Here is a 54,362-nt window from a genome sequence, read left to right on the forward strand (position 1 = left end):
CGCTGCCCGCCGAGGAGCGGGCCCGCCGGCACACCGCGCGCGCCGCGCTGCTCGCCTGAGCGCGACGAGCCGACCCTGCGGCTCGGCGCGATCCCGTGCCACCTGGAGCGCGGCGCTGGACCCGCGGCGCGGGCGTCCGGTCGATCGTCGAGGCCGTCGGCGTCTGCTCGACAAGGGGTTCTCACGAGGCCGTGGTCGACCTCGCGCTGCGGGGCCGCGCCCTGCTCGACGACGCCGGACCCTACCCGCACGTGCTGGAAATCCTGACGCACAAGATCGGCGCGTGCTCTGTGCTACCTGGGCGCGGCCACGACGCCTTCCCTCACTTCGAGGAGATGCGGCGCGGCTCGACCTCGCCGGACGTCCACATGGGCACCGCTTACCTCATGGCGATGCTGCGTACACCCGGTTCCTGCCGAAGGACGCCCACGACGAGGACCTCGCCCTCGCGTGGGTGAACACGTTGGGCGATCTCGATCGCCGACGCGCACCCCGACCCGCACAAGCGGATCCTGGTACGGGCGTTCATGCGCAACGCGCGGGCCCTGGTGGAGCTGCACCGCGGCAGCGTCGACGGTTCGCTCGCGCTGGTCGACGAGGCGATGGAGATCACCGACGCCGACTTCGGGCCCGACGAGCAACTCCTGCACCGCAGCGTGCTGTTGTACAACCGCGCGCAGGTGCGCGGCGCCCGGCACGACCACGCCGACTCGCTGGCCGACTACGACGAGGTGATCCGCCGCGACCCGGACTACGGCGACTACTACTTCGAGCGAGGCCGCCCAGCACCGGGCGCTCGGCCGGCACCCAGGGAGGCGCTCGCGGACTACGCGGCGGCGATCCGGCTCACGCCGCCGTTCTACGAGGCGCACTTCAGCCGGGCCGACCTGCTGCGCGAACTCGGCGACGAGGAGGGCGCGTTGCGCGATCTGGACCACGCGCGCTCGACCTGGAGCCCGATCACGTCGAGTCGCTGGTGCACCGCGCGGACCTGCTGCTCGCGCGCGGCGCGCTCGACCGGGCCGCCGCCGACGTCGAGCACGGCCTCGCCCTCGCCCCGGACCACGCGCGACTCCGGGCGGCGCAGGGGGCGTTGTTCGCGGAGCTCGGTGACGTCGAGGCGGCGTACGAGAGCTATTCGACGGCGCTGCATGCCGATCCGACCTGCGTGGCGGCGTGGGCGAACCGGGCGGTGCTCGCGTTCGAGGCGGGCCGGACCGAGGACGCGGTCGGCGATCTGGACGCGGCGCTCGCGCTCGTGGGCGACCCGGAGCTGCGGGCCAACCGGGCGGTGGCGCTGCAGGCCCTGGGCGAGCACCGGCGGGCCGTGGCCGATCTGGACCGGGTGCTGGCCGCCGCGGCTCCGAGCCGATCCCGAGCCGCTGTACCTGCGGGCGCCAGCCGCTTCGCCCTCGGGGACGCGGCGGGCGCGGTGGCGGACTGGCGGAGCCCGCATCTCGCCGCGCTCGGCGCCGACGACGTGTCGCCGCACGCCGAGAGAGATCGCGGCGCGGGCCGGGACGACGCCCTGCGGGAGGCAGGCGTGAGCGGCGACTGCGACGTCGCGGGCCCGTCCGGCCGGAGCGCGCCGATCTGGTGCGCCCGTGCCGCTGTCCGGCACGCGCCAAGGGCGTCGCCGTCGTCACGGTCGGCGAGCGGCCGGTCGGGTTCTGCGTGCTACGTCGCTGGTGTCGCTCTCCCTCGGCCGCCGCGCCGATGTCGTTCTGGTCGGTCGGGCTGCGGTCCGCGTCGTGGACGGCGGTGCGGGACGCGACCTGGGTGATGCGCGGCAGCGTGTCTCGCGCGGCCAGCAGGAGGTGGCCCGGGTCTTCGGCGGTCCCGGCGGGGCCCGAGTTCGCCGCGTACGTCCTGGTACCGGGATCCGCTGGGACCGCCCGCGCTCGACGGGGTTCTGGCCCGGCGGGTCCTCACGCCTCCGTCAGCTGGCGTCCGGTCGGCGACCACGCCCTGGTCATCGGGCTCGTGGTGCCAGCAGGCCGGGCGGGTCTCGGACGCGGGCCGCTGGTGCACCACGACGGCGGGCCGTCGCCCTGCCGGCCCCGGTCGACGCCACGCGGTGTGAACCGGCCCGCCACCGGGAGCGGAGCGGCGGATCGGGACCGCCGGTCAGTCCCCGAAGACGACCGGCACCTTGCTGTCCCGGACGACGCGGGCGAGCAGCACCGGCGAGCGTGTCCCGCGCTCGGTGTCGGTGAGGCCGTCGGGAAGCCGGGCGATGCGGCGGCACGTCTCGTCGTAGAACTCCGACGGGGGCTGCGCCGCTCTGGCTCAGGGCGACCCGCACGGCCCGCCCGTCCTCCGGTCGGGCTCCCGGCGCACCAGGCCACGCTGCGCGGTGCGGTCCACGAGCCCGGTCAGGCTGGACCTGGCGAGGCCGAGACATCGTGCCGAGCTCCCGCATCCCGTACGGCTGCGGCATCAGGATCGCACATCAACTGGCCCTGCTGGTGAGTCCGTGCAGCCGCCTCGACTCCGCGTACACGGCGTTCACCAGGAACGAGGAGCGCACCAGCGCGGTGACGAACATCCGCTCGCCGTCGGCGTCCTCGGACTTTCGCATCCGGCCAGCGCACGACACGGTCGCGAGGCACTAGGCGGAGGTTTCGACGGATTCGGCGGTGCGGTGGTCAGGACGCGCGGCTCGGCCGCCAGCGAGCGCAGCCAGTCGCGCAGGGCGGCCGTGCGCGGATCGCTCTCCACCGGGCGGCGGCCCAGCAGGTGGTACGCGGTCCGCCGGACACGAAGCCGCACGGGGCCGTCAGCGCGCCGCGCGCCAGGTCGTCGTGGACGAGCGCGTACGGCCGATGGCGGTGCCGACGCACGCCGAGGCGGCGGCCTGCAGGGCTGAGCGAGAAGTGCTCCAGGTCTGTTCGACGCGGCCGGGAACGGCTCCCGGTGCGGCGGCGCCAGTCGTCCCAGGCGTCGGGGCGGGTGGCGGTGTGCAGCAGCGTGCCGGCGGCCGGGCAGTCGGGCCGGTGGACGGGTCCGACGTGCTCGGCGAACAGCCGGGTGGCGTGGGTGTCGGCGGGGAACGGGAAGTCGTCCCGGCGGATCGCCAGGTCGATGCGCCGTCCCGCTCGAAGTGGACGGCCGCCCGCGGCGACGAGGTGCAGAGGTGACGCGCCGGGTGCCCGCTCGGCCAGGTCCGGCAGGCGCGGGATGAGCCAGCGCATCAGGAGCGTCGGCTCGCAGGACAGGGTGAGCGGGCCGGTGGGCGGGCGGCGGGCGATCTCGCGGGCGGCCGTCTCGGTGTCGTCGAGCGCGTCGCGGACCGTCGCGGCGAGCCGGCGGGCCGCCGGGGTCGGCACGAGCGCGCGCGGCCCCGCTCGAGGCTGGCGCTCGACGCCCAGGGCCCGCTCGAGCCGCGCCTGCCGGCTGACGGCGCCGTGCGTCACGTGGAGTTCGCGGGCGGCGGCGTGTCATGCTGCCGTGCCGCACCGCCGCCTCTCGAAGGGCTCCAGAGCGCCGAGCGGCAGGTCGGGGCGGGGCATGGGTGAACTCTGAGTCACGGGTTCCGTGCGGTGGGCAGGGAGCCGGACCGGCCACACCTGTGAGCCGTGCGCACAGCTGCGGTGAGAAACGGTCGCTTGTCGCGTGACGCCCCGCGACCTCACGATGAACCCGTCACCCCACGACGAAGCGACCCCACCTTGCGTGTCTCGATCCTCGCCGGTCGACCTCACCAGCGCGGACGGCGCCGCCCGTCGGTCCGGCCCGCGTCCTGCTCGCCGCACCGGCCGCGCCCCAGCCGGACAGTCGGGGTGCTCGCCGTCGACCTCGACGCACCCGGACCGGCGGCCCGGAGCGGGCGGCGGCCCGGACGGCCGACGCGGCCCGGCTGCTGGGCGGTTCCGGACCTGCTCCGGAAGACGGTCGACTCGACGCTCCGTCATCTCGCCGCCGAGATCCGGGCCGCGTGGCACGGCTCGGGGCGGCACACCGCGGTGGTCGCGCGCGCGTTCCCGGACAGCGGCGGACCACCGTCCGGGGCGCAGTGCAGTGCGTGGCCGACGTACCGGTGCACCGCAGCGAGTTCGGCCGTGACCCGCGCATCCGGTGCGCCGCTCGGACCTGTGCGAGATCCTCCCCGAGGCCCTCGCTCGCGGCGCCGGACGGCACGCTCCCGCCTTCTCGGCGCGGGCGGCCTGTTCGTCGGCGACGCCGCCTGCGACGCCGATCTGGACCGTCTGGTAAGGCGGCCGTGCCCGACCCGGCCGACGCGCGCTGTGGAGTGGGCTCGCCGCCTGGCGGCGGCGCTCGCGCGGCGGTTCGCCCCCGCCGGCCCGCGCCGGCCGCCCTGCCCCAGTCTGCCCGGGCGCGCCTGGTCGTCGTCGGCAGCGCCAACTCCGGCCTCGCGGCATCAGCTCGCCACGCCGCTGCGGCACGTGCCCGACGCCCGCCTCCTGCACACGCCCGACGACCGCCAGGACCCCTCGCCCTCCTCAAGCTGACCTCGCGCAACGGGCCGGGGCGCAGCTGGCCGACGCACCGCCGACGCCCTGGTACCGCTCACCGGGGCGAGACGGCTGCCGCGGTCCTGACCGCCGCAGGGCGGACGGCTTCGACCTGCTCGACGAGCCCGAACCCGGCGTCGCCCAGGGCCTGTTGACCGGACCGCCGGGCCTCCCCGCGTCCCGGTGGTGATCAAGGCGGGCGGTTCGGCGACGACGGACCCTGCTGCGCCTGTACCGGCGGCTGGGCGGTGCCGCGTGAACCGGCCGCTCCCCTCGCGCTCACCCTGGGCGATCCCGCGGGTATCGGCCCGGAGATCGTGGTCCGCGCCTGCGCCGATCCGGCGCGCACCGCCCCGGTCGTCGTGATCGGCGACCTGCAGCACGTCTCTCGCCCGGGCGGCGGCGCGCGCACCGCGCGTCGAGTTCGCCGTGCGCCCGGGACGTCGAACTGATCGTCCGCGACGCAGCTGCGCCGGCACTGCCCGCCTGGGGCGAGGTGGACGACGCGGGCGGGCGCGCGCCGCCTACGCGTACGTGCGGCGCGCGGCATCGACGCTGGCTTCAGCCTCGCTGCGGCACGAGGTCCGCGCCCTGGTCACCGCGCCGTCAAGCAAAGAGGCGCTGCGGCTCGCGGGCGTCCCGCACCGGGCGCACGGAGATCCTCGCCGACCCGGACCGGCAGCGCACCGACTCGCGCATGACGACGATGGCCACCGGCGAGCTGCGCGTCGATCCTGGTGACGGTGCGCCGAGTCAGCTGCGCGCGCGCATCGACGCGATCACCACGCCCGCGCTGCTCGACGTCGTCCGGCTCGACCATCGCACGCTGCGCCGAGCAGGTCGTGCCCGCCGTACCGGATCGCGGTGGCCGAGGCTCGTGTCCGCACGCGGGCGAGGACGGTCTGCATTACCGGCGCGCGGACCCGACGAGTCATCGCGCCTCGCCGTCCGGGCCGCGCGCAGCCGAGGCATCGACGCGAGCGGCCGTGCCGTGCCGGCTGCGGTGTTCCTGCGCGCGCTCGGCGAGTTCGACGCGGTCGTCGCGCCGAGTACCACGACCAGGGGCTGATCCCGGTCAGAGTGCCTCGGTGTCTGCGCGGCACGGCGTGAACATCACGATCGGACTGCCGCCGTACGCACCAGCGTAACGACCACGGCACGCGTTCGACCTCGCGGGCGCGGGCGTCGCCGACGCCACCGGAGCACTGCTCGCGCGCGCTGCGGCACGCCGCCGAGCTGGCCGCGTCCCCTCCGGGCACGACAACCAGGAGCACGCGCCATGGACTTCATCCTCATGCTGACCCGCGCGGACCGCACGGTCTCCGACTGTCTGCACACCCTGGACGCGGTCGCGCGGTCTCGGCCTGCGCCACATCGGCTTCAAGGACGTCGCGGACCCGGACACTCTGCGCCAACTCACTTGCCGAATAAGGGACTTGGGCGCAACAGCTACCTCGAGGTCGTCAGCACCAGCCGCCGCCGCCCTCGAATCGGCGCGGGTCGCCGTGGATCTGGGCGATCGACTCGCTGCTGGGCGGCACCTGGATCGAGGAGACGCTCGGCGTCCTCGACGGATCGACGTCACGTACCTGCCGTTCGTCGGGGAGCCGACCGGGCATCCGACGCGGCTCGGCGGCACGCCCGACCGGATCGCCGAGGACTGCCGGCGGGCCGGGCGGCGGAGCTGTGCAGGCGTCGACCTGCTCGCCACTGACCGGGCACGCAGGCCGACCCCCTCGACCTGGTCCGGGCGGCGCGGGCCGCGACGGCGGGCGGCTCGTCGTGGCGGGCGGCATCTCGGGCAGCCGCACAGATCGCGGCGCTCGCCGCCGCCGGGGCGGACGCCTTCACGATCGGCTCGGCCCTCTTCGACGGCAGAGCGTCGACCCGACGGCCGCGACGCTGACCCGGCAGCTCGCGCCCGTCCTGACCGCCGTGGCCGCGACAGGCGGCAGCGACTGAGCCATTGGTACAGTCGGCGCGGATCGACCGCGCCACCGAAGGAGCCGTACGCGTATGGCGTGGACCAGCTCAGACACCCGCATCCTGCGCCTCCTCCTGGAGCAGCCGCGGACCAGCGTGCGCGAGTACGCCCGGATCCTCGGGGTGGCCCGCGGCACCCTCAGGCCCGCCTCGACCGTCTCGAACGCGACGGGTGATCACCGGCGCGGCCCCTCGCTCTCCCCCGCGGCGCTCGGCCGCGGTCCTCGCGTTCTACCGTGCACATCGAGGTCACCCAGGGTCATCTGGCCGACGTCGCGGACGGGCTCGCCGGGGTGCCGGAGATCATCGAGGCGCACTCGATCACCGGCGGCGGGATCTGCTCGCCCGCGCGGTGGCCCGCGACGCCGCCCACCTGGAGGACGCGGTGCAGCAGCTCAGCCGGCTGCCGGCGTGGTCCGCACCGGACCGAGGTCGCCCTGCGCGAGCGGGTGCCGCACCGGCTGCTGCCGCTGGTCGAGGCGATCGGCCGGTCCACGGCGCCGGCCCCGGCCGCGACCCGGTCAGGGGCGGTCAGGCGTCGTCGTCGAGGCAGCGCCCCGGCGAGGTGCCGACGGTGCGCCGGACGCGGCGAGGAACGCGCTGGGCGCTCGATCGGCGGCGCCGTGGGGTGGCGGTGCTCGTCGCGCTGGCGGCGCGCCACGGGGACGGCGGGCACGCCGCGACCGCGGTTTCTCCCTCGCGCTGCTCGCCGGCGCCGCCCTCGCGTGTGCGGCGCCGCCTCATGGCGCTGGCCCGGGAGGACCGGCGCCGCTGATCCGCCTCCGGTGATCGTCCGGCGCCGATGTCCTGCATGCTGGTGTGCATGAACGCCCCGATCGACTCCCCGTACCGCTTCAGGCGGCACCGCGTCGTCTTCGACCTCGACGGCACCCTCGTCGACAGCGAGCCCAACTACTTCAGGCGTCCCTCGGCACGCTCGGCCGGTACGGCGTCACCGGTTCACCTGGGCCGATCACGAGACGTACGTCGGCATCTCCACCCTGGAGACCCTCGGGATCTGGAAGGGGAGGTACGGCATCGAGGCCCCGGTCGCGAGCTGCTCGACGAGACCTGAACACCCGCTACCTGGAGCTGGCCCGGACCGACACGCACGTCTTCCCGCAGATGCGCCTGTTCGTGTGAGCGGCTGCGCGCGGCGGGCCTGCCGATGATCAGTCGCGTCGGGTTCGTCGGCGGACGCGATCGAGGCGATCCTGACCGGCACCGGCCTCTCCTCTCTCATCACCGCGACGTGTCGGCGGACACGAGGTCGAGCTACGGCAAGCGCGCCGGACGCGTGTTCCTGGAGGCGGCCACGCCGGCTGAGGTGGCGACCGGCGCACTGCGTGGATCCTGGAGGACGCGGCGCCGGGCGCCGCCGCGGCGCACGCGGCGGGCGTGCGCTGCATCGCGCTGCCGTACGGCGGCGGCGCAGGCGGACGCGGCGTTCACCACGGCGGACCTGCTGTTCAAGGGCGGTCCGGAGGAGTTCACGGCGCGGGCGCGATGCGACTGCTCGAGCGCGGTCAGCTCCGTCTTCCTGATGATCTTCCCGGTGTGAGCGGAAGTGCGTCGAGGATCTCGACGACGCCCGGCGCTCGCACGGCGCCATCGACGCTGACCGCCCAGGCACGCAGGTCGTCATAGCCGGTGAGTGCCGAGCCGGACGGCAGCGCACGAACGCGGCCGGCCGCTGTCCGCTGACCGGGTCTGTCTGCGGCGGCGACGACCGCACGCGGCGGCGAGCACGTCCGGGTGCTGGGCGAAGCAGAGCTCTCGACACTCGGTGGGGAGACGCTCATCCCTTGACGCTTGATCGTAGTCGCTGTGCCGCGGCCGAGGTAGTGGTGCAGACAGCCACTCCTCGTCGAGGCGCCGATGTCGCCGGTGTGCAGCCAGCCGTCGCGCAGCGCAGTTCGCGGTGGCGTCGGGCGCCCGCCAGTGGCAGGAGTGACGCGCGGAGGGCGCGGACGACGATCTCGCCGCGTTCGCCGAGCGGCGGCGGTGCGCCGGTGTGAAGTCGACGGCCATGAAGTCGGTGCCGGGGACCGAGTCCGCAGAAGACGGTCGCTGAGCGGGTCGTGGTCGCCGTCCTGGAAGCCGAGCGTGTTGGTGTCGCTGGTGGCTGGGTCTCCGTCATGCCGTACGACGCCTCGCGCAGCTACGCTGCGGTCGCCGACGGCCGCCTTCCACCTGGCGCGCAGGACGGGGTGAGCTTGCGGATGAAGGAGACGGTGAGCGGGGCGGTGAGGCTCGTCAGGTCGTGCCGGGCGAAGTCGGGGTGGTCGAGGAGTTCCAGGTAGTTCTCGACGGTGCCGGCCATGGTGCTCACGCGGTGGGTCTCGATGGCGCGCAGCACTTCGCCGGCGTTCCAGCGGGTGAGCAGGACGCTGGTGCCGCCGGAGACGAGCGGGGCGAGGATGCCGAGGTTCTCGCCGGCGATCCAGAAGACGGGCAGGTAGCAGAGGAGACGATGCCGCGGGCCGTCTCGTCGGGTCGGGCATCCGGCCGTTGTCGATGGCGGTGGCCGTGTAGACCATGTGGCGCTGGGTGTGTTCGCAGCCCTTGGGCGGTCCGGTGGTGCCGCCGGTGTAGCTGGAGGGCGGCGAGCGCGTCGGGGTCGTCGGCGATGTCCTCGTGGCGGGCGTGGGCGACGGCGTCGGGCCAGTCGGCGTCGGCGGGCACGGTGCGCACCGGGGTGTCGTCGCGGACGTCGTCGACGACCGGCAGCAGGTCGTCGGGTGATGACCAGCTCCGGTGCGGCGTCGTTCAGTTCGTGGCGCAGTTCGGCCGCCCGGAACATCGGGTTGACCGGTACGTGCACCGCGCCGAGCCGGAGCACGGCGAGCAGCGCGACGACGAACCGGGACCCGTTGGGCGGGAACACGCCGACCCGGTCGCCGGCCCGCACCCCGTGCTCCGCCAGCCAGCCCGCCAACCGGGCCGACCGGTCGTCGAGTCGGCGGTACGAGAGGGTGTCGGCGTCGGTGACGATCGCGGGCCGGTCGGGGTGCAGCGACGCCCACCGCGCGACGTGCGCGGGCAGCGTCAGCTCTCCCTGCGGGGTGGGCGGTTCCGTCCGGTTGGCGGCCCTGCCTCGCCTTGCTCTGGCGGGCCCTCAGGTCGGTCAGGTACGCGTCGGTCGATATGCCGGTGGACAACGTGCGGCTCCCTGCTGCTGGCTACTGCTGGGGTGGTGCTCCGATGCCGAGGAGGTGCAGGTACATGGCGGTGACGTCGCGGACGGCGGCGTCGTACGCGGCCGGGCGCTCGGCGACGAGCCGGGCGAACTCCACGCTCATGCCGCCGACGGCCCGGGACAGGGTGAGCGGGTCGACGACCGGGCGGGCCCGCCCCTGGCCAGCGACCCGGCGGACGTAGCGGGCGGCGCGGCGGACCGGCCGCTCGCGGATCTCGTCCCACAGCGCCCGCACCTCGGCGTCGGCACGGGCCTGCTGTTCGAGCAGGACGAGGAGCGGAAGGTGGCGGGCGTACGCGGCGATGAACGCGGCGGTGGACGCCTCGGCGACGGCGGCCACGTCGTCCGTGTCCACGCCGGGCACGTCCTGCGCGGCGAGGAACGCGTCGCGCACCCGGGCCGCGAGGACCCGAACACCTCGTCCTTGGACGCGAAGTACACGTAGAAGCTCGCCCGGGAGACCTCGGCCGCCGCGGTGATGTCGGCGACGGTCGCCGGCCCGTACCCGAGCCGGCCGAACACGGACTCCGCCGCGTCGAGACAGCCGCCCGCGCGCCGGTGCGTCGGTGCGGTCCCGGGCGGTGCGGGTCGCCCACTCCTGCTGTGTCTGCTGTCTGCGTGCCACAGCGCCAGAGCATTGACGCTGACGTCAGTGTCACTGATGAGTGACGGGGTCTTTCGAGCGTCGCGCAGCTCGCGACCACGATCCGCCGGAGGGGCACTATGGGGTCTGCCGCCGTACTCGTCGCCAACCAGCGGGGAGATCGCCGTCCGGGTGCTGCGCGCCGCCGCCGAGCTCGGGCTGCGCACGGTCGCTGTGCACGAGCCGGGCGACGACGCGCACCTCCTCTCGCGGACGAGTGCGTGCCGCTGGAGCCCGGCGGCTATCTCGACGCGGCGGCGCTGGTGGCCGCGGCGCGCCGGGCGGGCTGCGGGTACCTGCACCCGGGGTACGGGTTCACTCAGCGAGTCGTCCGAGCTGGCGCGGCGGTGCGCCGGGGCGGGGGTCACCTTCGTCGGTCCTCCGGCCGAGGTGCTCGACCTGTTCGGGGACAAGGCGCGGGCCCGCGCCCTGGCGGTCGGGGCGGGGGTGCCAGGTGCTGCCGGGCACGGCGGGTGACACCACGCTCGACGAGGCGCAGGGAGTTCCTCGCTGGCGGTCCGGTGATGGCGAAGGCGGTGGGCGGGGGCGGCGGTCGCGGGATGCGGGTCGCGCGCACCGGCGAGAGCTGACGGACGCCTGGGAGCGGTGCAGGTCCGAGGCCCGGCAGGGTTTCGGGCGAGGCCGAGTTGTACGTGGAGCGGCTGTGGGAGGGCGCGCGCCGCATCGAGGTGCAGATCGTCGCGGACGGCGCGGGCGCGGTGCAGCACCTGTGGGAGCGGGACTGCAGTGCGCAGCGCCGCCACCAGAAGCTGGTCGAGATCGCCCCGGCTCGGGCTCGACGCCGCGGTCAGGGACCGGTTGCTGGACAGCGCGCTGCGGCTCGCCCGCAGCGCCCGCTACACGGGCCTGGGGACGGTCGAATTCCTGGTCAGGGGCGAGGAGTTCGTGTTCATCGAGGCCAATCCGCGGCTCCAGGTGGAGCACACGGTGACGGAGGAGGTGACGGGCGTCGACCTCGTGGCGGCGCAGCTGCGGATCGCGGCGGGCGAGGACCTGGCGGCGCTCGGGCTGGCCGGGCCGCCGCCCGCGCCGCGCGGGCACGCGGTGCAGGTGCGGGTGAACGCGGAGGTCACAGCGCCCGACGGGGCGGTGCGTCCGTCGGTGGGCCGGACCGCGCGGTTCGACGTGCCGACGGGCCCCGGCGTGCGGGTCGACACGGCCGCGCGCACCGGCACGGAGATCGGGGCGCGCTACGACCGCTGCTCGCCAAGGTCGTCGCGCACGCCCCGCAGGGCGGTTTCGCGGCGGCGTGCGCACGGGCGCGGCGGGCCCTGGACGAGTTCGCCGTGGACGGCGTGGACACCGGGATCCCCCTGCCGCGCGCGCTGCTCGGCCACCCGCTTCACGGCCGGCGGCGTCGACACGGGCTTCGTGCCGCGCCGGCTGCCGGAGCTGGTGCCCGCGCTGCCCGAGCGGGCCGCGCGGGAGGCGGGCACGGTCGCCGCGCCGATGAGCGGCACCGTGGTCGCGCTCGACGCCGCGCCGGGCCGGGTCGTGCCGGCCGGGGCGACGCTGCTGGTCCTGGAAGCGATGAAGATGGAGCACGTGGTCCGCGCCGAGCGGTCCGGCGTCGTCCGGGCGGTGCGCGCCGCCGTCGGCGAGACGGTCGCGGAGGGCGATGCCCTGGTGCTCCTGGACGTCACGGACGACGGCCCCTGCCGAGCAGGGCGCGGCCGACGCCGTCGACCCGGACGCCGTGCGCCCCGACCTCGCCGACGTGGTCGCTCGGCACGCGTTCGGTCTGGACGAGCAGCGCCCCGAGGCCGTCGCGAAGCGGCACGCGGCGGGGCGGCGCACGGCCCGGGAGAACATCGAGGACCTGTGCGACCCGGGCACGTTCACCGAGTTCGGGGCGCTGGCCGTGGCGGCGCAGCGGCAGCGGCGGCCCTGGAGGAGCTGGTCCGCAAGACGCCCGCCGACGGCATGGTCACCGGCACCGGGCGGATCGGCGGTGCCCGCGGTCGCGATGTCGTACGACTACACGGTGCTGGCCGGCACCCAGGGCCTCAACAACCACCGCAAGACCGACCGGATGCTGCACGTGGCCGAGGAGCGCGGGCTGCCCGTGGTGCTGTTCGCGGAGGGCGGTGGGGGCCGTCCCGGCGACACGGACACCACGTCGGTCGCGGGCCTGAACGTCACGACGTTCCACCGGATGGCCCGGCTCAGCGGCAAGGTGCCGCTCGTCGGGATCGCGTCGGGCCGCTGCTTCGCGGGCAACGCGGCACTCCTCGGCAGCTGCGACGTGATCATCGCGACGCCCGAGGCGAACATCGGCATGGGCGGGCCCGCGATGATCGAGGGCGGCGGCTCGGGGTGCACCGGGCCGAGGACATCGGCCCGCTGTCGGTGCAGGTCCCGAACGGCGTCGTGGACCTGCCGGTCGCCGACGAGGCGGAGGCGGTGCGGGTCGCCCGCGCCTACCTCTCGTACTTCCAGGGCCCGCGCGACGGTTGGGAGGCGCCCGACCAGCGGCTGCTGCGGCACGCGGTGCCAGGAGAACCGGCGGCGCGCCTACGACGTCCGCGCCGCGGTCGGCGGCTCGCCGACACCGGCTCGGTCCTCGAACTGCGCCGCGGCTTCGGCGTCGGCATCGTCACGGCGCTCGTCCGGATCGAGGGCCGCCCGCTGGGGCTGATCGCCAACGATCCGGGCATCTGGGCGGCGCCGTGGACCGGACGCCGCCGACAAGCGCCGCCCGGTTCCTGCGGTTGTGCGAGGCGTTCCGGCTGCCGGTGCTCTCGCTGTGCGACACCCCCGGCTTCATGGTCGGCCCGGACGCCGAACGCACCGCCACGGTGCGGCAGTTCGCGGACCTCTTCGCGGCGGGCGCCCGGCTGACGGTGCCGCTGGTCTGCCTCGTGCTGCGCAAGGCGTACGGGCTCGGCGCGATGGCGATGATGGGCGGTTCGACTGCGGGCACCGCTCGCCACGGCGGCCTGGCCGAGCGGCGAGTTCGGCGGCATGGGCCTGGAGGGCGCGCGGTGCGGCTCGGCTACCGGCGCGAGCTGGCGGCGATCGCCGACCCGGCGGAGCGGAGCGGGCGTTCGAGGCGCGGGTGGCCGAACTGTACGAGCGCCGCAAGGCGGCTGAACGCGCGGCCGCCCTGGAGATCGACGCGGTCATCGACCCGGCGCGTCCCGGAGCTGGGTGCTGGCGGCGCTCGACGCGGGCGCTCCGGCGTGAACCGGTAGGCGGGCCGTCACCCGCCGCGCGGCGCCGCGTGCGCCGCGTCGAGCACCAGGTCGAGAGCCGGGCCGCCCGCGCCCTCCCGGAGCGCGAGTGGCGCGAACTCGCCGTCGCCCTCGACGTCTCGAAGGACCGGGCCCCGGCCGCGCTTGGACCGTTGCCCGTTCGGGTACTCGGGCCGATCATGCGAATCAGTGTGGTGGATGTCGGGTCGAACACGGTGCGGCTCGCGATCGCGGACGCGCGGACGGGGCACCTCTGCCGGTGCACACGGCAAGCGCAGACTGCGCTCTCGGAGCAGGTCGACGGGAGAGAGAAGACTGGGCCCGTGCGCCGTGGAGTCGATCGTCGAGGCGGTCCGGGCGGCCTGCGCGGAGGCCGAACGGTGGGGCAGCGACGAGCCGTTCGCGTTCGCCACGGCCATCGTCAGGGACGCGCCCAACCGGGACGAGGTGCTGCAGGCGGTGGAGGAGGGCACCGGTGTGCGGCTGCGGGTGCTGCCGGGCGAGCGCGTGGAGGCCGAGCTGACGTTCCTCGCCGCGCGGCAGCTGGATGGGCTGGCGGGCGGGCCCGCTCGGTGTGCTCGACATCGGCGGCGAACGCTCGAAGTCGCTTTCGGGCGGGGAGGTTGCCGGACTTCGCGATCTCGCTGCCGCTGGGCGCGGGCCGTCTCACGCGGGAGCACCTGCGCGACGGCGGGCCGGCCTCGGACGAGACGCTCAGGACGCGTGCGCCGTCACGTGCGGCACCAGCTGAGGGACGTGGCGGCGCGGATCCGCTGGGAGGGCCGCTCACGGCGGCCGCCACCTCGCGCACGTTCACCCAGCTCGCCCGGCTGTGCGGCGCGCCGCCCGGCCGGCACGGTCCCTTCGTGCGCCGGGAGCTGACGCGCAGGGCTCTCGGCTGCGCGGTCACGGAGCTGGCCGCGCCGCCCGCCGCGCGCCGCGCCGAGCCGCCGGGCATCTCGGCGCGCGCGCGGCCCAGTCGCCGCGGTGCGCTCGTCGGCCACACGGCGATGAAGCTGATGGGCATCCGCGAACTCACCATCTCGCCGTGGGCGATCCGGGAGGGCATCCTGCTGCGCCGGATCGAGGGCGACACCGCGTGGTGGTCGGGCCATCCGCAGCCGACGGACCGCCGGCCGGCCGCGCAGCGGGCGGCACTGCGGCTCGCCGCCCCGCGCTGACGCCGGGGGCCGCAGGTCAGGCGGCGTGTCCACCTCCCGCGCGAGCTCGATGGCCCGCCCGAGGGTGGCGAGCCGCGCGTCGAGGGTGTCGCCCGCCGGGTAGAGGCGGACGGTGTCGACGCCGGCGTCCCGCCACACGGCCAGCGCGGGCCCGCACCATGTCCTCGGTGCCGATCAGGGTCGTGGCGAGGACCATGTCGTCGGTGACCAGGGCGGCGGCTCCGTCCCGGTCGCCCGCCGCCAGCGCCGCGCGCACGGCGGCGGCGACCTCCGACCAGCCTCGCCTGCTGTAGGCCTGGCTGTAGAAGTTCGTGGTGGCGGAGCCCATGCCGCCGAGGCTGAAGGCGAGTTCCTTCTGCGGCTCGCGACGACCGTACGCAGCGTCTCCTCGTCCTCGGCGAAGTTCACCTCGGCGCCCTGGCGAGACGTCGAGGTCGGCGCGTGCGGCCGGCGGCGGCGAGTCCGGCGTCGAGGTGGTCGAGTAGGCCTCCTTCGCCCCCTCGGGCACGAAGCTGGTGCCGAGCCAGCCGTCGGCCACCTCGCCGGTCAGCCGGAGCATCTTCGGCGACAACGTGGCCAGGCTACACGGGTAGTTCGTGCTCCGCGCGCATCGACAGCCGCATCGGGCGGGCGTCGCCGCCGGGCAGCGGGAGGTGAACTCCCGCCCTCGTAGGCGATCTTCTCGCCGGCCGCCGCCATCCGCACGATCTCGACCGTCTCCCGCATCCGGGTCAGCGGGCGCGCGAAGGGGACGCCGTGCAGTCCTTCGACGACCTGCGGTCCGGACGGTCCGAGGCCCAGCAGGAAGCGGCCGCCGGAGATGTTGGAGAGGGTGATCGCCGCGCGGGCGATGGCGGCCGGGGTGCGGGTGGCGAGCTGGATGATGCCGGAGCCGAGCAGCATCCGCTCGGTGCGGGCCGCCAGTAGCCCAGGGGCGAGGGTGCTTCGGAGCCCCAGGCCTCGGCGACCCAGCAGACGTCCATGCCGAGCTTCTCGGCCTCGGTCACGAAGTCGACCGTCTCGCGCCAGTCGCCGCCGAGACGCCTCGATCGTCGTCGACGTCCGCATCAGCGCTCCCCCGCCCCTTCGGCGATGGCCTTCAGGGCGTCGAGGGTCGCGCCGATGTTCCGCTCGAACTCCCGCATCCGCACGAACACGATCTTCTGTTCCTTCTCCGGCATCCGGTCGATCGCGAAGGAGAGTCCGGAGCGGCCCGGGCCGAGCTGCATCCACTGGGTCAGGTCCGTCGTGCCGTCGTCGCGCGCGTCGAGGGTGAACCGCCAGACGGCGCTGGGCCGTTCGGGGTCGGCGACGGCCCAGGCGAAGACGCGTGGCGCCGTGCACTCGACGACGTACGAGGTGGTCTCCCACTCGCCGAACGCGTCGTGCCGGCTGCGGCCGACGAAGCGCGCCCCGACCGTGGGGGCCGTCGTCCCCCGAGCCACTGGACCGACTGCAGTTCGTCGCTGAGCCGTGGCATCAGGGCGATGTCCGTGACCAGCTCCCACGCCCGCTCGGGCGACGCCCCGATGCCGCGCCGTACGGCGACGGTCGGGTGTCCGCGTAGCGCGCGCCTGTCCACTCCATCGTGGCCCACCTCTCTGCTGAACCGGCTGTGACCACGAGAGTTTCGTAGATGGACTCACTGCGTCAAGAGGCAACAGGAAGGCACCTGGGCCGACTTCAGTTCTTCTCGAACCGCGCGCGGACGTCGGGACGGGCGGCGAGCCGGGGCGGATGGCCGGGGCCCGTCCGCGGCCGGACGGCGTCGGCGGTCAGCGGTTCGCCGCAGTCGGCGCACACCACGGCGGCGTCGCCGACGTGCCCGCACCGGTCGTGCTCGAAGACGACCGGCGCCCCTCGTCGCCGGACAGCCAGCGGTTCCCCACGCGTTCATGGCGGCGAGCACCCCGAAGAAGTCGCGGCCCTTCTCGGTGAGGACGTAGTCGTGGCGGACCGGCGCCGTCTCGTAGGCGCGCTGTCTCCATCAGCCCCTCGTCGACGAGCCGGCGCAGCCGCTCGGCGAGGTCGTCCGGGCGATGCCGAGCTCCTGCTGGAAGCCGTCGAAGCGGGTGATCCCGCAGAACGCCCGCGCAGCACGAGCGGGGTCCACCAGTCGCCCAGGAGGTCCATGGTGCGGGCGATGGAGCAGGGCCAGTCGGCAAAGGAAGTACGCCTCATGCGGTCAGGATACGGACGGAGCGCCAGTGGGTCCCGGACGAGACTCGGCAGACGGCGGCGCACGTGACGTTCGCCATGAAGGGGCGCGAGCTGTTGTGGACGGCGGCCGGACCTGATCAGCTGGGAATCCGTGACGCACCGCCCTGGAGGCCCCGTTGTTCACTCCGTGGACGATGTCACCGCACGTCTGGCCGAGACCGGTTACCTGGCCTCGCCCGCGGTGGCGACCACCGTCTTCCTCGCCGCCCGGCTCGGCAAGCCGCTCGCTCGTCGAGGGCCGGCGGGCGTCGGCAAGACGGAGCTGGCGAAGGCGGTCGCCGCGATCAGTGACGCGCGGCTGATCCGGCTGCAGTGCTACGAGGGCGTCGACGAGTCGCGCGCCCTGACTGAGTGGAACCACGCCAAGCAGTTGCTGCGGATCACGGCGGGCCGCGACGACGACGTGGGACCAGACGCGCACGGACGTCTTCAGCGAGGAGTTCCTGCTGACGCGGCCCCTGCTGGCCGCGATCCGCGGCGACGACGCGAAGGTCCTGCTCATCGACGAGATGGACAAGGCCGACGTGGAGGTGGAGGGCCTGCTCCTGGAGGTGCTCTCCGACTTCCAGGTGACGGTCCCCGAGCTGGGCACGATCAGCGCGACCCGCCGCCCGTTCGTGGTGCTCACCTCGAACGCGAGCCGGGAGCTGTCGGAGGCGCTGCGCCGCCGCTGTCCGTTCCTGCACATCGCTCCCGACGAGGAGTTGAGCGCCGGATCGTCGCCCTGAAGCGCGGAGCTCGACGCGGTGCTCGCCGAGTCCCTGGTCCGGGTCGTCGGCGCGCTGCGCGCGATGGACCTGCGCAAGGTGCCGTCGGTCGCGGAGACCGTCGACTGGGCGCGCACCCTGCTCGCGCTGGGCGCGGACCGGCTCGACGAGGAGGTCGTACGGGCCTCGCTCGGTGTCGTCCTCAAGCACCAGGAGGACGTCGACAAGGCTGCCGCGAAGCTCGATCTGGACGCCGTGTGAGCACGGCCGGTACGACCCGTCGGTCGCGGACCGGGTCGCGTCACTGGTCAGGGCCCTGCGCGCGCACGGGGTGCGGATCGGCACGGGCGAGAGCGTGGACGCCGCGCAGGCCGTGGCGGCGCTCGGCCTCGACAACCGGGAGCACCTGCGCGAGGGCCTGGCCTCCGCGCTCCTGCACGACCAGGGGCAGCGCGCCGTCTTCGACCCGGTCTTCGAGCTGTACTTCCCGCGGAGCGTGGGCGCGCCGGAGGGGCCGTCCGGCCCCCGGACCGGGACGGTCTTCGCGAGCGGCTGGCCGAGGCGCTGGCCGCGAACGACCGGGCGGCGCGCTGGCCCGGCTGGCCGCCGAGGCCGTCGACGCCTTCGGCGGCTACGACGCGAACGGCTGGTCGTCGCAGCAGACCCTGGACCGGCTGCGCCCGCAGAGCGCTGCTGGCCGGGATCATGGCCGGCATCGGTCCGGCGGCGGGCAGTCGGGGGCGTTCACCGACCGCATCGAGGCCGATGAGATCCGGCGCCGCATCGAGGAGTTCCGCGAGCAGGTGCGCGAGCGAGGCGCGGCGGCAGGGTCGCGGAGCGGCGCGGCATCGGACGAGATCGCCCGCCGGATGCCGGTGCAGACGCCCGACCGCAATCCCTGTTCCTGTACGCGGGCAAGGAGCAGCTGGCCGAACTGCGGCGCACGGTCCACCCGTTGGCCCGCAAACTCGCCACGCGTCTCGCGGCACGCCGGCGCCGCGCCTCCCGCGGCCACATCGACCTGCAGCCGCACGCTGCGCGGCTCGCTGTCCACGGGCGGGGTGCCGATGCGTCCGGTGCTGCGCCGACGCCGCCCGGCCCGGCCCGAACTCGTGCTGCTCTGCGACGTGTCCGGTTCGGTGGCGGGCTTCGCCAACTCTCACGATGCTGCTGGTGCAGGCGCCGCACCACCAGTTCAGCAGGATCCGCGTCTTCGCGTTCGTCAACCGGATCGACGAGGTCACCGGCCTCATCGCGCAGGGCACCGCCGACCCCGAGGGGCCTCGGCGCGCGGATCGCCGCCTGAGGCGACGCGCTGACCGGATGGCACGGCAGCAGTGACTACGGCACGGCGCTCGGTGAGTTCGTCGAGCGTTACGAGGCGGCGGTCGGCCCGCGCACCTCGGTGTTCGTCCTCGGCGACGCCCGCAACAACCAGCAGGACCCGAACCTCCCGGCGCTGCGCCGCATCGCGCGCACCGCCCGCCGCGTCCACTGGCTCAGCGGAGCCCCGCTCGCAGTGGGACACGGGTGACTCGGCGGCCGGGGTGCTCCGGCAGCCGTGGTGGACATGTACGAGTGCCGCAACGCGCGGCAACTGAGCGCTCTGGTGGGGCGGTTGCTGCCGGTGTAGGTCCCACGGCGGCTAAGGCCGGACCAGGGGCAGCGGCGCAGGTCGGGCCACCGGGCGAGCATGTTCGGCGGACGGCGCCGGCGAGTGCCCGAGGCCCCTGGAGGTCGCCGGTCGCGCCGGTCGTCCGGCTGACGACTTCGCCGAGCCGTGGGCGAGGCGCTGGCGGGCCGTGGCCGTGCCCCACGTCCAGTCCCGGTCCACGGCCCTGGCAGGTGGTCGGTGGTCCCGCGCAGGGCGCGCTCGACGAGGACGCGTCACCGCGCAGCAGCCAGCCCGCGCACGCGTCGCCGAGGTCCTGCGGCGCCTCGGTGCCCGTGGCGATCGCGCGCCAGGTCGCGCGGTGAGGCGGCCTCCGCCGCGTCGAGCAAGGGCTTCGGCGGGGCGGTGGAGCACCAGCAGGTGGGGGAGCCGATGCGCAGATAGGCGAGGATTCCACGAGGCCACCGTTGCCGAGTGAGGCCTGTTCGAAGTCGATGAACCGGACGCCGCTGGCCGGTGTGCGGAGTCGTTGCCGGGGCACGGCGGTCTGGCCGTGCGGCAGCGCGTTGCCCGGCTGCGGTCGGCCTCGCAGGTGTCGGTTCGCCGTTGCGCCGGGCGGGGCCGGCACGCCGAGGTCGCGGCGGACCGGAGGAAGGCGTCGACGTCGCTGTCGGCCGGCCCGGTCAGGCGGGCGGTTTCCGGCCACGGCGTCCGCGTCGGTGCCGGACGTGCACGCGTGCAGGCGGGCCAGGGCCGTGGCGTGGTCGGTCACCCAGTCCTCGCGGGGCGTGCCCTCCTCCAGGCGTTCCAGGACGAGGATCGGTCCGCCGGGTCGGCGCCGAGCAGGGCGGGCACCACGGCGGGCCGGACCCGCGAGGCCAACCGCGGGGCGGCTTCCTCGCGGGCAGTACGCCGTTCGTCGGCCTCCGGCCCTTCGACCAGTTGCTTGACGACCACGGGCGTACCGGACACCTCGGCCCGCCACGCCGTGACCGTGGACTGCTGGCCATGCGCCGCGCCCGCCGCGGCTCACGCCGAGCACCGGCCCGCAACTGCTCCGAAAGTTGGTCCCCGCTTCATGGGGCCATGGTCCCCGAGATGCCGCCGGGGCGCCTGCCGTGCGCTAGAACAGCCCCTTCACGTTGTCGCCGAACGTCCATCCCTTCGACCCGTCCCAGTTGATCGACCAGGTCATCAGGCCCTTCAGCGCGCCCCCGAAGGTGTTCCAGGCCTGAGCTACCTGACCGGTGGTCATGTAGCCGCCGCCCGCGCCCGGTTGGGCGGGCAGCCCGGGCACCTGCTTGCCGTAGGGGACCTTGATGGTGGTGCCCTGGACGACCAGGCCCTTGTTCAGGCAGTCCGTCTGGGCGGTGAAGCCCTCGACGGTGCCGGCGGAGTAGGAGTCGCCGGAGCAGCCGTACATGCTGCCGTTGTAGTACTGCATGTTGAGCCACCACAGGCGGCCGTTGTCGGCGTACTGCTTGATGACGGGAGGTAGGCGCCCCAGATGGAGCCGTACGTGATGCTGCCGCCGGTGACGTAGGCCGTCTCGGGCGCCATCGTCAGGCCGAACCCGGCGGGCATCTGCGCGAGGATGCCGTCGATGATGCGGATCAGGTTGGCCTGCGACGCGGAGAGCTGGGTGATGGAGCCGCTGCCCGTGAGGCCGGTCTCGATGTCGATGTCGATGCCGTCGAAGTTGTACTTCTTCAGGATCGGCACGATCGTCTCGACGAAGTGGTCGGCGACGGCCGTGGAGTTGAGGTCGATGCCGGCCGCGGCGCCGCCGATGGACATCAGGATCGTCGCGCCCGCGGCTACTCGGCCTGGCACATCTCCGCGGGCGTGGCCACCTTCACGTTCGCGTCCATGCCGTCCTCCCACAGCGCGGTGCCGTCGGAGCGGATGACGGGGAAGGCGGCGTTGATGACGTTGTAGCCGTGCTGCGGGAGTTCGGTGTTGGTGATCGGGGTCCAGCCGAAGGCGGGTGGACCCCGTTGGCGGCGCCGTCCCAGTTCTCCCAGTAGCCCTGGAGGACCTTTCGGACGGTCTCGGCTTCGTGGCTGCAGGTGTCGGCGGCCGGGGCGGTGGGGGCCGCGACCAGGGCGGAGGCTTGAGTGGCGAGGGCGGCATGCCGCAGGAGGGCGGCGCCGAGGAGAGCGGGGCGTACGACGGCGACCGCGCATGGGGCCTCCCGCATGAGTGCCGGACGAGTGGGGGTGTCGTGAGCATGAAATCGCACGCTAGAGAGGTCCAGACCTTTCGTCAATGGGTCTGCACCAATGGGGAGTCGGCGGGAACGACCTCGAGGAGCCATTCTGGTTTCCTGGGCGCAACGCGGGTGAAACAGCGCCTTCCTACCGTCGCCCTCACACCGGTCATGGCTGCAACGGCCGGTGCGCGGCCGCTCCGTTCCCGGATCCGCCGGCGCTAACCAGCCGTCTTCCGCCTAGCTTTCAGGGAGTGAACGATGGCTGTCGCCGCGCATGCCGTCGCACCCGCACCGGCGCATCCCGTCGACGTCCGGCCGCCGGTGCGTCGCCGGTGCCGCTGAGTCTGCAGCATCTGCTCGTCGCCTACGCGGATGGCGACGATGCACGCTCTCTCGTGGGCACCGCGCCGCACCTTCCCGAGGACCGGATACGGCCGCTCATCAGCGCCAATCTGCTGGTCAGCGGGCTTGCCACGCCGTTGCAGTCGCTGGGCGTCAGAAGTGGTTCGGGGCCCGGCTCGCCACGTCGTGATGGGGTCCACCTCACCGCGATCACACCCGCCGTGCTCGATCGGTGCGGAGCACGGGCTCGCCACGCCGTGTCTCGGGGCCACGATCGTGCCGGGCCGTGACCGTGGCCGTGGCGCCGTGGTTCGAGGCGGTGGCTCTGCATCTGTTTCCGCCGCTGGTGACGGGACCGTCATCGCCGTCATCGGGTTCTCGCTCGTGCCGTCCGCGGCGGGAAAAGCAAATCGTCACGGGCGGCGGTGGTGGGCGCGGGCTCGCCCTGTGCCGCCGTGACCGTGCTGCTGGTGGTGGTCGTGGAGCGGCTCGCGCCGCCCGCGGTCGGCCGGTTCTCGGTAGCTTGTCGCCATGGTGGCGGCGGGGACGGTGCTCGCCGATGCCCCTCGGCCGTTCGACAGGTTCGCGGCGGACGCGCCCCCGTGTCGCCGCGCGCCGCACCCGACCGCCTTCGGGGCGCCCGTCTTCGTGGTCCCGGCGATCGCCGCGATGCTCGTCGATGCAGCTCGTGAACATGTGGTCGAGATCCGTCGGCGACACCCTCGCGGTCGGACAGATCGTGGAGCGGGGCGACGACGCCCCCACCGTCGTACGGGCGCTGCGCGCGGACGGTGCGGCCACCGTGGTGTCGGGCGCTCTCGCCTCGTTCCCGATCGTGACCTTCGGACAGTCCGTCGGGCTGGTCAGCGTGACCCGGGTCAGGAGCCGTCATGTCGTCGCCCTGTCAGGGGCGTTGATGGTCCTGCTGGCCTTCGTCCCCGTGCTCGGCGCGGCCGTCGCCGCCGTGCCGGGGCCGGTGCTCGGCGGGGTGTCGCTCGTCATGTTCGGCACGGTCGGCGCGTGTGGGCCTGCGCATCCTGGCCCGCGCCGACCTCACCGACGCGCGGAACCTGCTGACCGTCGCGCTCGCCTTCGGGCTCGGCGCCTGATCGTCGGCGCGCCGGAGTTCTACGCGCCGCTCCCGCCGCCGCCCGCACCGTCCTGGACAGCGGCATCGCCGTCACCAGGGATCGTCGCCTTCGCCCTGAACCTGCTGTTCACCACACGCCCCGCCTCCGGAAGGAACCGGTCCGATGACGCCCGGCACGATCACCGACGTCACCGTGTACGGCGAGGGCGCGTGGCGTGCCGGACTGGACGTCCATCTCGCTCGGCGGCCGCGTCCACGGTGCTCGTACCGAAGGGTGAACTCCCGCACGGGCGGCAGGTGTTGGACGGTGCGGGCGGCGCCTCACACCCGGTCTCGTGAACACGCACACCCATCTCTTCCAGGCGGGTCTGCGCGGCATCGGCGAAGGAGCTGCCGCCGCTGGCGTGGCTCAGCGCCGTCGGCGAGGAGGCGGTCGCGCTCACCCCCGAGCGGGCCTACGCGGACCACCGCGGCCGCCGCCGCAGCCGAGGCGTTGCGCAGCGGCTACGACGACGCTCGTCGTGAGCGCATGTGGCCGCGCACCGTCGCCGGAGGTGCACGACGCCGTGCTGCGGGCGCCGCGCGACGGCGGTGTGCGGGCCGTGCTCTGCCGGGGTGTCGCCGACCGGGCCGACCGCAGCCGCAAGTGCTTCGACCCGCGTCTGATGCAGCCGCTGAAGGAAGCGCTGGCGCACACGGACGAGCTGATCGCCGCCACGCGCGGCAGCCGGGTGGAGGTCGGCGTCGCCGTCCCCAACCCCCGGTGCCTCACGCCGGACGGGATGGCGGCCGTGCGCGCGTAATACGCCGACGAGCGCTCGGCTCCCCGTCTCCCTGCACCTGGCCGGAGACCACGACCGACGACGTGATGTGCCGGGAGCACGCGGGCGTGGGCGCCGTGGCCTATCTGGAGCGGGCCGGATTCCTGTGGGAGCGGCTGCTGGCGGTGCACTGTGTGGAGCTGGACGCGGCGGGACGGGCGACGCTCGCCGGGCACGGCGTCGGGGTCTCGTACAACCCGCTGAGCAACATGCGCCTCGGCAGCGGGATCGCCCCGGTGCCGGACATGCTGGACGCCGGGCTGCGGGTCGGACTCGTCGACGGCGCCGCCAGCAACGCACACCCAGGACGTGCTGGAGGCGCTGCGCATCGGCGCGCTACCTGCAGCGGGCGGCACGCCGCGAGGCCGATCTGTTCGGCTTCCCCGAGATGTTCGCGATGGCGGCGAACGGCGCGAACCGGAGCCCTCGGTCTGGAGGAGCGGCCGGACGGCGTACGGGCCGGAATGCAGGCAGGATCTGGTGCCGCACCGCTTCGACCGGGACTACGCGTGCCTCCCCGTACGTGATCCCGGCGCGACGCTGCTGACCGTCGGGAGCGGCCGTACCGTGGCCGCGGTGCTGGTCGGCGGCGAGGTCCTGTGTCGGGACGGCGAGCACGTCCGGCTGCCGTCCCGGGCACCTGGCGGCCGGCCTCGGCTTTACGGCCGCGTAACACCATGAGCTCCCGGCGGAAACACCCTGGCGGGCAGGCTGAACATCGCGTGCGCGCGCCAGATGCGGGTCCGCGCCAGCCCACGGCGCCGGGCCCGGCAAGGGTCCGCCGTGACCGTGCCCGCGGACCTCTGAGCGTCCGCGGTGCGATCTGCAGGGCGGTGGCTGCGTCCCGTCCACCACGATCGCTTCGAGGAGCGACAGCCGCGATGACCGACACCGACATCACGTACGGGCTTGCCGAGCTCGACGAGGAGACCCGCATGGGCGGGGCCGGGACGAGACCTCCGCCGGGAGATCCGCCGGATCGACCTCACCGACTTCGAGGCCCGCAGGACCGAGATCACCGAGAGCTAGTGGGCCGCCGCCACCGACATCGGCTTCTTCCAGCTCGTCAACCACGGCATCGAACCCCCGGTCGTGGACGGGGCGTTCACCGACGCGGAGCGGTTCTTCGCGCTGCCCGAGGAGATCAAGGCGCGGCACGGACTGAAGAGGGCCTCAACTCCGGGTGGGAGTCGATGACGGTCCGTCCGTCGACCGGCACGCCCGACCAGAAGCGAGTCGTACCAGCTGACCCGCCCGCACATGGACGGACTGTGGCCCGACGACGCGCTCCCGGTTTCCGGGAACGCACGCTCGCGTTCGAGGCGCGCTGCCGGGAGCTGGCCATGCGCGTGCTCGGCTGCTTCGCCGACCGGCTGGGGCTGCCGACGGGTTCTTCGCGCGGGCCCACGACCCGGCGAGCGACCAGTACCAGTCGACGCTGCGGATGCTGCACTACTTCGCCGTGCCCGAGGACGCCGAGATCCCCGCGGACGTGTGGCGGGCCGGGGCGCACACGACTTCGACTGTCTGACGCCGCTGTTCCAGCGGGACGGGCAGGGCGGCCTGCAGGTGTGCCCCGGCAAGGAGGCCGAGGCGCAGGAGTGGACGCCGGTCGAACCCGCCGACGGCGTCATCACGTGCAACATCGTGGGACATGCTCATGCGGTGGAGCGACGACCGGCTGCCGATCGAACTTCCACCGGGTCAGCTGTCCCCGGGTCCGGACGACGACGGTCGGCCCGCCACAGCATCGCCTCTCTTCGCGCAGGCACGACCGTGACGTGGTGATCGAGGGCCCGCGGGCCGCCGTCCGCCGATCACCGCCGCCGACTACAGCCAGCAGCGGATCGCCGCCAACTTCGCGCGCTAGAGAGGTGGTCGTGACGTGACGACGCCCCAGAAGAACGACGCCGGGTCTCGGCCGGCTCGCGGTGCTCGGCCTCCAGCACGTGCGCTGGTGATGTACACCGGGTGCGTGACGGTGCCGCTGGTGTTCGGCGCGGCGGCCGGGCTCGACGCCGCGACGGTCGCCGTGCTCATCAACGCCGATCTGCTCGTCGCGGGCGTCAGTCACGATGATCCAGGGCGCGGGGATCGGCCGGATCTCGGGTGCGGATGCCGGTGATGGCGGGCGCGGCGTTCACCGCGGTGACGCCGATGATCCTGATCGCCGGCGAGTACGGGATCCAGGCGGTGTACGGATCGATGCTCGCGGCCGCGCGTGTTCGGGCTGCTCGTCGCCTATCCGTTCGCGCGGGCGGTGCGAGTTCTTCCCGCCGCTGGTGAGCGGCGTGGTCATCACGGTGGTCGGGCTCGCGCTGATCGGGGTGGGGGTGAACCTGGTCGTCGGGAACGATCCGAAGGCCGCCGACCACGCGGCGCCCTCACGGCTCGCGCTCGCCGCGTTCGTGGTGATCGTGATCCTGCTCGTGGCCCGCTTCGGCCGCGGCTTCCTCGCACAGACCGGCGTGCTGCTGGGCCTGCTGGCGGGGACGGCGGTCGCCGTGCCGCTCGGGCTCGTCGACTTCTCGGCGGCGCGGACGGCGGTCTGTCGGGGTCAGCGCGCCGTTCCGCTTCGGCGCCCGCAGTTCCCGGCGGTCGCCGTGCCGTCGATGTGCGTGGTGATGCTGGTCCTGTTCGCCGAGTCGACCGCGGACCTGATCGCGGTCGCGGAGCTCACCGGGAAGCGGCTGACGACGGCCGAGACATGGCGCGGCGGCCTCGCCGCCGACGGGCTCTCCGGGGTCCTCGGCGGTGTGATGAACGCCTTCTGGACACGGCAGGTGTTCGCGCGGAACGTCGGCCTGGTGACCATGACGAGGGTGCGCAGCCGGCACGTCGCCACGGTCGCGGGCGCGCTGCTCGTCGTGCTCGCTCGTCCCGAAAGCTGGGCGCGCGCTCGTGGCGGGCGCTGCCGCAGCCGGTGGTCGGCGCGGCGGGTCTCGTGATGTTCGCGACGGTCGCGCCGCCGGCATCACGACGCTGCGCGAGGTCGACTTCGACGGCACCCACAACCGCTGATCGTGCGGTGCTCGATCGGCATCGGCATGGCACCCGAGGTGGCACCGGACCTGTACGCGCGGTTCCCTCGTGCGTGGGGATCGTGCTCGGCCGCCGGTGACGAGTGCGACGCTGCTGGCGTTCAGGAGCTCAACCTGGCGTTCAACGGCGGCGGTCCGGGCGGGCGCGGCGGCACGCGCGGGGCGCCGCGGTGCCGGAGCCCGCGCGCGAGCCGGTCGGCTGAGGTCAGTACGGCCGCCGCGGTGGTACGAACTCCGGTACGGCCGCGCCCGGTCGGCTCGCTCGATGGGCCACGCCGGAGCGGTCCTCCGGGGCGCCGTGCGGGCGGCTCGGGCGCGCAGGGCGGCCAGCCCCGCGAGCATCGTCGGCGCGGTGGGCGGCGGCGGTCATCCAGCGCGGCAGGCGCGGGATCATCGCCGTCGTGACGCCGGGCCGCGCTCCCGCAGGTGCGCGCCGACGTGCGACGCGAGGGCGTCCACGTGGTCCGTGCGTCGTACGCCCACAGCACATGGCTCGCGCAGCCGACCGCAGCCACAGCGCGGGCGGCCGAAGTCGGTCGTCGCGTGCCGCCGAGCGTGACGCCGCGTGAGGGCGGAGCCCCGCCGCTCGGCCTCCCAGTCGCCGTCGCGCCGCAGCCCGCGCAGACCAGCCGCCGCGCCGCACAACAGCTCCATGGCGTACCGCAGTTCGGGCAGGCCCGGCCGCTGCGCCGCGGTCGCCCGCACGCCGCAGCGCGGACACACCACGAGGATCGCGCCGGCGAACCGGGCCAGCGGCGCTCCGTGATCCGTGTGCCGGTCCGATCGCGCGACCCCTCCGCTCTACTGCGCCGTCACTCGGACTCGTACGCAACGACGGGTCGAGCCGGGTCGGGCTATCGATTCATCCCGGCGGCGTAGACCGTGCGCGGTGGTGCTCGGCCACCGGCTCGCTGGATCCGCTCCCCGGCAGCACCGCCGGGATCCTCGGCGGGTAGGGCGTCGCCATCTCCGCCGCGACCCGGCCCGCGGCCCGCTCCAGCGGCACCTCCTCGACGGGGCCGAAGCTAGGCGTCGCGGGGCGAGCACACCGTTCCAGGCGCAGCTCGGAGGGTTTCGGCTTTACGGCTGACCGCGCCGTCGCGCAGTTCGTCGCGGTGCGCGGCGACGTCCCGCAGAGCCGTCGCGAGCTTGCGGCGAGCGGCCGGGAGTCGGCGTCAGGTGTGAGCTGGGCGGCGATCCGGCGGTGGTCGGCGATCGTGCACGTCGAGGGAGCGGCGGGCGCGCAGCCGGTCGGCGACCCGCAGCCGGTCGTACCCAGGCCCGACACGTCGAGTCAGCAGGGGCAGCGGCCAGGTCGATCGGCGAGTCCGGGTCCGGTGAGCCGGCGCGGCCGTGCCGCGTGCAGCCCGGGGACACCACTCGATCGCCTCCCGTGCCTCGCGGGCCAACTCCAGCGCCGCACCCAGGAGTTCACGCCCGTGCAGCCGCATCTGCGCCGCCAGCCGTCGAGTCCCGCGTGAGATGATGACGGACGGGCTGGTGGTGCCGAGCAGGTCGGCGCGGGAGGTGAGGTGGCCGGGTCGATGAGGTCGCCGCGCAGATGGAACACCGAGCCCTGCTCCAGGCCGCTGCCCATCTTGTGGATGCTGGTGACGCGGACGTCGGCGCCGCGTCCATCGCCCACGTCGGCAGGTCGGGGTGGAACGGCAGATCGGCGCACGCCTCGTCGACGATCAACGCGAAGCCTGCCGCGTGCGTGGCCGACGTCGGCGATCGCGAACGTCAGGTCGGCGCACGTCCCGTACGAAGGGTCGGGCTGGTGACCAGGGCGCCGCGGGCGTCGGGGTGCCGCTCGAAGGCCTCCTCGTACGCCGCGGACGGCGGATGCGCGAGGCCCCGCTCGGCGCGTCCCACTGCGGGTCGATCCAGACGGGGTCGATGCCGCTCAGGATCAGGCCGCTGACCACGGACTTGTGGGCGTCCCTGCCGATGAGCAGCCGGTCGCCCGGTCCGGCGACCGCGAGCATGTGCGCGGCACTCCACGGACGGGGAGCTGCCGCACGTGGTGAAGAAGGTGTGGTCGGCGTGGACCGCGTCGGCCATCAGTTCCTCGGCGCGGGCGAGGACGTGGCCGCTGCGTGCGCCGAGTCGTCGAGGCCGCCGGACGCGAGCACGTCGGAGTGGAGGACGGCGTCGCCGAGCACCCGCGTCGCGCCTGCTGGTCGGCGCCCCGCGCCTGTTTGTGCCCGGGTGGCGTGAAGGCGAGACGGCCGTGCGAACGGTAGGCGTCGAGGGCTTCGCGCGCGGGGGCTGCGGTGTGTGGTCCATGGGGTCCGAGAGTACCGGTGTGCCGGTGCTGTTCATGCACGGTTCACTCCCACGCGCGCCGGGGGCGGCGCAGCGGTTCCTCCCCGTACGGCAGCGCCACGCCGGCACCGATGACACCCGCGAGCGCCGCGAGGACGCCGGTTATCCGTCTCGATGCCGATGGCCGCGCGAGCCGGGCGCCGCTCCGGTCGGCGAGGTGTGCATGGCCGCTGGGTCACCGGAATCCGTCCGCGTGCGCACCCTGATCCGGATCGTTCGCCGGGACCGGACATGAGGGCGGCGTACTCGCGTACTCCGCGCCGGGTGAGCGCCCGGACGACCAGCCAGGTCGCGCAGGACGACGCAGAGGGAGGTCAGGGCACGACGCACTCTGGTGCGTGACGTGATGACGGAGGGTGTGACGGCGGTCCGCCCGGACACGCCCCTGACGCAGACCGCGCAGAGTGATGCGGGACGAGGACATCGGCAGTGTGCTGATCGTCGACGGCGGCGGCTGCTCGGTCTGCTCGCACCGATTCGTCATCGCCTGCGGGTCGTCGCGGAGGGCGCGGACCCGCGGGTCATCGAGGCGGGCGACGTCTGTACGCCGGACCCGCTGTACGTGGCGCCGGAAGAGGAGACGACGCGCGTCGTCTCCCTGATGCGGCGGCACGCGGTACGCCGCCTTCCCGTGGTCAGCGAGGGACTGCCGGTCGGCGTCGTCAGCCTCGGCGACCTGGCCGAGCACCGCGACCCGGAGTCGGCGCTCGCCGACATCAGCAGGGCCGAGCCGAGCCCGGGACAGGGCACCGTCCCGTCCTGAGCGCCGCGCCGACCCCGTACGTGAGGAGCAAGACGGTGACCGACCGCAAACAGGAGCAGCGCGACACGGTGCGCGCCGACGATCCGACGAACGGCCCGCTCACCACCGACCAGGGGGTGCCGGTCGACCACACCGACGACGCGCTCGCGGCCGGTGAGCGCGGGCCGACGCTGATGGAGGACTTCCACTTCCGGGAGAAGCTCACCCGTTTCGACCACGAGCGGATCCCGGAGCGGGTGGTGCACGCGCGGGGCGCGGGCGCGTACGGCTACTTCGAACCGTACGAGTCCTGTGCCGGGTTCACCCGGGCCGCGTTCCTCCAGGACCCGTCCGTGCGCACCCCGGTGTTCGTGCGGTTCTCGACGGTGCAAGGGCCCAAGGGGTCGGCGGACACGGTGCGCGACGTGCGCGGGTTCGCCACCAAGTTCTACACGTCGGAGGGCAATTACGACCTCGTCGGGAACAACTTCCCGGTCTTCTTCATCCAGGACGGCATCAAGTTCCCCGACTTCGTGCACGCGGTGAAGCCGGAGCCGGACACGGACATCCCGACGGGGGCGTCCGCGCACGACACGCTCTGGGACTTCGTGTCGCTGCAGCCGGAGACGCTGCACGCGATCATGTGGCTGATGTCGGACCGGGCGATCCCGCGCAGCTACCGGATGATGCAGGGCTTCGGCGTGCACACGTTCCGCTTCGTGGACGTGAACGGGCACGGCACGTTCGTGAAGTTCCACTGGAAGCCGAAGCTCGGCTCCCACTCGCTGGTGTGGGACGAGGCGCAGGAGTGCCAGGGCCGCGACCCGGACTTCAACCGGCGCGACCTGTGGAACGCGATCGCGGCGGGCGAGTACCCGGAGTGGGAGCTCGGTGTGCAACTGGTGCCGGAGGAGGACGAGTTCGCGTTCGACTTCGATCTGCTGGACGCCACGAAGGTGATCCCGGAGGAGCAGGTGCCGGTGCGGCCGGTCGGCCGGATGGTGCTGAACCGCAACCCGGACAACTTCTTCGCGGAGACCGAACAGGTCGCCTTCCACACGGCGAACGTCGTCCCCGGCATCGACTTCACGAACGACCCGCTGCTCCAGGCCCGCAACTTCTCGTACCTGGACACGCAGTTGATCCGGCTGGGCGGGCCGAACTTCACGCAGATCCCGGTGAACCGTCCGGTGGCGCCGGTGCGCAACAACCAGCGCGACGGCTACCACCAGTCGGCGATCCACACAGGCACGAACTACTCGAACAACTCGCTGGGCGCGGGCTGCCCGGCGGTGTCGGGTGCCGACGGGTCCGCGTACACGCATCACGCGGAGCGCGTCGACGGCGCGAAGATCCGCCGCCGCAGCCCCAGCTTCCAGGACCACTACAGCCAGGCCGCGCTGTTCTGGAACAGCATGGCGGACTGGGAGAAGGAGCACATCGTCCAGGCGTTCCGGTTCGAGCTGGGCAAGGTCGGCGCGCTCGCCGTGCGGGCCCGTACGGTCGACGAACTCAGCAACGTGGACCTGGAGTTGGCGCGTGAGGTGGCGCGCGGCATCGGCGTGCCCGTACCGCAGGGCGGCGCCGAACCGGGCCGGTACAAGAGCGCGTCGCCGGCCCTGAGCCTGGAGGCGCAGCGCGGCGACGGCTCGCTGCGCACCCGGCAGATCGCGGTCCTGGTCACCGACGGCGTGGACGCCGAGCAGGTGACGTCGGCGCGCGAGGCCCTCGCCGCTGAGGGCGCGGTCGTCGAGGCGATCGCCCCGGCCGACGGCACGGTGACCGGCTCCGACGGCCAGGAGTACCAGGTCGACCGGGCGCTGCCCACGGTCGCCTCCGTGCTCTACGACGCGGTGCTGGTGCCGGGCGGGCCGGTCGGGACGCCCGCGGTGGCCTCGGACCCGGACGCCGTACGGTTCGTGCGCGACGCCTACCGGCACGGCAAACCGGTCGGTGCCCTCGGCTCCGGGGTGGGCGCGCTCACCCCGGTCGTCCCGGACGCGGTGCACGTGGCGACGCAGAACGGGAGCGTGGTGGCCGACCAGGGCGTGGTCACGGACACGTCGCCGGGCCCGGCGCAGTCCGAGTTCCTCCAGCGGTTCATCCGGGCCGTGGCCGAGCACCGGCACTGGGGCCGGCCGCCGGTGCGGACCTGAGCCGGTGGCGCCGCCCGCCGGGGAGCAGCGTCGTGCGGCGCGTGTCGCACCGGACGATCGCGGCCGAGGCCCGGTCCGTGGGGCGCGCCGCCCGCCGGGCGGTGACGGTCGCGGGGCCCGAACGGGCCGCCGTCGTCCAGGCGTTGAAGGCGGCGGGCGCCGCCCTGGTCGCCTGGGCCATCGCGGGCTGGTGGTGGAACGCGCCGATGGCGCTGCTCGCCCCGTGGACCGCGCTGGTCCTCGTGCAGAGCACCGTGTACCGCTCGGTGCGCTCGGCCGTGCAGCAGTTCGTGGTGGTCGCCGCGGGCACCTTCGTCGCCGCGGCGGCGGCCGCCGTCACCCGGGACGTGATGGCCTCGATGGCGATCGCGCTCCCGGTCACCGTGCTGCTCGGCATCTGGTCACGCTTCGGCGACCAGGGCTGGTACGCGCCGACGGCCGCCCTGTTCGTCCTCACCTACGGCTCGTACGCGCCGGCCGAGATCGGACACCGGCTCCTGGAGACCCTCCTCGGCGCGGTCATCGGCGTGCTGGTGAACGCGTTCGTGCTGCCCCCGGTGCACACGGACGACGTGCGGCGGCTCAGGACGCGGGTGCCCACCGAGGGCGCCGAACTGCTGGGCGACGTGGCCGACGGCATCGAGCGCGGGTACGAGGCCGCGGACGCCGAGGAGTGGCACGCGCGGGCGCTGCGGCTCGGCGCGACGGTGGCGGAGCTGCGCGCGGCGCGTCGGCACAGTGACGAGAGCCGGCGCCTCAACCCGGGCCGCAGGATGCGCCGCCCGGCCCCCGCCCCGCCGCCGGGGGACCTGGCCTGGAGCCGCGTCGCCGACCACGTCGCGGCGACGCTGCGCCTGCTGGCCGAGACCGCACGCGAGACGCCGCGCTTCAGGGCGCCCGCCGAGGAGGCGCTCAGCGCGCTGGCCGTGCTGCTGCGGTCGGCCGGGCAGGTGTGCGCGGCCGACGCGGACCGGTTCGCGACGGGCGACGCGGACGAGGAGCGGGCCGGGCGCGCGCTGGGGGAGGCGCGGGCGGCGGGCGACCGCCTGGCGGAGCTGCTGGGCGATCCACGGCGCGGCGCGTCCGCGTCGCTCGGCGAGCTGACCGCCGCGACGACCCGTCTCCTGGACGACCTGGAGGCGATCGCCGCGCCGAACCTGTCCCGCGCGACGGCGGGTTGACCCGCGTCCGGGCCCTCAGGCCCACTCGCCCCACTCCCCCGGCTCCCGCTCGGGCACCTCGAAGTCGACGAGCACGCCGTAGTGGTCGCTGACCTGGACGCCGTCGACCGGTTCCAGGAGGAACCGTTCGCAGGACGCGACCCGCAGACCGGGACCGTGCATCCCGCAGCGGGCCAGCACGTGGTCGATGCGGCGGCCGGGTTCGAGCGGCATGTCCCCGGCGCGCACGAGCGGGTTGTCCGGGGTGAAGGTGAGGCCGGGGTAGTGGGGGTGGGCGGCCTCCCACGCGTCCTGGTAGCAGACGCTCAGCCCGTCCAGCGACTGCAGTCCCCGCCAGAACCGCAGGCTGGCGGCGTCCGGCGGCGCGTCGAAGTCGCCGAGCACGATCACGTGCCGCAGCCGGTCCCGGCCCGCGGCGAACATCTCCTCGGCGAGGGACGCGGCGGCCCTGGCCTGCTGCTCCCGCTCGTGCTCGAAGCCGTGGGGCCAGCTGGGCTTGTGGTGGACGACGAGGACGCCGCCGAGCGGTTCGTCGTAGGTCACCTCGGCGGCGACCACGCCGCACCAGGGCGTCCGCTCGGTGCGGGCGCCGGTCCGGAGCGGATCGGAGCGCACCCGGCCGACGCTCCCGCGCACCGCGAGGACGGCGCCGACGCCGTCCGGGGACCGGTTCGGATGCGGCAGCACGTGCCGGCCCTGCGCCGCCAGGGCGCGCTCGTCGTCCGCCACCACCTCCTGGAGCGCCACGACGTCGGGGTCCGCCCGTGCGAGGGCGACGGCGAGGGCCCGGCGGCGGGTGGCTCCGTCGGCGTACCGGGGTTCGAGAACGTTCATGGTCAGGACTCGCAGTGTGCGCATCGGTACTCCTGGTAGGGGTCGCCCGACCGAGTACCCCGACCGACGCGTGAGCTGCCTGTTCAGGGGGACCCGGGGGCCATGACCGAGAACGCACGCACCGGGGGTTCGTACTGGATCGAGTCCGCGCCCGGGTCGTCGTACCCGCCGCTGGAGCGGGACGTCACCGTCGACGTGGCGGTGATCGGCGCGGGGATCGCCGGACTGAGCACCGCGTGGGAGCTGACCCGCGCGGGCCTGAGCGTCGCCGTGCTGGAGGCGGGCCGGATCGCCGAGGGCGTCACCGGGCACACGTCGGCCAAGCTGTCCGCGCTGCACACGCTCGTGTACGCCCGGCTGCGGCGCACTCATGGCGCCGACGCGGCCCGGATGTACGCGCGCTCCCAGTCCGAGGCCGTCGAGCACGCCCACGAGGTCGCCGAACTCCTCGGCGCCGACTGCGACATGGAGCGCTGCGACGCGTACACGTACGTGCGGTCGCTCGACCGCGTCGGGGAGCTGCGGGCCGAGGAGCAGGCGGCGCGCGAGGCGGGGCTGCCCGTGTCGTTCGTCCGCGAGACGGGGCTGCCCTACGAGGTCGCGGGCGCCGTACGGCTGCCGGACCAGGCCCAGTTCCATCCGCGCAAGTACCTGCTCGCGCTCGCCGACGACCTGCGGGCCAAGGGCGCCCTGATCCACGAGCACACCTCCGTGTTCGGTCTGGAGGAGGACGACGGGTGCCACGTGACCGCCGAGACCGGGGCGCGGGTGACCGCCAGGGACGTCGTCGTCGCCACGCACTACCCGGTCTTCGACCGCGCCCTGCTCTTCACGCGGCTCGCGCCGCGCCGTGAGTTCGTGGTGGCCGCGCCGCTCCCGGAGAGCCGGGATCCGCACGGCATGTACATCACGCCCGAGGACAACACCCGCTCGGTGCGGACCGCACCGTACGGGGACGGGCAGCGGCTGCTGATCGTCACCGGTCAGAAGTTCACGCCGGGCACCGGTGACACGGACGAGCGGCTGACGGAGCTCCTGGCCTGGACGCGTGAGTACTTCCCCGGCACCGAACCCAGCCACGGCTGGGCGACCCAGGACAACTTCCCCTGCGACACGGCCCCGCTCGTCGGCCTGCTGCACCCGGCGGCCCGGCACACCTACGTGGCGACGGGGTTCGGCGGCTGGGGCATGAGCGGCGGCATCATGGCGGGCACGCTCCTGACCGCGCTGATCACCGGCCGCGAGGCCCCGCCGTGGAAGAACCTGTACGAACCCAGGCGGGTGCTCTCCGTACTGCGCTCGGCACCCGCCTTCCTGCGCAACCAGGCCGACGTGGCCTACCACTTCGTGGGTGACCGGCTGCGGTCCCCGCGCGTCGACGCGGCGGACGGGCTGGCCCCGGACAGCGGCGCGGTGCTGCGCACGCCCGGCGGCCGCACCGCCGTCTACCGGGACCCCGACGGCAAGCTGCACGCCGTGTCGGCCCGGTGCACGCACCTGGGCTGTCTGGTCGCGTTCAACGCGGCGGAGCGCGCCTGGGAGTGCCCGTGCCACGGCTCGCGGTTCGACACCGACGGACACGTCGTGCAGGGCCCGGCCACCCGCCCGCTGAAGCAGCGGGACATCTGAACCACCCCTGCCGCAAACGGACGTGAGGGAGCATCATGACGCGCGACGAACGGCACGACGGGACACGGCACGACGAGAAGCAGGACGAGGAGAAGCGGCACGGGGAGAAGCGGCCCGCCGAGACGGCGACGGAGGAGGTCCTCGACGAGTTCGAGCGGGCCGGGACCGACCCCGCCCACCGGCAGCGCAAGGACAGGCGGCGCGGGGAGGGCGGCGACGCCGTCACCCCGAACCAGTCGGCCCAGGAGGACGCGCGTGGCGAATGATCCGGCGCAACCCGAGCGGACCGGGGAACCCACCGAGGAACCCAAGGATCCCGCCGAGAAACCCAAGGACCCGACCGAGGAACCCAAGGACCCGACCGAACTGCCCGCCCGCTCCTGGCTGGCGGTGCTTCGGCGCACCGGCAAGGAGTTCCTCGACGACGATCTGCCCGACAAGGCGGCGGCCCTGACCTACTACGGGGTCCTGTCGCTGTTCCCCGCCCTGCTCGTCCTCGTCTCGCTCCTCGGGGTGATCGGCGAGTCGGCGACCCGGGCGGTCCTGGACAACCTGCGGCACCTGACACCGGGCCCGGTCCGCGACCTGCTGGACGACGCGGTGCGGGAGTTGCAGGACAACGCGGGCCCCAGCGGGGTCGTCGCGGTGGTGAGCCTCCTGGCCGCGGTCTGGTCGGCGTCGAGCTACGTCGCCGCGTTCATCCGCACGGCGAACGACGTGTACGACCTGCCGGAGGGGCGCCCGGTGTGGAAGCTGACGCCGCTGCGCCTCGCCCTGACGGTGACCCTCATGGTGCTGCTCGCGATCAGCGCGCTGATCGTCGTGTTCACCGGGCCGCTCGCACGGCGGGCCGGTGACACCATCGGGGTCGGTGACGCGGCGGTCACCACGTGGAACATCGCGAAGTGGCCGGTGCTGCTCGTCCTGGTGGTCCTGATGGTGGCGCTGCTGTTCTGGCGGGCGCCCAACGTCCGCGGCCCCGGCTTCCGTTGGCTGAGTCCCGGGAGTCTGCTCGCGGTGCTGCTGTGGCTGGTGGCGTCCGGCGGGTTCGCCGTGTACGTGGCGAACTTCGGCTCGTACAACAAGACGTACGGCGCCCTCGGCGGTGTCGTCGTCTTCCTGATCTGGCTGTGGCTGTCGAACCTGGCCATCCTCCTCGGCCTCGAACTCGACGCCGAACTGGCCCGCCAGCGCGCCATCTCCGGCGGCCACCCGGAGGGCGAGGAGCCGTACGTGGAACCCCGCGACACCCGCAAGTGGCCTTCCCGGCTGCGCCGGCGGCGGGCCAGGCCCGACGACTGAGCCCGGGTGCGGTCGCCTCCGGGCGGCCGTGCCCGATCAGCCGACCCGGCTCCCGGCGAGCGGCGCCGTCTCCATGCCGGAGCCCTCGCGCAGCCCGTGCAGCAGTTCCTCGACGGCCTCCACCGCGGTGTACTCGGGCCGCCAGCCCAGTTCGTCGTGGGCCCGCGTGCAGTCCATCAGGGGCAGCCGGAGCACGGCGTCGAACAGCTGCGGCGACGCGGGCACCAGATGCAGCCCGTACGCGGCCGCGAGCGCGGAGCGGGCGGCGCGGCGGGGCAGCGGCACGGCCCGCGAGTGGAACAGTTCGCCCAACACCTTTGCGTCCAGCGGCGGTTCGGCCGCGAGGTTGAAGGGGCCTCGCGCCTCACCGAGTGCGGCCGTGCAGAAAGCACGGGCGGCGTCGTCGGTGTGCAGGGTCTGGACGCGCAGGCCGGGGATGTCGGGGAAGTACGGCAGCAGTTCGGGGCGGGCGAGCTGCCCCGGCGCGAACCGGCCGCCGAACAGCCGTCGTTGCTCGCTCGCTGCCTCCTGCTTGAACAGGAACGCGGGCCTCATCCTCGCCACCCGCACCTGCGGGTACTGCTGCTCGAAGGTGTCCAGCGTCCTTTCCAGGTAGGCCTTCTCGCGGCAGTAGGCGGCCTCGGGCCAGCCGTGGGTGGGCCAGCTCTCGTCGACGGCCCGGTCCTTCGGGCCCGGCGAGTAGGCGCCGACGGACGACGAGTGGACGAGCGCGGGGACGCCCGCCCGGGCCACGGCCTCGAAGACGCCGACACTGCCCAGGACGTTGGTGCGCCAGGTCAGCGCCGGGTCGCGGGCCGGCATGAACCGCCAGGCCAGGTGGACGACGGCGTCGGCGCCCCGGAAGTGCGCGACGAGGTCGTCCCCCTCACCGAGGTCGATGGCCGCCCAGTCGGTCTTGGGGGGTGACCAGTCGGGCACCCTGCGTGCGAGCCCCAGGACCGAGCCCACGCGCGGGTCGTCGGCGAGCTGTCGCACGACGCTCGTCCCGACGTTCCCGGTGGCTCCTGTCACGACGATCCGCTTGCCTGCCATGGCGTACGCCCCTCTCCTCGTGTTCCCTCGTGCTTCTCGGTTCTTCGTGTTTCCTGGTTCCTCGTGCTTCTTCGTGGTGGATGACATGCGACGTGTGCCCAGGTGGCGGAGGGGTACACGGGGGCCCGGACCGTCGACTTCGGGAGCCGATCTTGAACAGTCCCTGCCGCAACGTCTTCGTGCTCGGTCTCGACGAGGCCAACCTGCCGACCCTGAGCGCCGTCCCCGGCGCCCGTGACCTGCGCTTCCACCGCCTCCTCACGATCGAGGAACTCCAGCACGGCGAGGTGAGCGTGCCGGATCTCCTCGACCGGGCCTGCCGCACCCTGGACGGGTTCGACGGGACGGTCGACGCGATCGTCGGCTACTGGGACTTCCCGGTGAGCACGCTGGTGGCGCTGCTCGGCGAGCGGTACGGCACCCGGGCCCCGAGCCTGGAGTCCGTCGTCAAGTGCGAGCACAAGTACTGGAGCCGCCTCGTGCAGCGGGAGGTCGTCACCGAGCATCCGCGCTTCGGCCGCGTCGACCTCGACGCGGCCGACCCGCGCCCGCCGGACGGCGTCCGGTTCCCCCTGTGGGTCAAGCCGGCCCTGGCGTACTCCTCCGAACTCGCCTTCGGCGCGGGGGACATGGACGAGTTCCGTACGGCGGTGGACGCCGTCAAGAAGGGCATCCACCGGGTCGGCCGCCCCTTCGAGTACATCCTCGACCGGCTCGACCTGCCGTCGGAGATGGCCGGGGTCGGCGCCCAGGTGTGTCTGGCGGAGGAGTCGCTCAGCGGGGTCCAGGTCGCGGTCGAGGGCTATGTGCACGACGGCGAGGTCACCGTGTACGGGGTGCTCGACTCGATCAACTACCCCGACTCCACGAGCTTCCTGCGCCACCAGTACCCCTCGGCGCTGCCGGAGCCGGTGCAGCAGCGGCTGCGGGACGTGTCCGCGCGGGTGATGCGGCGGATCGGCTTCTCGGAGGCGACGTTCAGCATCGAGTTCTTCCACGACCCGGCGACGGACGAGATCGCGATCCTGGAGATCAACCCCCGCCACTCCCAGTCGCACGCCGAGCTGTTCCAGTTCGTCGACGGCGTCCCGAACCACCACTGCATGGTGGCCCTGGCCCTGGGCGAGGACCCGGCGCTGCCGCACCGCGAGGGCCCGTACGCGCTGGCCGCCAAGTGGTACTACCGCTGGTTCACCGACGGTGTCGTGCACGCGGTCCCGACGCCGGACGAGATCGCCCGCATCGAGGAGTCGATCCCCGGAGTGCGCGTCGACGTCGTCCCCGACGACGCCCAGCGGCTCTCCGACGTCGACCAGCAGGACAGCTACAGCTACGAGGTGGCGCACGTCTTCACCGGCGGCGACAGCGAGCGCGAGCTGCGCGAGAAGTACGACCGCTGCGTGGCCGCACTCCGTCTCGCCTTCGAGCGCACGAACGACCCCACGTCCTGAGAGAACCCATGCGACACGTAGAGAACCTCCCGCACGCCGTCAAGGAAGAGGATCACGTCACGATCCCGATGCCGGACGGCGTCCGCCTGTCCGCGCGCGTCTGGCGCCCGGTGTCGTCGGACACCGAGCCGGTGCCGGCCGTCCTGGAGTACATCCCGTACCGCAAACGGGACCTCAGTTCGGTGCGCGACTCGATGCACCACCTCTACATGGCCGGGCACGGCTATGCCTGCGTGCGCGTGGACCTGCGCGGCACCGGCGACTCCGAGGGCGTGCTCACCGACGAGTACCTGGAGCGTGAGCAGGCCGACGCGGAGGAGGTGCTCGCCTGGCTGGCCGGGCAGCCGTGGTGCGACGGGTCGACGGGGATGATGGGTCTCTCGTGGGGCGCGTTCGCCGCGCTCCAGGTGGCGGCCCGGCGCCCGCCCGGTCTCAAGGCGATCGTGATCTCGTCCTTCACGGACGACCGGTACGCCGACGACATGCACTACATGGGCGGCGCGCTGCTCTCCGACAACCTCGCCGAGGCGGGCACGATGTTCGCCTACTCCACCTGCCCACCGGATCCGGCCGTGGTCGGCGACCGCTGGCGGGAGATGTGGCACGAACGCCTGGCGGCGGTGTCGCCCTGGGTCCTCACCTGGCTGCGCCACCAGCGCCGCGACGCGTACTGGCGGCACGCCTCGGTGTGCGAGGACTACGCGGCCGTCCGCTGCCCGGTGCTCGCCTCCAGCGGCTGGGCCGACGGCTACTCGAACGCGGTGACCCGGCTCCTCGCCCGTCTGGACGTCCCCCGCAAGGGGCTGATCGGGCCGTGGTCCCACAAGTACCCGCACCTGGGCGAGCCGGGACCGGCCATCGGCTACCTCCAGGAGGTGGTGCGGTGGTGGGACCACTGGCTCAAGGGGGTCGACAACGGGGCGGCGGACGGTCCGATGCTGCGGACCTGGATGCAGGAGAGCGTGCCGCCGTCCACGTCGTACGAGGAGCGGCCGGGCCGCTGGGTCGACGAGCCGTCCTGGCCGTCCCCGCAGGTGCGTGAGACGCCGCTGGCCCTGCGCTCCCGCCGTCTGGTGCCGGACGGTGACACCGCCGAGGCGGCCGACCTCACGGTCCAGTCGCCGCTCTCCGTGGGCCAGTTCGCGGGGAAGTGGGCCTCGTACAACGCGCCGCCCGACCTGCCGTACGACCAGCGCGAGGAGGACGGCGGCTCCCTGGTCCACGAGTCGGACCCGCTGCCGGAGCGGCTGGAGATCCTCGGCTCGCCGCGGGTGGAGGTGGAGGTGAGCGCGGACCGCCCCGTGGCCATGGTCGTCGCGCGGCTGTCGGACGTGGCGCCCGACGGGCGGGCCACCCGCGTCAGCTACGGCGTCCTCAACCTGACCCACCGCGACGGCTCCGACGCCCCGTCGCCCCTCCGGCCGGGCCGGCGCTACCGGGCCACGGTCCACCTCAACGGGGTGGCCCAGGTCTTCCCGCCCGGCCACCGCATCCGGCTCTCCCTGTCCACGTCGTACTGGCCCCTGGTCTGGCCCCCGCCGCGGCCCACGCTCCTCACCGTGCACGAGAAGACGGGGCGGCTGGTGCTGCCGGTGCGCTCGGCGGCGGCGCAGGACGACCCGGACCCGTTCGGTCCGCCGGAGGGCACGACGCCCCTGACGACCACCCAGGTCACACCGCCCGAACAGCGCTGGGAGGTCACCCGCGACCTCGTCGACTACGGCCAGCGCCTCGACATCGTCAAGGACCGCGGCACGGTGCGCTTCGACGCCATCGGCCTCGACGTGGGCTGCCGCGCCCACGAGCGCTACACGTCGACGGCGGACGACTTCACGTCGCCGTCGGGCGACTCGACCTGGACGATGCGTTTCCGGCGCGCCGACTGGGACGTCGAGGTCCGCACCAGCACCACCTTGACCTGCGACGCCACCACGTTCTACGTCAACGCCACGCTCGACGCGTACGAGTCGGACCGCCGGGTCTTCTCGCGCACGTGGAACGAGGAGGTGCCCCGGGACGCCCTGTGAGGGGCGCCCCGCGAACGGTCCGAACGCGCTGCGTCGCTACCCGGCCCGGTGGATCGCCCCGTCACCGCCCCGCAGCGGCGCCCCGGTGCCGCCCCGCCGCACCGCCACGATCTCCGCCCCGATCGACACCGCCGTCTCCTCCGGCGTGCGCCCGCCCAGGTCGAGGCCGATCGGCGAGCGCAGCCTGGCCAGCTCCCGCTCCCCCACGCCCGCCTCGCGCAAGGCCCGCAGCCGGTCGTCGTGCGTGCGCCGGGAGCCCATCGCCCCGACGTAGGCGGCGGGCAGCCGCAGCGCGACCTCCAGCAGCGGCACGTCGAACTTGGCGTCGTGCGTGAGGACGCACAGCACCGTCCGCTCGTCCGTCGTGGTCGAGCGCAGATACCGGTCGGGCCAGTCGACGACGACCTCGTCCGCGTCGGGGAACCGCTCGGGCGTCGCGAACACACCGCGCGCGTCGCACAGCGTGACGTGGAACCCGAGCAGCTTGCCGACCCGCACCAGCGCCCCGGCGAAGTCGACGGCGCCGAACACGATCATCCGCGCGGGCGGCACGCTCGACTCCACGAACAGGGTCACGTCGCCACCGCACCGCGCCGAACTCTCCGGCACCTCGCAGATCCCGGTCCGCCCGAGGTCGAGCAGCGCCCTGGCCTGGGCGGCGAGCCCCGCGTCGTCAGCCGAGCCGAGGCTGCCCTCGTACGCGCCGTCGGGGCGGACGGCCAGCACCCCGCCGCCGCCCGCGAGGTCACCGGGCCCGTCGAGGATCCGGACCACCGCGACGGCCTCGCCGCGCGCCGCGACGGCGAGCGCCGACTCCACGGCCGTACGGGACGGGGAGCCGGCCAGGACGGGCACGACGACGACCTCCACGGACCCGCCGCAGGTCAGACCGACCGCGAACGCGTCGTCGTCGCTGTACCCGAACCGTTCCCTGCGCACCGTTCCGTCGCGCAGGGCGTCGGCGCACAGGTCGTACACCGCGCCTTCGACGCAGCCGCCGGAGACCGAGCCGACGGCCCGGCCGTCCGTGTCCACGGCGAGGGCCGCGCCGGGCGGGCGGGGTGCGCTGCCGCTCACCGAGACGACGGTGGCGACGGCGAACTCCCGGCCCTGCGCGGCCCATGCGCCGAGCTCGGCGGCGAGGTCAAGCATCGTGCCCGGCCCTGTCCGCCTCGGCGAGCAGCACCCGGTCGGGCCGGATCGGCAGGTGGCGCTGCCGGGCACCGGTCGCGTGCCACACCGCGTTGGCGATGGCGGCGGCGGTGCCCACGATGCCGATCTCGCCGACGCCCTTGATGCCGACGGGGTCGTCGGGGTCCTCGTCGGGCACCCAGTCGGCCTCGATGACGGGCACGTCGGCGTTCGCGGCGAAGTGGTAGCCCGCGAAGTCCGCGCCGACGTGGCTGCCGAACGTCTCGTCCCTGACCGCTTCCTCGTGCAGCGCCATGGACAGGCCCCAGGTCATGCCGCCGACCAACTGGCTGCGCGCGGTGAGGGGGTTGACGATGCGGCCCGCCGCGAAGACGCCGAGCAGCCGGGTGACCCGCACCTCGCCGGTGGTGACGTCGACGGCGACCTCGGCGAACTGGGCGCCGAACGCGTACCGCTCCTTCTGGGCGAGCTGCGCGATGAGTTCGGCGGTGTCGGTGGTGACCGTGACGCCGTCCGCCGGGATCTCCCCGCCGAGCAGGGTGAGTTGCTCGCGCAGGTCCCGGGCCGCGGCCATCACGGCCCAGCCCCAGGAGCGGGTGCCCATGGAGCCGCCCGCGACCCAGGCGGCGCCGAAGTCGCTGTCGGCGATACGGACGTGGACCCGCTCGGGCGCCGTGTCGAGCGCGTCGGCGGCGAGCACGGTGAGGGCGGTGCGCGCGCCGGTGCCGACGTCGGCCGCGGAGATCCGGACGGTGAAGGTGCCGTCGGGTTCGGCGGTCACGGACGCCGTGGAGGGCGCCGCGCCGGACGGGAAGGTGCAGGCGGCGACGCCGGTGCCGATCAGCCGGTTCCCCTCGCGGCGCACCCGCGGCCGGGGGTCGCGATCCGCCCAGCCGAACCGGCGGGCGCCCTCCTCGAAGCAGGCGAGCAGGTTACGGCTGCTGAACGGGAGGCCCGAGATCGGGCCCGCCGTCGGTTCGTTGCGCACGCGCAGCGCGATCGGGTCCATGCCGAGCTTCTCGGCGAGCTCGTCCATCGCCGACTCGACGGCGAACGAGCCGGGCGCCTCGCCGGGCGCGCGCATCCAGGTGGGCGTGCCGACGTCGGCGGGGACGACCCGGTCGACGCTGTGGTGGGCGACGGAGTCGTACATGGTGCGGCCGAACCCGGCGCTGCCCTCGACGAACTCGCGCAGGGTCGACGTCATCGACCGGTTCTCGTGCGCGAAGGCGCGCAGCCGTCCGTCCGCGTCGGCGCCGAGCCGCACCCGCTGGGCGGTGGGGCTGCGGTAGCCGGTGATCGCGAACACCTGACGGCGGGTCAGCGCGATCCGCACCGGGCGCTGCAGTTCGGTCGCGGCCATCACGGCGGCCACGTGGTGCGACCTGAGTCCCTTGGAGCCGAAGGCGCCGCCGACGTGCTCGGAGCGGACCCGGACGGCGGACAGGTCGAGGGAGAACAGGTTCGCCAGGTCGTCGGCGACCCACTTGCTGCCCTGGTTGGAGTCGAAGACCTCCAGGCGCCCGGCGTCCCAGCGCACGGTGACCGCGTGCGGCTCCATGGCGCTGTGGTGCTGCTCGGGCGTGGTGTACGCGGCGTCCAGCACGACGGTGGACGCGGCGAGTTCGGCCTCGACGTCGCCCTTGACGGTCTCCGCGTCCTGCGGGACGTACGCGCCCTCCTTGTCGGCGTCGAAGGAGACGTCGTGCGGCTCCTCGTCGTACGTCACGACGAGCGCCTCGGCGGCCTCCCTGGCCTGCTCGGGGGTCTCGGCGACGACGAGCGCGACGGGCCAGCCGGCGTGCGGCACCCGGTCGTGCTGGAAGACCTCGACGATCGGGTCGGGGCGGCCGAGCGCGCCGATGACGTCGTCCTTCACCCGTGGCGCGTTGCCGTGGTGCAGCACGCTCAGCACGCCGGGCAGCGCCCGCACGGCGGCGTCGTCGATCGCCCGGATGCGGCCGCGCGCGATCGTCGACAGCACCAGCCAGCCGTGGGCGAGTTCGGTGAACGGGATCTCGCTCGCGTAGCGGGCCGCGCCGGTCACCTTGTCGCGGCCCTCGATCCGGGTGCGTGCGACGCCGACCGCGTCCGGTTTCGCCGTGGTGGTCATCGGGCGCCCTCCGGTCCGTGCTGTTCGAGTTCGGTGAGCAGTGCCACGACGAGATTGCGGATCAGCGGCACCTTGTACGTGTTCTGGGACAGCGGTTCGGCCGCGGCGAGTTCGGCGTCGGCCGCGGCCGCGTAGGCGTCGGCGTCGGCGGGGCCGCCGATCAGCGCCCGCTCGGCGGCGCCGGCCCGCCAGGGCCGGGACGCGACCGCGCCGAACGCGAGCCGCGCGTCGCGCACGACGCCGTCCTGTACGTCGAGGGCGGCGGCCACGGAGCCGACCGCGAAGGCGTACGAGGCGCGCTCGCGGACCTTGCGGTAGCGGGAGTGCGCGGCGACGGGGGCCGCGGGCAGCGTGACGCCGGTGATGAGCGCGCCGGCGGGCAGCGCGGTCTCCAGGTGCGGGGTGTCGCCGACGGGTCGGTAGAAGTCGGCGAGCGCCAACTCCCCGCTTCCGGAGGCGGTTTCGTACGTCACGACGGCGTCGAACGCGGCGAGTGCGACGCCCATGTCGGACGGGTGCACGGCCACGCAGTGCTCGCTCGCGCCGAGGACGGCGCCGTTGCGGTGCTCCCCGGCCACGGCCGGGCAACCACTGCCGGGGACCCGCTTGTTGCACGGCTTGCCGATGTCGGTGAAGTAGCCGCAGCGGGTGCGCTGGAGCAGATTGCCGCCGACGGTCGCCATGTTGCGCAGCTGACCGGAGGCGCCGGCGAGCACGGCCTGCGCCAACGCCGGGTAGCGGCGCCGCACTTCGGGGTGCGCGGCGAGGTCGCTGTTGGTGACGGTGGCCCCGATCCGCAGCCCGCCGTCCGCTGTCGGCTCGACGCGGTCCAGGGGCAGTTCCCGTACGTCGACGAGGCGCGCGGGACGCTCGACGCCCGCCTTCATCAGGTCGACGAGATTGGTGCCGCCGCCGAGGTACCGCGCCTCGGGGTCGCCGCCGAGGACCGCCACGGCGCCCGGCACGTCGAGTGCCCGCTCGTATCCGAACTCCCTCACGCCACCTGCTCCTTCGCACCGTCAGTGGTCTGCGCCGCGGCCCGGGTGACGGCCTGCACGATCGACACGTACGCGCCGCAGCGGCACAGGTTCCCGCTCATCCGCTCCCTGATCTCCTCCGGGGTGAGGGGTGGCGGCCCGGCCTCGGGCCGGACGTCGTCGGTCGCGGCGGACGGCCAGCCCGCCGCGTGCTCCTCCAGGACGGCGAGGGCCGAGCAGATCTGGCCCGGCGTGCAGTAGCCGCACTGGAATCCGTCGAGTTCGAGGAACGCCTGCTGCACCGGGTGCAGCCGGTCGCCCTCGGCGACGCCCTCGATGGTGGTGATCTCCCGGCCTTCGGCGGCGACCGCGAGCTGGAGACAGGACACGGCCCTGCGCCCGTCGACGAGGACGGTGCAGGCACCGCACTGCCCCTGGTCGCAGCCCTTCTTGGTGCCGGTCAGGTCGAGCCGCTCGCGCAGGGCGTCGAGCAGCGTGGTGCGGTGATCGACGGGCAGGGTGTGCTTCTCCCCGTTGATGTTCAGGGTGACGGCGCTGGACGTGGACGTCTCGGCCGGGGACATGAGCAGCCTTCTTTCGCGTGTCTCGTGCGAGGAGAATCGGCGCTGTACGGAGGGGGCGGGGGCGGCCTCGGCATGGGCCCTGGCCGCGTACGCCGCTATGGTGGACAGATCTGAACGGACAGGTGTCCGGTTTACGGTTCACGAACGTAGTGGACAACTGTCCGCCTAGCAAGGACGTTTCCGAGCCACGGCCGAAGGAGGACGCGTGGGGCACCCGAAGAAGCCGGCGCTCCGCTCCGACGCGCAGCGCAACCGCGAGCGCATCCTCGAGGTGGCCCTGGCCGAACTGACGCACTCGGCGGACGCTCCGTTGAGCGCGATCGCGAAGAAGGCGGGCGTCGGACAGGGCACGTTCTACCGCAACTTCCCCAGCCGGGAGGCGCTCGTCCTCGAGGTGTACCGGTACGAGGTACAACAAGTCGCCGACACGGCGGCCCAGTTGCTGTGCACCCGGCCGCCGGAGGTGGCGCTGCGCGAGTGGATGGACCGGCTCGCGCAGTACGCGATGGCGAAGGCCGGCCTCGCGGACGCGCTGCGCGAGGCGACGGCCGCCCGCGGCACGATGAAGAGCCTGGCCCACGGCCCGCTCACGGAGGCCGTCACGCTGCTGCTGACCGCGAACGAGAAGGCGGGCACGCTCCGCCCCGGCGTCACCCCCGACGACTTCATGCTGGCGATCGGCGGCCTCTGGCTGATCGACCCGCACGGCGACTGGCAGTCCCGCGCGGGCCGCCTCCTGGACCTGGTGATGGACGGCCTGCGAGCGGGAGCGCCAGGGCCTCCGGCGGACGCATAAGGACTCGGCTCCGATGTCCGGCGACCGCTGCGTGGGGGCGTGGGACCGTGCCGTCTCCGGCGTACGGCACGTGGCGGGGCTCCGGGTTCGGACGCGGGCGGGGCTACGGGTTCAGGCACGGTCGGATGCCCGGTTCACGCGCGGGCGGGGCTACGGGTTCAGGCACGGGCGGATGCCCGGTTCACGCACGGGCGGGCGGGTGCCCGCCCAGCCGCTACGACCGCTTGCGCGGCTTTCCGCGCTTGGGGGTGGGCTTGCCGGCCTTGCCGCCCTGGGGCCGTCCGCCCTGGCGGCGGGCGGGCTGGGCCGTGCCCTGCTTGGGACGGGCGGGCTTGCGGGGGGACGCGGCCGCACCCCGCTTGCCCTTGTCCTTCTCGGCCGGGGCCTGGGTACGGCCGCGGGAGCTGTTCACCGTGCGGCCGCGCACGATGCCGATGAAGTCGTCGACCTGGTCGGTGGTCCGTTCCTCCGGCCAGACGAGCGCCACGCTCGACTCGGGCGCGTCGGTGACCGTCCGGTAGGTGAGGTCGCGGCGGTGGTGCAGCCGGGCGAGGGACTGCGGCACCACGAGCAGGCCCACGCCCGCGGCGACCAGCTCGACGGCGTCGGCGGTACGGGCGGGGCGCTCGAAGGCGGCCTGTCCGGGGAGGCTCTCCCACTCCAGGACGTCGTCGAGCGGATGCTGCACGATCTCGTCGGCGAGGTCCGCGAGCGTGACCTCCTCGACGGCGGCCACCACGTGGTCCTTGGGAACCACGACCACGGTCGTCTCCGTGTAGAGGGAGATCGCGCTGAAGTACGTGCGGTCCACGGGCAGCCGCACCAGACCGGCGTCGGCGTCACCGCGCCGCAGCACGTCCGCCACCTCCGCGGCGTCCACCGGGACGAGGGTGAGCCGGACGTCGGGCTGCCGCTCGTTCCAGATCCGCACCCATTTGGCGGGGGTGGCTCCGGGAACGTACGCGAGCCGGAACTCAGGGGTCGCCGCGGGGGTCTTTTCCGTGCCTGTCACGCCGCAAGGCTACCCGCCGTGGTCGGACCTCTCCGCCGCGCTGGATACCCTTGACCTCATGAGTTCGCACCAGACCGCCCAGTCCATGAAGCCCGCCACCGCGGCGAAGAAGCTGGGTGTGTACCTCGAGGCCACGCCCGCCGAGTTCCGGGACGGCGTCGTCACGCGCGCCGAGCTGGCCGCGCTGCAGGCCGACCCGCCCCAGTGGCTCGTCGACCTGCGGGCCGCCGGCCCGCACCCGCGCCCGGTGGTCGCGGGCAAGCTGGGCATCTCCATCGCGGGCCTGGCCCGCGGCGGCGTGACCGAGCCCCTGACCACGGAGCAGATCGAGGCGCTCAAGGCCGAGAACCCCCGGTGGCTGCAGGAGGAGCGGGACACCCAGGCGGAGGTCCGCAAGGAGACCGTCCGCATCAAGAAGAAGCACGCGGAGGAGGCGGAGCGCCGGGCGCAGCGGTCCGAGGACTGACGACCGCCGCGACGCGCTCGGTCCCGCACGCACGCTGAGCGAGGACGGCCGGACCCCCTGGGGCCCGGCCGTCTTTTCGTGCGCGCGACGCCCTCCGTACGGGGCGTGCTCCCTCACGCGGGGGCACGCTCACCCGCCCGCATCAGACCTCGGCCGACTCCCGCACCGCGCCCACCCGGGGCGCGTCCCGTCGCAGCCCCAGCACGCCCGCCACCACCAGCGCCGCGCACACCGTGCCGGACGCCGCGGGCCAGCCGCCGAGGGTGAGCAGGGGCGCCGCGAGCCCGGCGCCGAGGGCGCCCGCCAGGAAGTACAGGAGCAGATAGACACCGCTGAGGCTGCCGCCGCGGCGCGGGTCGACGGCGAGGATGCGGGTCTGGTTCGCGGCCTGCGCGGTGAAGCAGCCCGCGTCGAGCAGCGCGAGCCCCGTCACGGTGACCACCGGCCGGTCGAGGCCGGTGCAGAGCAGCGCCGCCCCGGCGGCGGCCACGGCCATGCTCGCCCGGACGACGGCGCGCGGCGTGTACCGGTCGCCGAGCCGGCCGGCCACCGGCAGCGCGGCGAAGCCGAGCGCCCCGGCGAGGCTGTAGAGGCCGATGGTGGCGGAGTCGAGGGCGTACGGCGGCTGCGCGAGCCGCACGGTGAGCGCGACCCAGACGAGGCTGAAGGCGAAGTACCAGAGGCTGCCGTTCAGGACCGCGCGGCGCAGCGTCCCGTAGCGGCGCAGCAGTCCCGGGAGCGCGGCGAGGGTGGCGAGATAGCCGCCCGTGGGTGCGGGCCGCTCCCCCGGCAGCCGCCACCACGCCGCGCCCGCGCACGCCAGGACGAGCCCGGCGAACGCGAGCAGCATCCCGCGCCAGCCGAGCGCGTCGGCGAGCGCCCCGCCGACCAGCCGGCTGAGCAGGATCCCGGCGGACATCCCGGCGGCGACGAGCGCGACGGCGGCGCCGCGCCGCTCCTCCCGGGCCCCGCGCCCCGCGATGGTCGACGCCATCGCGCTCACACTCGCCCCCGCGCCGACGAGCACGTAGGCGACGAGGAGCGTCCCGAGGCCGTGGGCGAGCGAGGCCAGGACCAGGCCGGTGGCGAGCAGCAGCAGTTGTCCCGTGACGAGGCGACGGGGTGCCGCCCGGTCCGCGAGGGGCAGCAGGAAGGCGAAGCCCGCGATGCATCCGGCGAGCGCGGCCGTGGTGACGAGTCCGATGGCGGCCGCGGTGGTGCCGGTGTCGCGGGCGACGTCGCCGAGGGCGGGCTGGACGGCGTAGTTGTTGGCGAGCGCCGTCCCGGCGATGCAGGCGAGCAGTCCCGCACGGGCGCGCCGCCGGTTCACGGCGCCTCGCCGCGCACCAGGACGACGGCGTAACGGCAGTCCTGCTCGGTGGAGTTGACGAAGACGCAGGGTGCGGGGGCGCCGAGCTCGACGGTGTCCCCCGCGGCCAGTTCGTGGACCGTCTCCCCCTCGCGGAAGGTCAGCCGGCCGTCGAGCACCCAGATGATCTGCCGGTGGAAGGCGAACGCGGCGGCGGGGTAGGGCACTTCGGCCCCGGCGGGCAGCCGGATCTCCGCCACCTCGGCGGGGAAGCCGGGCCCCGACACCTGCCGTCGCACGTATCCGGTCTCCGGATCGAGCCACTGCGGCGCCGCGCCCGCACGCCGTACGCGCTCCGCGTCGGCCGCCGCCTCCCCCTCCGGGTCCAGCAGCGTGGCGACGCTCAGCCGGAAGGCGGCCGACAGCTTGCCCAGGACCACCGCCGTCGGGTTGCTCTCGCCCCGCTCGATCCGGTTGATCATCGCCTTCGACACCCCGGACGCCTCGGCCAGCTCCGCGAGGGTCCAGCGGCGCCCGTCCCGCTCGGCTCGGATGCGGGAGCCGATGCGCTTCACCAGAGGGTCTACTATATTGGACATGAATCCAATATACGAGACCGCCGACGCCCGGGTGCGGGCGGTGACGATCCGCCCGGCACACGCCGCCGATCTGGACGCCGTGCTCGCGATCCGCAACCACGCCATCGAGCACGGCACGGCGCTGTGGACGGACACGCCCCAGTCCCGCGACGAGGGCGCGGCGTGGCTGGCCGCGCACCTGGCGCGGGGTTCGGCGTACGTGGCGGAGTGCGCGGCCTCGGTCGTCGGGTTCGGGGTCTACGGCCCCTGGAAGGACTACTCCGGATTCCGGCACACGGTCGAGAACTCGGTCTACGTCGCCGAGGGGCAGCACGGCCGGGGCATCGGCGCGGCCCTCCTCGGCACGCTGATCACGTCCGCCGAGGCGGCCGGCCTGCACGTCATGATCGCGGGCATCGAGTCCGGCAACGCGGCCTCGGTCCGCCTGCACGAGCGGCACGGCTTCGAGCACGCGGGCACGGTGCGCGAGGTGGGCACGAAGTTCGGCCGCTGGCTCGATCTGACCCTGATGCGGCGGCAGTTGGGCTGACCGGCCGCACGCCCGGAGGGAGCCGCGGCCGCGCGGCGGGCGGCCTCAGCCCTTGACCGACTCCACGATCCGCCGGGCGGCCTCGGCCGGGGTGAGGTGCGTCGTGTCGACGACCTCCGCGTCGGCGTGCAGCCAGGTGCGGGCCGCCTCCGCGTAGGGCTCCAGGTGCCGGAACCGGAAGGGCCCGGGAGGCACGACGGTGTCGTTCTCGATGCGGGCGCGGAGCGTGTCCTGGTCGGCGTGGAGGACGAAGTGCCGCACCTCGATGCCGTGCCCCGCGAGGCCCTCGCCGATCTCGCGCCAGTACTCCTCGACCAGGACGGTCATGGGCATCACGAGGGTGCCGCCGGTGTAGTCGAGGATGCGGCGGGCGGTCTCGACGACGAGCGGCCGCCACGGCGGCCAGTGCTGGAAGTTGTCCGTCGCGGGCAGTCCGGGCTTGATGTCCATGAGCGTCTCGCCGACCTTCTCGGCGTCGAACACCTGTGAGTCCGGGAGCAGTTGCTGCACCAGCGCGCTGGTCGTCGTCTTGCCCGCGCCATGGGTTCCGTTGAGCCATACGATCATGGCGCTCCACCCTACTCACGCCGGAGCTCCAGCATCCCTTCATCGTTCATGTAGACGAACAACGATCACATACATAGCCATTGACGTGGTCACGGCAACAGCTCTAGCGTGCCGAAGAAAGGGCTTTCCCTCCCTGATTATGGCGCCCCCGGGCGTCCTCGTTCACGGATTCGAACCAGAACTCGACCAGTCCTGTTCACGCACGCATCTGGAGACGAACGATGAAGTCACGAGCCGCGAGACCCGTCATCAGCATCGCGTCCGCCGGTCTCCTTGCCGGCACCCTCGTCGCCCTGGCCGGCCCCTCGGCCCAGGCCGCGACGACCCGCTACGAAGCCGAGTCCGCGCCCGCGGTGTGCACCGGAGCCGTCGAGACCGAGTGGTCCGGCTACTCGGGCAGCGGATTCTGCAACGCCACCAACTCCACCAGTGGATACGCCCAGTTCACCGTGTCCGCGTCCGCGGCGGGCACGGCGACCCTGAGCATCCGGTTCGCCAACGGCACCACCACCGCGCGGCCCGCGAACGTCGTGGTCAACGGATCGACCGTGGCATCGGCGTCCTTCGAGGGCACCGGCACCTGGACCGGCTGGACGACGAAGACGCTGACCGTCCCGGTGACCGCGGGCAGCAACACGATCCGGCTGACCCCGACCACCGCGAACGGCCTGCCCAACGTCGACTACGCCGACGTGGAGACCTCCGGCTCCACCACACCGCCCACCAGCGGCGCCCTCTACGTCTCCCCCGGCGGCACCGACGGCGCGGCGGGCACGATCGACGCCCCGACCACCCTCGCCTCGGCGATCGGCCGGGTCGCCGCGGGCGGCACGATCTACCTGCGCGGCGGCACGTACGCGTACGGATCGACGATCACCGTCCCCGCCGGGAACAACGGCACCTCCGCCGCCCGGACCACCCTCGCCGCCTACCAGGGCGAGAAGCCGGTCCTCAACTTCTCCGCGCAGAGCGAGAGTTCGTCCAACCGGGGGCTCCAACTGTTCGGCAACTACTGGCGCGTGTACGGCGTCACCGTCGAGCACGCCGGTGACAACGGTATCTACGTCGGCGGCAGCCACAACGTCATCGAGCGCACGGTGACCCGCTTCAACCGGGACACCGGCCTCCAGCTCGGCCGCACCGCCTCCTCGACGCCCGCCGCCGACTGGCCGTCCGACAACCTGATCCTGAGCGCCGAGTCGCACGACAACGCCGACTCCGACGGCGAGGACGCCGACGGCTTCGCCGCGAAGCTCACCACCGGCACCGGGAACGTCTTCCGCTACGCCGTCTCGCACAACAACATCGACGACGGCTGGGACCTGTACACGAAGTCGGACACGGGCGCGATCGGCCCGGTCACCGTCGAGGACTCCCTCGCCTACGGCAACGGCACCCTCAGCGACGGCTCGCAGGCCGGCAACGGCGACCGCAACGGCTACAAGCTGGGCGGCGAGGACATCGCCGTCAACCACGTCGTGCGGCGCAGCTTCGCGGTGAAGAACGGCAAGCACGGCTTCACCTGGAACAGCAACCCGGGCTCGATGACGGTCTCCGCGAACGTCAGCGTCGACAACGGAGAGCGCAACTTCAGCTTCGACGGCGGCAGTTCGGTCTTCCGCGACAACACGTCGTGCCGAAGCTCCAGCGGCACGAACGACCGGATCATCGGCAACTCCGACAGCTCGAACCAGTTCTGGTCCGGGTCGAACGGCTCCCGCTGCTCCTCCTACGCGGGCGCCCTCGGCTGGTCGTTCGCGTCGGACGGCCGGCTCGTGGTGACGTTCGGCGGCAGCCAGGTCACCCCGTAACCCGCGCGCGTGTGCCACCGCCCGCGTAGGCGGTGGCACACGCGTGGCCAGATTCTTTCCCTTCGTGGCCATCTGGCCAGTGACGGGTGAGCGGTCCGGCCGCGCACGATCGGGGCATGAGATTCCTCTGGGTCTTCGCCCATCCCGAACCGCGCTCCCTGAACGCCGCCCTGATGCGTGACGCGCTGAGCACCCTGGACGGGCTCGGCCACGAGACGCGTACGTCCGACCTGTACGCGATGAAGTGGAAGGCGGTCGTCGACGCCGACGACTTCGGGGGTGAACCCGCCGACGGCGAGCGGCTGTTCGTCGGGGCGGCGCAGGAGCAGGCGTACGCGTCGGGCGCGCTGAGCGAGGACATCAGGTCCGAGCTCGACAAGCTCGCGTGGGCCGACGTCGTCGTCCTGCACTTCCCCCTGTGGTGGTTCGGTCCGCCCGCCATCCTCAAGGGCTGGCTCGACCGCGTCCTGGTCCAGGGCGTCGGCTTCGGCGTCAAGGACGGGGCGGGCCGCACCCGCCGCTACGGCGACGGCGGTCTCGCCGGGAAGCGCGCCCTGATCGTCACGTCGGTGGGCGCCCGCCCGTCCGGATTCGGCCCGCGCGGCATCCACGGCTCGCTGGACGAGGTGCTGTTCCCGCTGCTGCACGGCACGTTCTGGTACACGGGGATGGCGCCCCTCGACCCGTTCGTCGTGTACGGGGCGGACCGCCACACCCCGGCGGAGTACGCCCGCACGGCCGACGCGCTCCGCGCCCGGCTGCGTGCCCTGCCGACGGCCGAGCCGCTGCGCTACCGCCGGGAGGGCGGCGGCGATTACGACGAGGACCTCGTCCTGCGGCCCGGCCTGGCCCCCGGCCGGACCGGCCTCGGCATCCACCGGGCGGCCGGCCCGTCGGGGGCGGGCGGGGCGGTCAGGCCGCCGGCTGCTCCACGGCCGCCGGGGAGAGCGGGATCGGCGTGAACATCGCGGGCTCCTCGTCCGGAGTGAGCGCGGTCGGGCCG

At 73.9% G+C, this 54,362-nt stretch carries 57 protein-coding genes and 11 pseudogenes (2 of these 68 only partly in view); 38 read left to right on the forward strand and 30 right to left on the reverse strand.

All coding sequences use genetic code 11. The annotated features are described in order from the left end of the window. The 4 genes and pseudogenes from RBJ77_RS02600 to RBJ77_RS02615 all read left to right on the forward strand — a co-directional run. Positions 1–59 carry the end of a hypothetical protein gene (locus RBJ77_RS02600; RefSeq protein ID WP_372343480.1) on the forward strand. 178 nt of this gene lie to the left of the window's left edge, so 59 of the gene's 237 nt are visible here — the last part of the coding sequence; its start codon lies beyond the left edge, outside the window; the stop codon is at positions 57–59. A 36-nt stretch (positions 60–95) separates the two neighbouring features. Further along, the gene (locus RBJ77_RS02605) at positions 96–458 is read left to right on the forward strand and encodes a hypothetical protein (RefSeq protein ID WP_372343481.1); all 363 of its coding nucleotides are present in this window, start codon (positions 96–98) and stop codon (positions 456–458) included. Between the two features lie 144 nt (positions 459–602). Continuing rightward, a pseudogene (locus RBJ77_RS02610) lies at positions 603–917 on the forward strand (tetratricopeptide repeat protein); the annotation flags it as partial. A gap of 59 nt (positions 918–976) precedes the next feature. Next, positions 977–1,783, forward strand: coding sequence for a tetratricopeptide repeat protein (locus RBJ77_RS02615; protein WP_372343600.1), 807 nt, complete (start codon positions 977–979; stop codon positions 1,781–1,783). Between the two features lie 669 nt (positions 1,784–2,452). Here the strand turns inward: RBJ77_RS02615 and RBJ77_RS02620 are convergent. Then, positions 2,453–2,581, reverse strand: coding sequence for a hypothetical protein (locus tag RBJ77_RS02620; protein WP_372343482.1), 129 nt, complete (start codon positions 2,579–2,581; stop codon positions 2,453–2,455). Between the two features lie 67 nt (positions 2,582–2,648). Next, positions 2,649–3,416 (reverse strand): LysR substrate-binding domain-containing protein, encoded by a 768-nt coding sequence (locus RBJ77_RS02625; RefSeq protein WP_372343483.1) that lies wholly within the window; start codon positions 3,414–3,416, stop codon positions 2,649–2,651. Positions 3,417–4,723: 1,307 nt separating this feature from the next. Between RBJ77_RS02625 and RBJ77_RS02630 the strand changes: the two genes are divergently transcribed. Both RBJ77_RS02630 and RBJ77_RS02635 read left to right on the forward strand, forming a co-directional pair. Next, positions 4,724–4,927, forward strand: a complete 204-nt coding sequence (locus tag RBJ77_RS02630) for a hypothetical protein (protein ID WP_372343484.1) — start codon at positions 4,724–4,726, stop codon at positions 4,925–4,927. Between the two features lie 245 nt (positions 4,928–5,172). Beyond that, complete coding sequence (locus RBJ77_RS02635; RefSeq protein WP_372343485.1) at positions 5,173–5,544, forward strand: hypothetical protein; 372 nt, start codon at positions 5,173–5,175, stop codon at positions 5,542–5,544. A gap of 394 nt (positions 5,545–5,938) precedes the next feature. On the opposite strand, the gene RBJ77_RS02640 is transcribed toward RBJ77_RS02635, so the two are convergent. Next, the gene (locus tag RBJ77_RS02640; protein WP_372343486.1) at positions 5,939–6,094 is read right to left on the reverse strand and encodes a hypothetical protein; all 156 of its coding nucleotides are present in this window, start codon (positions 6,092–6,094) and stop codon (positions 5,939–5,941) included. 397 nt (positions 6,095–6,491) lie between these two features. Here RBJ77_RS02640 and RBJ77_RS02645 point away from each other — a divergent pair. Together RBJ77_RS02645 and RBJ77_RS02650 are read left to right on the forward strand one after the other, a co-directional pair. Next, positions 6,492–6,958 (forward strand): annotated as a pseudogene (locus RBJ77_RS02645) (Lrp/AsnC family transcriptional regulator); the annotation flags it as partial. Between the two features lie 311 nt (positions 6,959–7,269). Continuing rightward, positions 7,270–8,019: pseudogene (locus RBJ77_RS02650) on the forward strand (HAD family hydrolase). A gap of 600 nt (positions 8,020–8,619) precedes the next feature. Here RBJ77_RS02650 and RBJ77_RS02655 read toward each other — a convergent pair. The 3 genes and pseudogenes from RBJ77_RS02655 to RBJ77_RS02665 form a co-directional block, all read right to left on the reverse strand. Then, the gene (locus RBJ77_RS02655) at positions 8,620–9,510 is read right to left on the reverse strand and encodes an AMP-binding protein (RefSeq protein ID WP_372343592.1); all 891 of its coding nucleotides are present in this window, start codon (positions 9,508–9,510) and stop codon (positions 8,620–8,622) included. 130 nt (positions 9,511–9,640) lie between these two features. Beyond that, complete coding sequence (locus tag RBJ77_RS02660) at positions 9,641–10,051, reverse strand: hypothetical protein (RefSeq protein ID WP_372343601.1); 411 nt, start codon at positions 10,049–10,051, stop codon at positions 9,641–9,643. Between the two features lie 77 nt (positions 10,052–10,128). Beyond that, positions 10,129–10,467: pseudogene (locus tag RBJ77_RS02665) on the reverse strand (hypothetical protein); the annotation flags it as partial. On the opposite strand from RBJ77_RS02665, the gene RBJ77_RS02670 reads away from it, so the two are divergent. The 7 genes and pseudogenes from RBJ77_RS02670 to RBJ77_RS02700 all read left to right on the forward strand — a co-directional run bounded on the left by RBJ77_RS02670 (position 10,433) and on the right by RBJ77_RS02700 (position 14,696). Beyond that, the gene (locus tag RBJ77_RS02670; RefSeq protein WP_372343487.1) at positions 10,433–10,777 is read left to right on the forward strand and encodes a biotin carboxylase N-terminal domain-containing protein; all 345 of its coding nucleotides are present in this window, start codon (positions 10,433–10,435) and stop codon (positions 10,775–10,777) included. The pseudogene RBJ77_RS02665 and the gene RBJ77_RS02670 sit on opposite strands and share 35 nt — an antisense overlap. 212 nt (positions 10,778–10,989) lie before the next feature. Next, positions 10,990–11,893: pseudogene (locus RBJ77_RS02675) on the forward strand (biotin/lipoyl-containing protein); the annotation flags it as partial. Positions 11,894–11,939: 46 nt separating this feature from the next. After that, positions 11,940–12,563 (forward strand): annotated as a pseudogene (locus RBJ77_RS02680) (carboxyl transferase domain-containing protein); the annotation flags it as partial. A 167-nt stretch (positions 12,564–12,730) separates the two neighbouring features. Beyond that, positions 12,731–12,904, forward strand: a pseudogene (locus RBJ77_RS02685) (hypothetical protein); the annotation flags it as partial. 86 nt (positions 12,905–12,990) lie between these two features. Then, positions 12,991–13,515, forward strand: a complete 525-nt coding sequence (locus RBJ77_RS02690) for a carboxyl transferase domain-containing protein (RefSeq protein WP_372343488.1) — start codon at positions 12,991–12,993, stop codon at positions 13,513–13,515. Between the two features lie 198 nt (positions 13,516–13,713). Beyond that, positions 13,714–13,995, forward strand: a pseudogene (locus RBJ77_RS02695) (hypothetical protein); the annotation flags it as partial. 143 nt (positions 13,996–14,138) lie between these two features. After that, positions 14,139–14,696: a hypothetical protein gene (locus RBJ77_RS02700; protein WP_372343489.1), complete on the forward strand. Its 558-nt coding sequence runs from the start codon at positions 14,139–14,141 to the stop codon at positions 14,694–14,696. 16 nt (positions 14,697–14,712) lie between these two features. On the opposite strand, the gene RBJ77_RS02705 is transcribed toward RBJ77_RS02700, so the two are convergent. The 5 genes from RBJ77_RS02705 to RBJ77_RS02725 all read right to left on the reverse strand — a co-directional run bounded on the left by RBJ77_RS02705 (position 14,713) and on the right by RBJ77_RS02725 (position 16,502). Next, on the reverse strand, positions 14,713–15,255 hold the full coding sequence (locus RBJ77_RS02705) for an LLM class flavin-dependent oxidoreductase (RefSeq protein WP_372343490.1): 543 nt from the start codon (positions 15,253–15,255) through the stop codon (positions 14,713–14,715). Then, positions 15,243–15,764 (reverse strand): LLM class flavin-dependent oxidoreductase, encoded by a 522-nt coding sequence (locus tag RBJ77_RS02710; protein WP_372343491.1) that lies wholly within the window; start codon positions 15,762–15,764, stop codon positions 15,243–15,245. The genes RBJ77_RS02705 and RBJ77_RS02710 overlap by 13 nt, the downstream gene beginning before the upstream one ends. After that, positions 15,764–15,925, reverse strand: a complete 162-nt coding sequence (locus RBJ77_RS02715) for a hypothetical protein (protein ID WP_372343492.1) — start codon at positions 15,923–15,925, stop codon at positions 15,764–15,766. The genes RBJ77_RS02710 and RBJ77_RS02715 overlap by 1 nt, the downstream gene beginning before the upstream one ends. A gap of 8 nt (positions 15,926–15,933) precedes the next feature. Continuing rightward, a complete protein-coding gene (locus RBJ77_RS02720; RefSeq protein WP_372343493.1) occupies positions 15,934–16,293 on the reverse strand; it encodes an SRPBCC family protein in 360 nt (119 codons plus the stop codon). 86 nt (positions 16,294–16,379) lie between these two features. Further along, positions 16,380–16,502 (reverse strand): hypothetical protein, encoded by a 123-nt coding sequence (locus RBJ77_RS02725; protein ID WP_372343494.1) that lies wholly within the window; start codon positions 16,500–16,502, stop codon positions 16,380–16,382. Between the two features lie 505 nt (positions 16,503–17,007). Between RBJ77_RS02725 and RBJ77_RS02730 the strand changes: the two are divergent. Beyond that, positions 17,008–17,884 (forward strand): annotated as a pseudogene (locus tag RBJ77_RS02730) (AAA family ATPase). A gap of 40 nt (positions 17,885–17,924) precedes the next feature. On the opposite strand, the gene RBJ77_RS02735 reads toward RBJ77_RS02730, so the two are convergent. Together RBJ77_RS02735 and RBJ77_RS02740 are read right to left on the reverse strand one after the other, a co-directional pair. Next, positions 17,925–18,062, reverse strand: coding sequence for a hypothetical protein (locus RBJ77_RS02735; protein ID WP_372343495.1), 138 nt, complete (start codon positions 18,060–18,062; stop codon positions 17,925–17,927). Between the two features lie 264 nt (positions 18,063–18,326). Next, positions 18,327–18,779, reverse strand: a complete 453-nt coding sequence (locus RBJ77_RS02740) for a hypothetical protein (protein ID WP_372343602.1) — start codon at positions 18,777–18,779, stop codon at positions 18,327–18,329. Between RBJ77_RS02740 and RBJ77_RS02745 the strand changes: the two genes are divergently transcribed. After that, positions 18,691–18,942, forward strand: a complete 252-nt coding sequence (locus RBJ77_RS02745; RefSeq protein ID WP_372343593.1) for a hypothetical protein — start codon at positions 18,691–18,693, stop codon at positions 18,940–18,942. The two genes, RBJ77_RS02740 and RBJ77_RS02745, sit on opposite strands and share 89 nt — an antisense overlap. Further along, complete coding sequence (locus RBJ77_RS02750) at positions 18,939–19,157, forward strand: VWA domain-containing protein (protein ID WP_372343594.1); 219 nt, start codon at positions 18,939–18,941, stop codon at positions 19,155–19,157. Before RBJ77_RS02745 ends, RBJ77_RS02750 begins: the two co-directional genes overlap by 4 nt. 1,201 nt (positions 19,158–20,358) lie before the next feature. Here the strand turns inward: RBJ77_RS02750 and RBJ77_RS02755 are convergent. After that, positions 20,359–21,435: pseudogene (locus tag RBJ77_RS02755) on the reverse strand (chitinase). A 1,033-nt stretch (positions 21,436–22,468) separates the two neighbouring features. Here RBJ77_RS02755 and RBJ77_RS02760 point away from each other — a divergent pair. From RBJ77_RS02760 to RBJ77_RS02790, 7 genes are all read left to right on the forward strand, one after another. Beyond that, positions 22,469–23,218: a solute carrier family 23 protein gene (locus RBJ77_RS02760; protein WP_372343496.1), complete on the forward strand. Its 750-nt coding sequence runs from the start codon at positions 22,469–22,471 to the stop codon at positions 23,216–23,218. 182 nt (positions 23,219–23,400) lie between these two features. Continuing rightward, the gene (locus RBJ77_RS02765) at positions 23,401–23,682 is read left to right on the forward strand and encodes a hypothetical protein (RefSeq protein ID WP_372343497.1); all 282 of its coding nucleotides are present in this window, start codon (positions 23,401–23,403) and stop codon (positions 23,680–23,682) included. Positions 23,683–23,747: 65 nt separating this feature from the next. After that, positions 23,748–24,227 carry an amidohydrolase family protein gene (locus RBJ77_RS02770; protein WP_372343595.1) on the forward strand — a complete coding sequence of 160 codons (480 nt, stop codon included), beginning with the start codon at positions 23,748–23,750 and terminating at the stop codon, positions 24,225–24,227. 565 nt (positions 24,228–24,792) lie between these two features. Next, positions 24,793–24,897, forward strand: coding sequence for a hypothetical protein (locus RBJ77_RS02775; RefSeq protein WP_372343498.1), 105 nt, complete (start codon positions 24,793–24,795; stop codon positions 24,895–24,897). Between the two features lie 778 nt (positions 24,898–25,675). After that, a complete protein-coding gene (locus tag RBJ77_RS02780; protein WP_372343499.1) occupies positions 25,676–25,825 on the forward strand; it encodes a hypothetical protein in 150 nt (49 codons plus the stop codon). Then, on the forward strand, positions 25,810–25,986 hold the full coding sequence (locus RBJ77_RS02785; RefSeq protein ID WP_372343500.1) for a hypothetical protein: 177 nt from the start codon (positions 25,810–25,812) through the stop codon (positions 25,984–25,986). Before RBJ77_RS02780 ends, RBJ77_RS02785 begins: the two co-directional genes overlap by 16 nt. Before the next feature lie 5 nt (positions 25,987–25,991). Beyond that, entirely contained in the window at positions 25,992–26,648 is a 657-nt protein-coding gene (locus RBJ77_RS02790; protein ID WP_372343501.1) for a solute carrier family 23 protein, read from the forward strand. A gap of 483 nt (positions 26,649–27,131) precedes the next feature. Here RBJ77_RS02790 and RBJ77_RS02795 read toward each other — a convergent pair whose 3' ends face one another. From RBJ77_RS02795 to RBJ77_RS02815, 5 genes and pseudogenes are all read right to left on the reverse strand, one after another. Continuing rightward, entirely contained in the window at positions 27,132–27,467 is a 336-nt protein-coding gene (locus RBJ77_RS02795) for a hypothetical protein (protein ID WP_372343502.1), read from the reverse strand. Between the two features lie 136 nt (positions 27,468–27,603). Then, on the reverse strand, positions 27,604–28,029 hold the full coding sequence (locus RBJ77_RS02800) for a hypothetical protein (RefSeq protein ID WP_372343503.1): 426 nt from the start codon (positions 28,027–28,029) through the stop codon (positions 27,604–27,606). Between the two features lie 6 nt (positions 28,030–28,035). Continuing rightward, on the reverse strand, positions 28,036–28,386 hold the full coding sequence (locus RBJ77_RS02805) for a hypothetical protein (protein ID WP_372343504.1): 351 nt from the start codon (positions 28,384–28,386) through the stop codon (positions 28,036–28,038). A 98-nt stretch (positions 28,387–28,484) separates the two neighbouring features. Then, positions 28,485–28,616, reverse strand: a complete 132-nt coding sequence (locus RBJ77_RS02810) for a hypothetical protein (protein ID WP_372343603.1) — start codon at positions 28,614–28,616, stop codon at positions 28,485–28,487. A 41-nt stretch (positions 28,617–28,657) separates the two neighbouring features. After that, positions 28,658–28,729 (reverse strand): annotated as a pseudogene (locus RBJ77_RS02815) (hypothetical protein); the annotation flags it as partial. Between the two features lie 686 nt (positions 28,730–29,415). Between RBJ77_RS02815 and RBJ77_RS02820 the strand changes: the two are divergent. The 3 genes from RBJ77_RS02820 to RBJ77_RS02830 are packed head-to-tail and all read left to right on the forward strand — an operon-like array spanning position 29,416 to position 33,148. Continuing rightward, the gene (locus tag RBJ77_RS02820) at positions 29,416–29,832 is read left to right on the forward strand and encodes a CBS domain-containing protein (RefSeq protein ID WP_372343505.1); all 417 of its coding nucleotides are present in this window, start codon (positions 29,416–29,418) and stop codon (positions 29,830–29,832) included. A 35-nt stretch (positions 29,833–29,867) separates the two neighbouring features. Further along, positions 29,868–31,967, forward strand: coding sequence for a catalase (locus tag RBJ77_RS02825; RefSeq protein WP_372343506.1), 2,100 nt, complete (start codon positions 29,868–29,870; stop codon positions 31,965–31,967). Between the two features lie 32 nt (positions 31,968–31,999). Further along, positions 32,000–33,148: an aromatic acid exporter family protein gene (locus tag RBJ77_RS02830; protein ID WP_372343507.1), complete on the forward strand. Its 1,149-nt coding sequence runs from the start codon at positions 32,000–32,002 to the stop codon at positions 33,146–33,148. A 15-nt stretch (positions 33,149–33,163) separates the two neighbouring features. On the opposite strand, the gene RBJ77_RS02835 is transcribed toward RBJ77_RS02830, so the two are convergent. Continuing rightward, the gene (locus RBJ77_RS02835; protein ID WP_372343508.1) at positions 33,164–34,006 is read right to left on the reverse strand and encodes an endonuclease/exonuclease/phosphatase family protein; all 843 of its coding nucleotides are present in this window, start codon (positions 34,004–34,006) and stop codon (positions 33,164–33,166) included. Positions 34,007–34,084: 78 nt separating this feature from the next. On the opposite strand from RBJ77_RS02835, the gene RBJ77_RS02840 reads away from it, so the two are divergent. From RBJ77_RS02840 to RBJ77_RS02850, 3 genes are read left to right on the forward strand one after another with little or no spacing between them, the layout of a single operon-like run. Next, positions 34,085–35,611 carry an FAD-dependent oxidoreductase gene (locus RBJ77_RS02840; protein ID WP_372343509.1) on the forward strand — a complete coding sequence of 509 codons (1,527 nt, stop codon included), beginning with the start codon at positions 34,085–34,087 and terminating at the stop codon, positions 35,609–35,611. Positions 35,612–35,646: 35 nt separating this feature from the next. Continuing rightward, complete coding sequence (locus tag RBJ77_RS02845; RefSeq protein ID WP_372343510.1) at positions 35,647–35,877, forward strand: hypothetical protein; 231 nt, start codon at positions 35,647–35,649, stop codon at positions 35,875–35,877. Beyond that, on the forward strand, positions 35,867–36,913 hold the full coding sequence (locus tag RBJ77_RS02850; RefSeq protein ID WP_372343511.1) for a YihY/virulence factor BrkB family protein: 1,047 nt from the start codon (positions 35,867–35,869) through the stop codon (positions 36,911–36,913). The genes RBJ77_RS02845 and RBJ77_RS02850 overlap by 11 nt, the downstream gene beginning before the upstream one ends. Positions 36,914–36,949: 36 nt before the next feature. On the opposite strand, the gene RBJ77_RS02855 is transcribed toward RBJ77_RS02850, so the two are convergent. Then, on the reverse strand, positions 36,950–37,966 hold the full coding sequence (locus tag RBJ77_RS02855; protein WP_372343512.1) for an SDR family oxidoreductase: 1,017 nt from the start codon (positions 37,964–37,966) through the stop codon (positions 36,950–36,952). Between the two features lie 152 nt (positions 37,967–38,118). Between RBJ77_RS02855 and RBJ77_RS02860 the strand changes: the two genes are divergently transcribed. After that, positions 38,119–39,417: an acetyl-CoA carboxylase biotin carboxylase subunit family protein gene (locus RBJ77_RS02860; RefSeq protein ID WP_372343513.1), complete on the forward strand. Its 1,299-nt coding sequence runs from the start codon at positions 38,119–38,121 to the stop codon at positions 39,415–39,417. Positions 39,418–39,425: 8 nt separating this feature from the next. After that, the gene (locus tag RBJ77_RS02865; RefSeq protein ID WP_372343514.1) at positions 39,426–41,444 is read left to right on the forward strand and encodes a CocE/NonD family hydrolase; all 2,019 of its coding nucleotides are present in this window, start codon (positions 39,426–39,428) and stop codon (positions 41,442–41,444) included. A gap of 36 nt (positions 41,445–41,480) precedes the next feature. Here the strand turns inward: RBJ77_RS02865 and RBJ77_RS02870 are convergent, their stop codons facing one another. The 4 genes from RBJ77_RS02870 to RBJ77_RS02885 are packed head-to-tail and all read right to left on the reverse strand — an operon-like array spanning position 41,481 to position 46,270. Then, positions 41,481–42,596 (reverse strand): XdhC family protein, encoded by a 1,116-nt coding sequence (locus tag RBJ77_RS02870; RefSeq protein WP_372343515.1) that lies wholly within the window; start codon positions 42,594–42,596, stop codon positions 41,481–41,483. Continuing rightward, on the reverse strand, positions 42,589–44,709 hold the full coding sequence (locus RBJ77_RS02875) for a xanthine dehydrogenase family protein molybdopterin-binding subunit (RefSeq protein WP_372343516.1): 2,121 nt from the start codon (positions 44,707–44,709) through the stop codon (positions 42,589–42,591). The genes RBJ77_RS02870 and RBJ77_RS02875 overlap by 8 nt, the downstream gene beginning before the upstream one ends. Then, positions 44,706–45,707, reverse strand: coding sequence for a xanthine dehydrogenase family protein subunit M (locus tag RBJ77_RS02880; protein ID WP_372343517.1), 1,002 nt, complete (start codon positions 45,705–45,707; stop codon positions 44,706–44,708). The genes RBJ77_RS02875 and RBJ77_RS02880 overlap by 4 nt, the downstream gene beginning before the upstream one ends. Then, positions 45,704–46,270, reverse strand: a complete 567-nt coding sequence (locus tag RBJ77_RS02885) for a (2Fe-2S)-binding protein (protein WP_372343518.1) — start codon at positions 46,268–46,270, stop codon at positions 45,704–45,706. Before RBJ77_RS02885 ends, RBJ77_RS02880 begins: the two co-directional genes overlap by 4 nt. 205 nt (positions 46,271–46,475) lie before the next feature. On the opposite strand from RBJ77_RS02885, the gene RBJ77_RS02890 reads away from it, so the two are divergent. Further along, positions 46,476–47,066, forward strand: a complete 591-nt coding sequence (locus RBJ77_RS02890) for a TetR/AcrR family transcriptional regulator (protein WP_372343519.1) — start codon at positions 46,476–46,478, stop codon at positions 47,064–47,066. Positions 47,067–47,280: 214 nt separating this feature from the next. Here the strand turns inward: RBJ77_RS02890 and RBJ77_RS02895 are convergent, their stop codons facing one another. Beyond that, positions 47,281–48,078, reverse strand: a complete 798-nt coding sequence (locus RBJ77_RS02895) for a LysR family transcriptional regulator substrate-binding protein (protein WP_372343520.1) — start codon at positions 48,076–48,078, stop codon at positions 47,281–47,283. A 58-nt stretch (positions 48,079–48,136) separates the two neighbouring features. On the opposite strand from RBJ77_RS02895, the gene RBJ77_RS02900 reads away from it, so the two are divergent. Further along, positions 48,137–48,544, forward strand: coding sequence for a DUF5997 family protein (locus RBJ77_RS02900; RefSeq protein WP_372343521.1), 408 nt, complete (start codon positions 48,137–48,139; stop codon positions 48,542–48,544). Between the two features lie 142 nt (positions 48,545–48,686). Here the strand turns inward: RBJ77_RS02900 and RBJ77_RS02905 are convergent, their stop codons facing one another. Further along, positions 48,687–49,874: an MFS transporter gene (locus RBJ77_RS02905; protein ID WP_372343522.1), complete on the reverse strand. Its 1,188-nt coding sequence runs from the start codon at positions 49,872–49,874 to the stop codon at positions 48,687–48,689. Beyond that, positions 49,871–50,452, reverse strand: a complete 582-nt coding sequence (locus RBJ77_RS02910) for a helix-turn-helix domain-containing protein (RefSeq protein WP_372343523.1) — start codon at positions 50,450–50,452, stop codon at positions 49,871–49,873. Before RBJ77_RS02910 ends, RBJ77_RS02905 begins: the two co-directional genes overlap by 4 nt. Between RBJ77_RS02910 and RBJ77_RS02915 the strand changes: the two genes are divergently transcribed. Continuing rightward, on the forward strand, positions 50,451–50,981 hold the full coding sequence (locus RBJ77_RS02915; RefSeq protein ID WP_372343524.1) for an N-acetyltransferase family protein: 531 nt from the start codon (positions 50,451–50,453) through the stop codon (positions 50,979–50,981). The two genes, RBJ77_RS02910 and RBJ77_RS02915, sit on opposite strands and share 2 nt — an antisense overlap. 45 nt (positions 50,982–51,026) lie before the next feature. Here the strand turns inward: RBJ77_RS02915 and RBJ77_RS02920 are convergent, their stop codons facing one another. After that, positions 51,027–51,548: an ATP-binding protein gene (locus tag RBJ77_RS02920; protein ID WP_372343525.1), complete on the reverse strand. Its 522-nt coding sequence runs from the start codon at positions 51,546–51,548 to the stop codon at positions 51,027–51,029. 221 nt (positions 51,549–51,769) lie between these two features. On the opposite strand from RBJ77_RS02920, the gene RBJ77_RS02925 reads away from it, so the two are divergent. Then, the gene (locus RBJ77_RS02925; RefSeq protein ID WP_372343526.1) at positions 51,770–53,359 is read left to right on the forward strand and encodes a CBM35 domain-containing protein; all 1,590 of its coding nucleotides are present in this window, start codon (positions 51,770–51,772) and stop codon (positions 53,357–53,359) included. Positions 53,360–53,475: 116 nt separating this feature from the next. After that, positions 53,476–54,321, forward strand: coding sequence for an NAD(P)H-dependent oxidoreductase (locus RBJ77_RS02930; protein WP_372343527.1), 846 nt, complete (start codon positions 53,476–53,478; stop codon positions 54,319–54,321). On the opposite strand, the gene RBJ77_RS02935 is transcribed toward RBJ77_RS02930, so the two are convergent. After that, positions 54,272–54,362: the final stretch of an FAD-dependent oxidoreductase gene (locus RBJ77_RS02935; RefSeq protein WP_372343528.1), read on the reverse strand. Its footprint extends 1,193 nt past the window's final position; only the last 91 of its 1,284 coding nucleotides appear in the window; the start codon falls outside the window, past its right edge; its stop codon occupies positions 54,272–54,274. The two genes, RBJ77_RS02930 and RBJ77_RS02935, sit on opposite strands and share 50 nt — an antisense overlap.

This window comes from Streptomyces sp. KL116D (genome assembly GCF_030766975.1).
Classification (GTDB): domain Bacteria; phylum Actinomycetota; class Actinomycetes; order Streptomycetales; family Streptomycetaceae; genus Streptomyces; species Streptomyces longispororuber_A.

Coding starts and splice junctions, on each gene's coding strand:
- RBJ77_RS02855 (WP_372343512.1), bottom strand. CDS start 37,966: ATGGCAGGCAAGCGGATCGTCGTGACAGGAGCCACCGGGAACGTCGGG.
- RBJ77_RS02865 (WP_372343514.1), top strand. CDS start 39,426: ATGCGACACGTAGAGAACCTCCCGCACGCCGTCAAGGAAGAGGATCAC.
- RBJ77_RS02760 (WP_372343496.1), top strand. CDS start 22,469: ATGCAGCTCGTGAACATGTGGTCGAGATCCGTCGGCGACACCCTCGCG.
- RBJ77_RS02920 (WP_372343525.1), bottom strand. CDS start 51,548: ATGATCGTATGGCTCAACGGAACCCATGGCGCGGGCAAGACGACGACC.
- RBJ77_RS02620 (WP_372343482.1), bottom strand. CDS start 2,581: ATGCGAAAGTCCGAGGACGCCGACGGCGAGCGGATGTTCGTCACCGCG.
- RBJ77_RS02635 (WP_372343485.1), top strand. CDS start 5,173: ATGACGACGATGGCCACCGGCGAGCTGCGCGTCGATCCTGGTGACGGT.
- RBJ77_RS02770 (WP_372343595.1), top strand. CDS start 23,748: ATGTGCCGGGAGCACGCGGGCGTGGGCGCCGTGGCCTATCTGGAGCGG.
- RBJ77_RS02910 (WP_372343523.1), bottom strand. CDS start 50,452: ATGTCCAATATAGTAGACCCTCTGGTGAAGCGCATCGGCTCCCGCATC.
- RBJ77_RS02715 (WP_372343492.1), bottom strand. CDS start 15,925: ATGCAGCTCGGCCCGGGCCGCTCCGGACTCTCCTTCGCGATCGACCGG.
- RBJ77_RS02915 (WP_372343524.1), top strand. CDS start 50,451: ATGAATCCAATATACGAGACCGCCGACGCCCGGGTGCGGGCGGTGACG.
- RBJ77_RS02705 (WP_372343490.1), bottom strand. CDS start 15,255: ATGCTCCGGCTGACCGGCGAGGTGGCCGACGGCTGGCTCGGCACCAGC.
- RBJ77_RS02710 (WP_372343491.1), bottom strand. CDS start 15,764: ATGCGGACGTCGACGACGATCGAGGCGTCTCGGCGGCGACTGGCGCGA.
- RBJ77_RS02845 (WP_372343510.1), top strand. CDS start 35,647: ATGACGCGCGACGAACGGCACGACGGGACACGGCACGACGAGAAGCAG.
- RBJ77_RS02930 (WP_372343527.1), top strand. CDS start 53,476: ATGAGATTCCTCTGGGTCTTCGCCCATCCCGAACCGCGCTCCCTGAAC.
- RBJ77_RS02820 (WP_372343505.1), top strand. CDS start 29,416: ATGACGGAGGGTGTGACGGCGGTCCGCCCGGACACGCCCCTGACGCAG.
- RBJ77_RS02875 (WP_372343516.1), bottom strand. CDS start 44,709: ATGACCACCACGGCGAAACCGGACGCGGTCGGCGTCGCACGCACCCGG.
- RBJ77_RS02745 (WP_372343593.1), top strand. CDS start 18,691: ATGCGTCCGGTGCTGCGCCGACGCCGCCCGGCCCGGCCCGAACTCGTG.
- RBJ77_RS02885 (WP_372343518.1), bottom strand. CDS start 46,270: ATGTCCCCGGCCGAGACGTCCACGTCCAGCGCCGTCACCCTGAACATC.
- RBJ77_RS02640 (WP_372343486.1), bottom strand. CDS start 6,094: ATGCCCGGTCGGCTCCCCGACGAACGGCAGGTACGTGACGTCGATCCG.
- RBJ77_RS02870 (WP_372343515.1), bottom strand. CDS start 42,596: ATGCTTGACCTCGCCGCCGAGCTCGGCGCATGGGCCGCGCAGGGCCGG.
- RBJ77_RS02835 (WP_372343508.1), bottom strand. CDS start 34,006: ATGCGCACACTGCGAGTCCTGACCATGAACGTTCTCGAACCCCGGTAC.
- RBJ77_RS02840 (WP_372343509.1), top strand. CDS start 34,085: ATGACCGAGAACGCACGCACCGGGGGTTCGTACTGGATCGAGTCCGCG.
- RBJ77_RS02900 (WP_372343521.1), top strand. CDS start 48,137: ATGAGTTCGCACCAGACCGCCCAGTCCATGAAGCCCGCCACCGCGGCG.
- RBJ77_RS02925 (WP_372343526.1), top strand. CDS start 51,770: ATGAAGTCACGAGCCGCGAGACCCGTCATCAGCATCGCGTCCGCCGGT.